The organism is Gottfriedia luciferensis, assembly GCF_002156865.1.
Lineage (GTDB): Bacteria > Bacillota > Bacilli > Bacillales > Bacillaceae_G > Gottfriedia > Gottfriedia luciferensis.
Genome location: NZ_NCTA01000004.1, coordinates 115344 through 173014 on the forward strand (window position 1 = coordinate 115344; position 57671 = coordinate 173014).

The following is a 57671-nucleotide window of genomic DNA, read 5'->3' on the forward strand; positions in this document are numbered from 1 at the left end:
ACTTACCTTCTTCTTTACAAACATTAAAAATGGATAAGTATAAATAACTTGTTTAATTCATAGAAATTTAAAAAAGTGGAGGTAAACATGAAACATAAAATCATAAAAATTTTACTAGGAAGTATACTAATTGGAATTGGAATTAATGCTTTTATTGTTCCTCTCCACCTTTTAAATGGTGGGATTATAGGAATAAGCCTTATATTAAATTACATTTTGGGGGTAAAATTAGGGGTTATAGTTTTTTGTTTAAATATTCCTATCTATTTATTTACTCTTATCAAAAACCGCATTTACTTCTTTAACAGTTTGATTGGATTAGTTTTCACATCAGTAATGATAGATATATTTATTCCGCTTGAAAACGCAGTTCATCTACCTATCATTTTAAGTGCATTTCTAGGCGGGCTGATAATTGGTTCTGGTATTGGTCTAATGTTACAAGAAGATACCTGTCCAGGAGGAATTGATCTTATTGCATTCTTTTTCTCAAAAACATTTTCCCTAAATTTTGGAATTGTTATCTTAGTTATTGATACTGCAATTATTACTTGTGGAATATATTTCTTAAACGATATTAGAATTCTTTATTCTATCCTTACTGTTATTGGAGTTTCCATTACAACAAGTATTTTGACTACAATTAAATCGATTACTATTTCGTGTTAAAAGCGATATACGATAATAGATATGTTGAAACTAAATGTTGAAGTGAAAGTTTGTTAATGACTTAATACCTCCAATTGACTAGGCTTGTAATTACAGAAGCCCTTTCAACATTAGGTATTATTCTTTTAAACGATCATCTTGCATACAAACGTATAGAAAACCATTACGTTTAAAACTTATTTGTGAATTTCTTCACTTAAACTATCCTGCCATTTAGTTTAAGTATAATTTTTCACAATCTTTTGTGCAGCATGACCTACTGGTTAATTGAAACTATTAACTAATATAAAAATAGCTATAATAAATAAAAGTGAAAAAGCTTTAATCCATTAACGCATATAAAATTTTTTCTTATTAACTTATTGATTTGTTTAAATTTAAAAACAAAAAAATAAAAAACCACATAAAGTGGTTTTTTAATCGCGCATTGCCCCTGCTTCTCGTGAAGTCATTGCTCCTTCGCCTTGACTAACATCTCTTTGAATTTCTTGCTTTACTTTCTGTGGATCGGTTCCTGTAGTTTTTTGGTTCATATTAGCGCCTAAGTTTTCATTACCTTGTTGATTTTGTGGCATAAAAGCCCTCCTCAATTTATAGTTTATCAAACATATTTTTTACAAATTCACTCGATTTATCCTGAAAAGTACAATCTGAATTATTGATTCTTTTCCAATAAAAAAAAGCCGTATAAACGACTCTGTATTTTCTGCAACTCTCACTAGCTTTGGTGCTATTTAGGTAAAGTTGCCAACATCGGATAAAATTCTACTGTCATGATTCCTGCAATAACGGCGGGATCTTCTAAGATAAGTTTTGGAACTTGATCCTCATCTTCAACCTCGATGATTGCGATTCCTTGTGGGTCTTTAGGATTTAGAACTGGTCCAAAAACTAATGCAATTCCCTGATTTTGCTTGTCCGTCCAATAGGAAATATGTTGTAGCATTATGTTCCTTTCCTCATGGGTCATGTCCTGATGAAAAGTTACTCTTGGCGGAGTAGACTTTAAAATGAAGTGGATTTTTCCGGTTTGATTGCTAGTAGTATAGTTCGACAATTTAAATACCTCCAAAATCTATATTTATATTTCTTATCTCATACTTCCCTTTCAATCCCAATCAGTATAAACTTCTAAACATTTTTTATAATGCGAATATAGTTATTTAAATAGTTTGCATAATAACGCATTTTTCCATGCCTCCAAATTATAAAGTCCTTATTTTCTGGATTGGATAAATTTTTGAAAGAATAACATTTCGCTTTTTCTTGTGTCAAATATTTTTCAAATGCATTATTGTCTACTTGATCTTCGATGATTGGAGAAGTAATTGCTATTTTTATATGCCCCTTAAAAAACATATTAGTTCTCATTGCTAATTTCGGAGTAGAATGAAATCCAAAATCTAAAAGAAACGGAGTAATTAAGATTATCGTCCAAATACCTAATTTTTTCTTCAATGAAATACTCCTTATCAACTTACATATTTCTGAAATCATAGTTTTCATTATTAATATTTATTTGTTCATCGTTAACGAAGATTTCTTTATTATTGACCCAGTGAATATTAAAATCTTCTCCAGGTAACCACAAAATGAATTTATCTTTTTCTTTATTATCATTTGAGTGCAATTGACCAATATAACTATAATCAGACTTGAATAGTACTCCTCCAGTTAAATAAATTGATAATACATGCTTTTTATCTGGAGATTCAAGTTTCTTTATTAAGTCAAGTTTTTTAACATTTACATCTTCTAAGGCTTTAATCGAGTTGTTTTTATGTGTATGAACAAAGTAAAAAGAACCGATAAAAATCGTTATTATTAGTAAAGAATATATAAATACCTTTATTTTCATTATTAAATTTCTCCTTTTAAAATTGGCTCTGTTAAAAAAAATGTTGCTTTCCGTTCCAGGATGCTCGCTTTCCATGGGACGTAAGCTGAGCCTCCTCGGCAAGCCTGCGGGGTCTCACCCTTCCCACTACTCCCATAGGAGTCGAGCACCTTCCACTCCAATCATTGTCTGCAAATATTCTATACTTTAAATTCAATATAAACTTTTACGAAAATGTCTTTTTGTATAAAATCAACAATTAACAATAACAAAGCCTAAAAATTAAATCTTAGAAGATATATTTCAACAAAAAGGTAAATTTTTCCTTTTAATTATCCTGCCAGTTCAAAAAAATAAAAAAAGATCTTATCATATATCATTTTGTTCAAGCTAATTCTTCATTACTTTTAATAAAAACTCTCTAGGAATTATAAAAAAAAAGAACTGTTTTTAAACAGTCCTTTTCAATCTTCACTTAACCCTATTTTATTGATGGTGACAGTTTTTTGATCCAAGCTACTGATTTTAAACTTTTCTTAATTTCTCCAGACGACCCCTCTTCTTTCATATTCCATCCGATTTTCAACTGCTGCTGCAATGTTTGCGCCCGCAAAACGTTCAATGATCCATAAAGCAAGATCAATTCCTGACGTAACCCCTCTCGATGTAATAACATCCCATAATCAACAATCCGATGATTTAGTACTTCTACCCCGAAACTCTGTAAATCATCTTTCGCTAAATGGTGCATGCATGCTTTTTTATGTTTCATAATACCTGAAACTGCCATTAGCATTCCACCTGTACAAATACCTGCAATGATTGTTCCTTTTTCATGCAATTCATAAATTAATTTAGGTAACTTTCCTAATTCAGCTTCCCTTTTTAGACCTAAATCTGCCTTATGATTCCAACCTCCGCCCGGCACGATAAGTAAGTCTGGCTTATTATCTAATTTTAATACGTCTTCCACCTGTACCTTCGTTCCAAAGGAAGCTAAAACTTCACTTTTTTCCTCCAATGAAACTAGCTGAACATGAAAATCTGCTCCGCATTCATTTGCTCTATTTAAAACCTCATAAGGTGAAAATGCCACTAACTCCCCAAATCCGTCAAAAAGAACGATTTGTATTTTCAATAGACTACTCCTCTTTTCTTTTAATTTTCAGCACCAACAAATTTTTCAATTTACAGTTTTATTCTCTTTTTATAAAATAATCCATTCTTCCACCAAATTGAGTTAATAAAAAAGACTTCATTCAAGCTACTTAGGTGTCTAATTCGCGAATCTTAATAAACAGGTTAATATGAACATTTTCAAATTAAAAATTCATTGACTGGTTCGAAAAATATTCATTTTCATATTCTAAAGTATATCTTTTGGAGGTGTTTAAATGTCTAAAGATTTGTGTAAAGAATTAGCGAGGATTCTTAAAGGTGAAGCCGAGCAAAAAAATAATATGTGTATGGTAACAAGAGCAAGAACTGATCTAAAACCAACAATTCTTGGTCAAACTACTCAATCAGAGATGGTAATTTCATTTGAATATAGTTTTGAGCCCATTCCAAATAAAAGTGAAACGTTGAATCTAGCTGAATTTGTTTTTTTGCAAGAAGAAGTGAATCCTTTTTTAAAAGCCATAAGTAGGAATGATCAAATCAAAGTATCTGCAATACACAATCATTGGTTGTTTGATGAACCACGGCTCATTTATATGCACCTGGAATCAATTCAAAGTCCAATTAGATTTGCAAAAGAGATCGCAGATGCTTTAAAAAAAGCAGGTATAAAATAAAACTGTTTATTCCCTTTCTATCCATAATTAGGAGGGATGATCGTCCCCTCCTTATTCTTTTCTAAATACTAATCATACAAATTTGCCCAACTTACTCATTGTTTCATAGGTAGAAAATATCCATTAACTAATTTTTTGGCTATCTTTTTCCTCATTTTCTATTTTTAATTAGATAGGACAAGCCGTCTGTTCATAAGATATAAAGCTACGTATTTTTTTACATTGTTGGAGGGAAAAATTTGTTTAGACGGAGTTTTCTATTTTTCTTAATTCTGATTTTGTTTTTAAGCATTAATTTCATTCAATCTTTTGCAGAATCAAAACGGGTTTCACAGTTTATCATTATTAATAAATCGATTAATAGATTAGCTTTTTATGAGAATGGTAAATTGGTAAGAGTGTTTAAGGTTGCTACTGGAAAGAGTCAGGATTTAACCCCTGAAGGGAAATTTAAAATCGTCACAAAAATTGTCAATCGTCCTTATTATAAAAATAATATTCCAGGTGGTGATCCACGTAATCCTCTAGGAAATAGGTGGTTAGGTTTAAACGCAAGAGGGACATGGGGTACAACCTATGCAATACATGGAAATAACAATCCAAGTTCAATTGGGACTTATGCTAGTCATGGTTGTGTACGAATGTATGACGAAGAAGTTGAATGGTTATTTGATCATGTAATGAAAAATACAACCGTATTAATTATATCTTCTAAACAATCATTTCAAAATATAGCAGTTGCAAATCATTTATTTGATGAAGATTCTGGAATTGTTGTTGTTTCAAAACCATCAGATATCTCAACAAGCTTACAACTTGGAAGCGTTGGAACCGAGGTTGAATGGTTACAAGATACTTTAACAAAATTAGGCTATTCTACTAACGGAGTCGATGGTTATTTTGCAGAAGGTACTGACCAAGCAGTTCGAGCATTTCAACAGGATAATAACTTAGATGTTGACGGTGTAGTTGCTCAAGGTACAATAAAATTATTAATCAGTAAACTCCAGGAGAAACACCGGGAAACGGTATCTGCTTACTTCTATACTTTTACATTAAAAAAAATAAAAGTTAATGGTGAAACTAGATCCGATAGTCAATTAAATGGTGTACAAAAACTAAACTATTAAAATATAATGTTTTATTTTTTTATAAGCTCTTAACTAAAAAAAGTAAAAAGCTGTTGAAGTACATTCAACAGCTTTTTTCATTTCTTATTTAGTTAAGTAGAAATACAATAATTTCATCGTATTTTCCATTGCGCTATAATGTGTTCTTTCCATACCATGAGAAGCATGTACACCCGGCCCAATTAAGGCACCACGAATATCTTGTCCCCCACGTAATGCTGCTACTGTATCAGAACCATACATTGGATAGATATCAACTGCAAAGCTAAGGTCGTTTTCTTTCGCTAAATTAACTAAATCAGTCGTCATATTATAATCATATGGTCCTCCAGAATCTTTTGCACAAATTGAAACATCATATTCTGTACAGCTTAAGTCATCACCAATACATCCCATGTCGACTGAGATTAATTCTGTTATATCAGTTGGGATATATGATGAACCATGTCCAACTTCTTCATATGTTGAAATAAATAATTTTGTAGTATATGTAGGTACAACATTTTCTCTTTTAAATAATTCTAATAACCCGATTAAACATGCAACACTTGCTTTATCATCAATGAAACGTGATTTAATAAAACCACTTTCAGTGATCGTTGTTTTCGGATCGAAGAAAATAAAATCTCCTGGGTTAATTCCAAGATTTAATACATCTTCTTTTGTTTTTACACATTCATCAATGCGAACTTCCATATTCTCTGGATCACGTTTTTTTGTTTTACTATCTTCAAAGACATGAATTGAAGGACTTGTCGATAAAAATGTACCGCTGAATATTTTTCCTTCTCTTGTTCTAATTTGGCAATATTCTCCGTCTAATGTTGGGACAATCGGTCCTCCAATTACAGTAAATTTTAACGTACCTTTACTCGTGATTGACCTTACCATTGCTCCTAATGTATCAACATGTGCAGATAATCCAACTACTCGTTCATCACTTTTTCCAGGAATTGTGATCACACCACAGCCTTTATTCGTTGTTTCAAATTCATAACCTAAGCTTTTAGTCCAAGACTGAATTAACTCCATAATTTCAAAGCAAAAACCACTTGGGCTATTAAATTCTAGTAATTGTTTTGCAGTTTGTAATACGTACTCTTTATTAAATTTACGATTCATCGGTTTTCCCCTTCAATTTTGAAATTTTCACGAAATTCTCAACTTAATAATCATACATTTATTTTTTGTTGATATCAATTAGCGTTAAATTTTTAATTATGATATAAGGACTGTAATGCCTCATGCTCTACATCTTTTTTCACATAAATATCATATTGAGTATTCTCATTAAATACTCTACTTCTTAAGTTCATAGGTAATTTTGTTTTATATTGAATACCTTCTTTTCTTAATTTACCAATAATTAAAAAATAGTTTTGGTAACCAAATGCAGTATATATTAGTTTCCATTTCCGATTTAAATTGAATTGGATGAAAGTGAAAAGTATTATAATGACAATAAGATAGATTGCTAAATATAACATCATTCTCCCTCCTACTTCTACTGTTTATTTAATCTATTTATAGGATGCTAGTTTTTATGTATAGTTTTTAAATATTTTATTTTTATATTATGATTTGCACCTTTTCATAACGCTTTTTTTGTAAGATCTTTTATAAACAAATACACTCCAGTAAATGATTTACTGGAGTGTTTTCATTTTTTAGAAGAATCCTAGTTTACTTGGAGAATAGCTTACTAGCATATTCTTTGTATTTTGATAATGATCCAACATCATTTTATGTGTTTCACGACCGACGCCTGAGTTTTTATATCCACCAAATGCTGCATGAGCTGGGTACGCATGATAACAGTTTACCCAAACACGACCTGCTTCAATGTTTCGTCCAAATCGATAAGCAGTGTCCATATCACGAGTCCAAACTCCTGCTCCCAATCCATATAAAGTATCATTTGCGATTTCGAGTGCTTCTTCTTTTGTTTTAAATGTAGTAACTGAAACAACTGGTCCAAAAATTTCTTCTTGGAATACTCTCATCTTGTTACTTCCTTTAAATATTGTTGGGTTTACATAATAGCCGTCTTTAAGTTCTCCATCTAGAACATTTCGACTACCACCAACTAAAACTTCTGCACCTTCATTTTTTCCAATTTCAAAATAAGATAAAATTTTATTCATTTGTTCTTGAGATGCTTGAGAACCAATCATTGTTTGAGGATCAAGTGGATTTCCTTGTTTAATTGCTCTAACGCGTTTTACAGCTTTTTCCATAAATTCTTCATAAATTGACTCATGAATTAATGCTCTTGAAGGACATGTACATACTTCACCTTGATTTAAAGCAAACATCGTAAATCCTTCTAGTGCTTTATCGAAAAATTCCTCGTTATCCATTACGTCTTCGAAGAAAATATTTGGTGACTTTCCACCTAATTCCAATGTGACAGGAATTAAGTTTTTCGAAGCATATTCCATAATTAATCTTCCAGTTGAAGTCTCTCCAGTAAAGGCAATTTTCGCAATTCGGTTACTTGAAGCTAAAGGTTTTCCAGCTTCTAATCCATATCCGTTTACGATATTTACAACCCCTGGAGGTAATATATCTTGTATTAATTCCATTAACACTAATACAGATGTCGGCGTTTGCTCAGCTGGTTTAAGAACAACACAGTTCCCTGCTGCTAACGCAGGAGCAAGCTTCCAAACAGCCATTAAAATTGGAAAGTTCCATGGGATAATTTGCCCCACAACACCTAATGGCTCTTTATAATGATAGGCTACCGTATCACCGTCAATTTCTCCTAGTGATCCCTCTTGTGAACGAATACAACCTGCAAAATAACGGAAGTGATCTATTGCTAAAGGAATATCCGCAGCTAAAGTTTCTCGAACAGGTTTGCCGTTTTCCCATGTTTCAGCAACGGCTAAATATTCTTTATTGGCTTCCATCCGGTCAGCAATCTTATGTAAAATATTTGCTCGATCAGTTACTGACGTTCTCCCCCATTTATCTTTGGCACGATGCGCTGCATCAAGAGCTAAATCAATATCTTCAGAAGTTGAACGTGCAACTTCACAAAATACTTGTCCAGTAACAGGTGATACATTGCCAAAATACTGTTCCCTAACAGGTCTTACCCATTCTCCACCAATAAAATTGTCATAACGATTTTTAAACGTAATTAATGAACCAGATTTTCCAGGCGTAGCAAATACCATATTCAATTCCTCCTTAATAGCTTGTCTATACACACTATGAAAACGCAACCAAAACTATTCCTTATAATACATTTCCAAATAAAATATTTTGATTCGAGTTTACTATTTAGGTAGAATAAGAGAAGTGTTAAAAATCTATTAAAAAGTAGGGTTAACTGTGCGAAAAAACTTCATAGACATTTTATATCTTCTTCTAGGGTCAGCTATTTTTGCCATCGGTGTTAACTTCTTTGCAATACCGAATAAATTGGCTGAGGGTGGTTTTACCGGTATTACGATGATTACGTATTATCTTTTTAATTGGTCACCTGATATTGTATATTTTGTTTTAAATGCTTCATTATTATTAATTGGCTATCGATACTTAAAAAAGCAATTAATCGTATATACAATCATTTCAATTTTAGCTATTTCATTTTTTCTAAAAATTACTGACGGATATGGTGTCCCAACAAATGAGACTTTATTAGGTACAATCTTTGCAGGAGTATTGATTGGATTAGGCTTAGGAATTGTCTTTCGTGCTGGTGGAACAACTGGGGGATCAACCGTTCTTGCTCAAATGGTCCATCAATCCTTCGGGTGGAGTATTAGTAAATCACTATTGGTATTTGATTTAATTGTTGTAATGGGTGGGTACTTTGTAATCGGCTTTGAAAAAACATTGTATACAATCATTTCCATTTATATTGGCATTAAAGTATTAGATTATATTATGGAAGGATTAAACCCGAAAAAAGCAATCACGATTATTTCCGATCAAGCAACCGAAATTGCACAAATCGTATCAAATGAATTGAATCGTGGCGTAACAATCTATCCGGCTAAAGGCCACTACTCTGGAATCAGAAAAGAATCACTTTACATTATTATTAATAATAAAGAATTATTTGAGCTTAAAAAAATCATTCATACGATCGACCCAAAAGCATTTGTTGTCATTCATGACGTAAATGATGTACTAAGAGCAAGTTAAAGGTTTATAGAAAAAGCAGGGTATTCTAAACCCTGCTCCAGACTATTGGCAAACGCTCGCTTTCTTCGTTGCTTCACCTGACTGCGGTGCTCATTACCGTTAAGGGTAACTCCGCTCCTCGCCAGGCTTCGCGCCTCGAAAGACAAGCGTTTTCAATCAGTCTGACAATCTGATTTATGAACCCTGCTCTTTTACTATTAGTATTTTTTTAATTTGATTTTCTAACTTGTTTATCTTGCATTTCATTGTATTTCAGGTTTACTTCATCCAGTTCTTTTTGTAAGATGACGATTTTGGAAATTTGTGCTTCATTTTCTTCGTTTGTTTCTTTTTCTTCTGCTATTAAAGATGCAATTTCTAACTGTAATTTTACTCGTTCATTTAATAAGTTTTGTTGATCAGTTGAGATTGTTTCTTTTCCTCTCCATTCTGCAAAAGATCCTTTAAACTCATAAAAATTACCATTTTCAATTTGGATTACACGGTTTGAGACTTTCTTTAAAAGATATGGATCATGAGAAACAATGACAACTGCTCCGTGATATACAGCTAATGCTTCTTCAATTCGCTCTCTAGTGTGAATGTCTAAATAGTTTGTCGGCTCGTCAAGAACAAGTAGGTTCGAATCAGAAAAGTATAGCTTTACGAAGGCTACTCTACATTTTTCGCCCATGCTTAGCTGACGAATACTTTTAAATACATCTTCTCTTCTAAAAAGAAAACAAGCTAAAATTGTTCTTGCTTCTGTTTCGGTCATATTTGGTAGTGATAAAATTTCATTTAAAATGGTTGAGTCTTCATTTAATGTTTCTAGTTCTTGCATAAAATAACCAATTTTCAATTGAGGATTCTGTCTTATATTTCCGTTACTTGGTGTGAGTAAGCCAGTTAATAATTTTAAAAATGTCGATTTACCTGATCCATTTTTCCCAATAACGGCCAGGCGATCTTCACGATTTAAACTGAAATTCACTTGATTAAATAATGTTTTATCATTGTCATATGAAAAATCTACGTTTTCAAATGTAATCATCTTTTTTGCCGAAAACGAGTCACTCTCAAATGCCGCAGTTATTGTCTTTACTTCTTTTGGCTTTTCTACTTTTCTTTTTTCTAATCGCTCTAAATCTTTTTCCTTTGATTTAAATCTTAACGCATTTTTTGCGGCTTGTTTCTTGGCGAAAGGATCACGTTCACTAGCTGCGTTATGAGAACTTGCAAACCATTGCTTATATTGATTAATCGTTTCAATTAACTTTTTCTTTTCTGCTTCTTGTTTCTCATATAAGGATTGCTGTGTTTTTCTTTCATGTTCCTTTTGTAACTTGTACTCTGAATATCCTCCGCTGTATTTAAAAGTACCTTCTCCAGTTAACTCCACTGTAACAGTTGCGACATCATCTATAAATTGTCTTTCATGTGAGATAAATAATGCACTTCCTCTAAAGTTAATTAACCAGTTTGTTAACCACTCAATTGACTCACTATCCAAATGATTCGTCGGCTCATCTAATATTAGTAATTTCGGTTGTTTTAACATGATTTTAGCTAGCTTTACTTTCGTTTTCTGACCGCCACTTAAATTACAATACGGAATATTCCACAACTCTTTCGGTAATTGAAATTTCTTCAATACTTGATCAATACTTGTTTCCCATTCATAACCATCTACTTCTAGGTATTCGCTTAGGAAATCATTATATTTAAGAAGATTTTTTTCATCTGTTAAATCCATAGAGAGTAATTCTAAATTCTTTTTTATGGCATATCGCTTTTTATCAAATGACTCAATCACTTCTCTAGCTGAAAGCATTTCAAATTCCTCATCGTCGGTTAAGAGCCATCCAATATCGTCTTTTGAATAGTGAATTTGCAATTGCCCTTTGTTTAAAGGAATATTCCCTAATAATGCATTAATAAATGTTGTCTTTCCAACTCCATTTTCACCGATTAAAGCGACTCGGTCACCTTCTTTTATTTCTAAATTTCCGTTTCTAAAAATTGTTATTCCGTTTAATTCTATTTCTAAATTATTTGCTTTTATTATAAACATAACATCACTCCATCCGACTTATCTAGTTAGTTCAGTTAAACATAACGATTTAACAGAACTTAAAATAAAAAACACACAAGCAGTATCTGCCTGTGTGTAAATTGGATGAATTTAGTTAGTCTGTAAATACAAAAAATAAATTACTTAATATCTGATATGAAGTGATCATGAAATAAACCCTTATTTAAATAATAATGGATTTATTTAATATTAAGTATTGGCACAAAAGATAGACAGACTTATCCAATTTCTCTGATTTCAGGCAGAGTACTTTTTTGCTATAAAATTTATTAGCTTAAAAAGTTATCGGATATTGTACATAGTGTCTAAATTTGATGCCTCCTTCAAAATATTAATTTAATATTAGCTTATATTAAATTTAATTTCAATCTTTTCTTCTATTCTTTCCAAATTAATGCCAATTCATTACTTAGTTTCTTTCTTAATTGACGACTTTCTAACCTTTTATATGCAATTTGTTGTAATTTAATTTCTTCCTCGGTTTCTGGAACGACCTCTTTTACTTTATGTGGTTTTCCATCTTTTAGTGCAACAAATGTGACAAAACATGTCGCAGCTACTCTTTTTTCACCAGACAATAAATCTTCTGCAGTAGCTCGAACAAAAACTTCCATCGAACTAGTACCTGTTAAAATTACGAAGGATTCATAAAAAATACAATCACTTTCACGAACTGGGCATAAAAACTCAACGGAATCCATCGATGCGGTTACACATTCCATTCTTGAATGCTTTGTAGCTGATATAGATGCAATTAAGTCCATTGCTGCCAGCATTTTTCCGCCGAATAATGTACCATGGTTATTTAAATCAGTTGGAAATACTCTACTACTATCTAATACTCTGGATTCTTTTACGAATATACCACTCATCGATTTCACCCTATCATTAAATAATTGAATAATAAATTTCTCTTACTTTTTTTGCAGATTTCACCATATTTGATAAGGCATCAATAACCTCTGTCTCGTTTCTTGTCTTTAAGCCACAGTCCGGATTAATCCAGAATCGTTTTGGATCGCATACTTTTAATGAGCTTAAAATATTTTCTTCCATTTCCTCTACTGATGGCACCCTTGGGCTATGTATATCGTATACACCAAGTCCAATTCCAAATGGATAAGGAGATTCAGATAAATAATTCGAAAATTCTTGATGACTTCTAGCATGCTCAATTGATATGACATCTGCATCTAAAGCAATAATCGCATCGACGATATCTGAAAAATTGCTATAACACATATGCGTATGAATTTGCGTTTCATTTTGAACGCTAGAAGTTGCTAATCGAAATGCTCGAGTAACCCAATTTAAATATTGGTTCCACTCTTCTTTTTTCAAAGGTAATCCTTCACGAATTGCTGGCTCATCTACTTGAATAATAGATATTCCGGCCTCTTCAAGTGCTCTAATTTCTTTACGTAATGCTAATGCAATTTCATTTGCAATTTCTTCTTTTGAAAGGTCTTCTCGTATAAAAGACCAATTTAAAATCGTAACTGGACCTGTTAACATTCCTTTAACAGGTTTAGACGTTAAACTTTGTGCATAGCTTGTTTCATTTACAGTAATTGGTTTTGTGAATTCTACAGTACGATAAATAATTGGTGGCTTTACACATCTAGATCCATACGATTGAACCCAAGCTTTCTTCGTAAAAGCAAATCCTTTTAGCTTTTCACCAAAATATTCAACCATATCAGTGCGTTCATATTCACCATGTACCATTACATCGATGTCAATCGATTCTTGAATATCGATCCATTCTTTCATTTTTAATTTAATTAAATTCTCATATTCAGTATCGTTCAGAACGCCTTTTCTCCATTGTTGCCTAGCTTGCTTAATTTCTTTTGTTTGTGGAAAGCTTCCAATTGTCGTAGTAGGTAAAATAGGAAGTTTCAATAATTTATTTTGTAAAGGGTATCTTAAATGAAATGGTACTGGTCTCTTAAAATCTCCCTCATTGATTGCCTTTAATTCATTCTGCACTGTTTTATTTTCTTCGTTAAGTTGCTTCAAATTTATCAAACATTTTTTAGCATAATTTACTTCATTTTCATAAGAACTGTTTGGATCGTTTAATACATTTTTTAGTAAAACTAACTCTTCTAATTTTTCGTCAGCAAAAGCTAATGCCTCGAATAATGTAGCATCTACTAACTCTTCTTCTATTTTTGTGACAGGAACATGAAGTAAACTACATGAAGGTTGAATCCACAAATCGTTTGGCTTTATTTGATTTTGTAGTGATTTTATTAGATTAATTGATTCATTTAAATCATTCCTCCAAATGTTACGTCCATTTAGAATACCAACTCCTAATACTTTATCAGTTGGAAAACCATGCTCAATAATAGATTGCAAGTTACCTTCCTTACCATGAACAAAGTCAAGACCAATTCCACTTACTGAAAACGAGATTAATTCTTTATATTGTTCAACAGCTTCAAAATAAGTTTGTAGCATGATTGATAACGATGGGACTGCACTAGAGATTTCCTTATAGATTCCTTTAATAAAATTGATATCTTCCCTAACTTCCTCTAACACAAAAAATGGTTCATCAATTTGTACCCATTCAACGCCTTCACTTTCAAGTTCTTTCAGCATTTGAATATACACGTTTAATAGTTTACTAATAATGCCTTGTTTTTCTTCTTTTTTGTACCCTTTTGCGAGCTGTACAAAAGTATAGATTCCTAATATTACTGGCTTTGTTTTAATGCCTAATTCAGCTTTCGCCTCTTTATAAGCTTCTAACGGTTTGTTATAGATTAATTTAGATTGTTGGTCCTTATTATATTCAGGAACAATGTAGTGATAATTTGTATTAAACCATTTTGTCATTTCACATGCTACGATATTTTTACTACCTCGAGCTAGAGCGAAATAAGTTTCTAAGCTTGGTTTTTCGTTAATTTCTCCAAATCTATTGGGAACCCAACCAACCATCGTAGCAAAATCTAACACATGATCATAATAAGTAAAATCATTTACTGGTACTAAATCAATTCCTTTTTCATGTTGCTTTTTTATTGAACTTAATCTTAAGGATTTCATTTCTTTTTCAAATTGCTGCTCACTAATTTTCTTTTGCCAAAAGCTTTCTAACGTTTTTTTCCATTCTCGATTTTCACCAATTCTCGGATAACCTAGATTACTTATGTAGACCATTTCAACTCTCTCCCTTTTTAGTAAAATAAAAAAGCATTTTTATCTTTTATAGATAAAAATGCCTTTAAGTTGGAAAACATAAATAATTAGGGTACTTTAATTCAAGCTTCCAGTCCATCAGGCACCTCCCTATCTCTCGTAGGTCAAACAGCGACGTTAGAATAGGCAGGTCTCCTGACTTTAGAATCATTGTAAATATAAGCCTTCCCTATTTTAATAAGTGGCATCTATTTATTTACTCCTCTATTACAGTGGCGGGACCGTGTTGGATTTACACCAAGCTTCCCTTTTAAGTAAATGGGTACAAAAATGAAGATTGTATCGCATTTACACCTATTCCCTACTATTTAGTTTTCATCATTTTGTCACAAAATGCAAAAATAGTCAAAATATTTTTTTTTTTACAATTACTATTTAGTAAGTATTCTAAAAAGATTCATATTTCGTTTCAATACGACATTTGCACTATATTTTTATTATGGTATAGTAAATGAAATTAGAAAATTTTAACAATACATAACGAGTAAACAGCCTGAAAAGTAAAACTAATTAATAAGAGGTGAATGCATTGTTAAATACCCACCGTTTTAAAACCGTTCTTTTATTACTACTTACACTCTTTATGCTAACTGCTTGTTCAAATTCAAAATCAAAAGAAGAAATCTCAAATAATCAAATCGCAAAATCCCTAAATGAGAATCAATATGATTCAGTTAATAATGCTGATGTTTCGATTAAAAGTGATAAAAAACAAACCATCAGTGGCCAAGCCGCAGTTAATCGTAAATTAATCAAAACTGCTGACTTACAGCTTGAAACTAAAAAATTTGATAAAACAATCACAGCTCTTGAAAATGCGGTAAATCGTTCAGGTGGGTATATTGAATCAAATCATATAAATGGTTCATCACTAGAGGAAAAATATAATAAAAATAATTCTGATCAAATAGCTTCAAGAAATGCGACTTATACGTTGCGAATACCTACTAGTAGGTTGAATACTTTTATAAATAACTTATACGGTATTGGGAATGTCATTTCAAAAACAATTTCAACTGAGGATATTTCGAATCAATATTTTGATACTGAAACAAGAGTTAAATCTTTAAAAATTCAGGAAGAACGATTGCTTGCTTTATTAAAAAAATCGGGCAACTTAAAAGATATTATTGAAATCGAAAAACAATTAACTGATGTGAGATATGAAATTGAGACTTTAACGACAACGTTAAAAACTTACGATTCTTTAATAAATTACAGTACAATCAACCTATCGATTAATGAAGTTGCAATCATGACCGATACAACTCCTCCAAAAACGGTAGGAGATCGTATTTCTGCTAAATTCAAACAAAATATTGCGTCGATTTCGAATGGCTTTAAAAACACCACAGTTTTCATTATTGGAAATTCACTACTAATCATCATTTGGCTAATGATTCTAGCTGGTATTTACATAGCAGCTCGTAAAGCAATGAAAAAATATCAAGAATGGAATCTATCTAAGTAGTTTTAAGATGCCTTTCTTTGGAATAGAATGAATTAAAAGATAGACTTACACATCCTATTGTGTAAGTCTATTTTTTACGAAAAAGACTTTTTAAAGGATGAAATTTCTGAAGAATTCATTGGAGTGGAATGCTCAGTGTAGGAAAGAATGGGAAATGCTTGGACAGCATAATGTGCGAAGAATTATTATTCAGAGGAAATTATTGAAAACTCTAAAGTCATTCTATATCTTTCCTTCACCCTGCCATTCCTTGAACCTGCTCTAAAAGTTACATATTATATTAAAAAGGAGGCTATGATAATGAGCCATTTTTTATTAAGCAGATTAGGTAATTGGAAAATACAAATACATTGCCATCCCGGAATTAGAACTGTTGGCAATGAAAAAGAAGTATTATTGCTTGATGAAGAACATGATAAAATTGCTCATTTTTCAATTGATTCAAAAGGTGGTTTTTTAATCCACCAAACGCCTTGGAATGGATATGTAAAAATTAAAGAAGGCTATCAAACGATTGTTGTCCATGTACCGTTTGAAGAAATCGTTGAAGAATAATGTAAAGAAAACTGCCAATTGGCTGGTTTAGGCAAAGACAAAAGCTTAGTCGCACTTATACTAAAAGCTTAATTCATCAACATTCTTTTTTAACAGAGCCAATAGTAAAATAAAGGGATATCTCTTAGTCAAAAGACTATTGAGACATCCCCATTTTTTTACTTACGTAATGCTAAAAATTCTAATTGTCTTAAACGAACTGTAAAGAATGTTATTGGATCAAAATAAATACTTGGATTTGATTTCATTTCTTCTACTGTTCGAGCATAATTCGAAATAGATTCCCTTGTTTCATCAACAAGTCCGTGAATTTGCTCATATGGAGCATGTAAGAACATTGATAAATCTCTTGGTAATGTTTTTTCAAACATTTCAAACTGTAAGAAAAACTTCGTCGATAATTCAGAAGTAATTTCATCATAATTTACATTATCAACATACTTTTGATATTGAGCTACAAGCTTAGATTTATTTTGAGGTAATAAACCTAATAAGATACCAGAGCTTTTTAGTATAAATTGAGATGGTGATGAATTAAGTAAAATATTCATATCATCTAATTGAGTCATACTTGTCATTCGATCCGCATCACGACGCCAATCATCTAACACTTTAAAATCACACTCAAGATTTAAGTACTCATTTCCAATATATTCATTTAAGGAATTGCTCATTTCAGCTAAATAGCTTTGAGTTCCCTCAAGTAAGATACCTGATTCTTTAATCCAATTTTGAAGAGCTTCATTTAGTTTCGGTAAAGTATTCTCTCTTACATACTGACCAATACGGATATTCATTTCTTCATTCACTGTTTCAAGAATCGTGCTGAAATCACTATCTTCTTTTATTAATTCTTTGCATTCTTTTAATAATCCCGGAACACTTAGTTTTAAATCGTATTTTAATTCATCTTTTAATTCACGATATGTGCTTGTAATTGTATACACATGTTCCATTTCTTTATCTTTTAAAGAATGTAATAGACCGTTTAACTTTTCATCTAAAACTTCATTCCATTGTATATTCGCACGAAGTTCATCTTCTCTTTCAACGCGTTTTTCTAATAAGAAATTAATTAATTTTCGAATTGCTAATAATAATTTCTCAGTTTGTTTAGAATTCGCTTCAGTCGAAAGGACGTTATTCTCAATAAAACGCTCTAATTCATTAAATTGTTCTTGATTACTATAAATTGAAGAATAAGGTAATACATTTGCAGTTGGGAAATCTTCTCTAATTTTCGCCTCGATTTCACTACGTACTCTTTCAATTTCTTCTGTGCTATAAATTGAATCCATTTTATTTAAAATAAAATGAATTGGCAGTGTTGGTAATTCCTTGTGAATTTTAACAAGTAGAGAACGTTCATTTTCTGTATATGGTGCAGTCGCATTCAATACAAAAACAAGTCGATCTGCTAGTTTTACTGAATGGATTAATGCTTTCGTATTAACTTCATCTCCATCAATTCCAGGAGTATCAATTATTGAAAGACGATGTTTCTGTAAGAATGAATTTGGTAGTTCATAGTGTACCAATTCATCTCCTTTTAACAGATTATTTTCAACTGTAGTTAAATCGTAAAAATCTGCATATTCAGCAAGCTGTGTATTTCCTTCTTTTGATAACACTACAATATTCGCATCATTATTTTGTTCGAATAAGACTGGCATTGTAGTAGATGAACCCATCATTTTTTCACCTAATAGTGAATTTACAAATGAAGACTTACCATTTCCAGCCGTGCCTGCCACTAACATAGTTGTATTTTCAAACTGTGTTATTTTATTTGTCCACCACTCAAAACGTTCTCCAACTTCGATCTCATTTAAAACTGACCATTGAAGGATATTTTCAAATAATTCTTTCCCAATTTCAAAGCAATCTGGCGTTTTCATAAGCTGTTCAAATGCCATTTCTGCATCAACAACGATTTGATAATCAATACGACCTGGGAATAAACGATCCCAAGCAAGAGTTGCTGTCGTTGCTAAAACTGCACCTTTTAAATCAGTAATTCGTAACCAGTTCGTTAAGAAACTTGGCATCATTTCTTCTAATTCAGCAACGAAATAATCACCTTCAACTAATTCTTCATATGACAGCGAATAAATTGATGGCAAACGATTCCATTTCATACCTGTCTCAACATTAATTTGGAACAACATCTCATTAAATGTTTGTAACCAAGTTATGTAAACAGATTGATCATGATAGCTATTCCAAAGTGCTTCTACCATTAATTCGAACTGCTCAAGATTTACTCTTGCTAATGAAAGTAATGGTTGTACAAAATAACTTGGAGCCATTTCTGTTGTCACACCATCTAAAATATAATCTTTTAAAATAATAAACCATTTTAAGTCTTCAGTTCTGATTGATTCCTCTGAAGCTAAAGCAACCGCACTATTCCAATCGTGATTTTTTTCATAAAAATTACGAGCAATTTTCGTTACATTTGGATAATCTGGATTATACTTTACTGCTTCTTTAATGATACGGTCCGCTTCCTCATATTTAGAAACATCTATGTATAGTGAAAATAATTTCAAGAAAATCTCAGAAGTTAATGTTCGACTATCTGTTTTTACTTCTCTATACAGTCTTTCAGCTGTTTCATATGCACCTATTTCATAATAAGAGTCGGCAATATTTTTCTTTGCCCAGTCACTTAATTGATTACCGACCTTCTCCCATTTGAATACAGCAGTTTCAAAGTCTTTATTTTCAAAATAAACTTCACCTTGCGCAAAACGAATCGATGAAAGATCCATATCATCATTTTGTTCTCTATATAATTCTGCTAATGCTGCGATCGGGTGGTTATCATTTTCAATTTCATTTAAATACGATTTGTAAAATTCTTTTTTAATAAATTGTTGTTTTACCGTCATGTTATCACCTACTATGTATAATAATATCAAATTAATTCTAAGAATAAGACAAAAGGAATGTATCTTTTTTATACAGCAGTATTATTCTACCAAATTAGAGTAACCGAAAATGTGACAATTAGATGTCTTTTTTTAGTCAATTTTGTTATATTTGTTACGTTACTTACAAAAAAGTAGGAAAATAATTATTTAACGGAGGCATTATGCTAACTTACGAAGAAAAACTTGCGATTATCGAATCATTTCCAGAATTAACTAAAAAATCCGTTTCACTTGGTCGTACAAACTTCCAATATGAAGAAAGTCTAAAAGAAAAAAAGAATGTTGTTTTTCATTTACATCCTAACGGTAATGGGTTTGTTTATGCTGAAGGAATTAAAGGATATAAAACAAATGATAAAGGTATGGTTAACATAAGAGATTTTTCGGAAGAAGAACTTCGTACAATTATCACTAAATCAATTGAAAGTTTATCGATTGAGCCGATTTTCTATGACGATGAAGAAGAAGTAGAAGAAATTTGGGTAAATGCAAATGGACAGATCCTAAAATTAGTTTCAGAAATGGACATGTGGAATGTTTATGCTGGAGAAAATCTAGATGGTACATTTAATAGCTACGGTGAAGCTTGTGAATACTTAGATGAAGAAGGATTTGATATTCAGGAATAAGTTTAAAATGAAAGACACAAGAGCTTGGACAATCCAAGCTCTTTATCTTTATCCAACTCTTTTAATGTAATTCGATTTTTGATTTACTACCTTTTTTGGAACGATAATCTTTTCCTTTATTATTATCTCCACTTGATGGAGTTTGTCCATGTAGTTCTGGAGCATTTTGGTTTTTACTTCCTTTGCTACCATTTTTACTTGTCATTTTCATACCCTCCTAACACCTTTTATCATCAATAGATTCCCTTTTTAATAAAAAGATTATTCAAGGAATTTAAGTACATAATAGTAAAAAAGGAGGGTTATCAATGGCAAAAGGACATACAAATAAAGGACCACAGAAAAGTTCAGTCGATCAATTTGGTCACTCAGAAGAATCTGCTTATTCTAAAAGTAGAAAAATGGAAGAATTCCATAAGAAGAATAATGAAAAAGAAGGATAAAAAACAATTTATTTTTTCTTCAATTCTTTGATATGGACTTGCTTATTTACCTTCTACAAGTCATTATTAAAGTATGATGAAATTGGAGGAAAATTAATTTATGAGTGAAAATAATGAAATTAAAAACGAACCAAAAAAAGTAAGTCTTCAAGAATTAATGAAGCAAAAGCTTGCTAGTAAAAAACAGCAAAATTCATCCAATAATACTGGAGTAAATGCTGTTAAAGATATGACGAAAAAAAATCAAATTAGTAAAAAGCCTAATAACCAAAGAAAACGTATGGGAGTTTAATTAACGTCCCTATTCTTTCGTTAATTTCTATTGAAAATACTTATGAAGAGAGGATGTCTCAATTTGGGATATCCTCTTTTTTTAGTGAGAACTTATAGGAAGTGTAGTAACATGAACTGCAATTAAATCAAAAGAATCGCAAATAAAGTAAAAAATTACCTATACCGGTTATAGTATTTTAAACTAAAAAGTGTACAATTTAGATTATTTGAAATGAAAAACAACAAATTTTACTCTATTTCTTTCAAAAACGCATAATTAAATGGATAAAAATCTGCTAATAATCAATAAAATGATCGATAATATAAACTACAAACGAAAAGTGCCCCCAAAATACCCCCACCTATCTTAGGATGCAAATTTCAAAACCTAAAAGAAAGTGCCTCCAAAAGTTTGCTTTGATCACCTTATTTTTATAATCTACATTCTTTTACCCACTTCACTTCTAAATGTCTTCTGATCACCCAAATAGTTAAAAAAAATAATAAATTATTAGTGAAATATAATCTTTCTTCGATTTTTAATATGATATTATATGATGATGCAATACTATTTAGGTGAAAAAAAGATTTAAAAACTAATAACCAGTCTACAAACCAAAGAGTTTCTCCACGAAAAAATTTATTATTTGGAGATACTAATCAGTAAAAAGTTAGAAGGAGAAAAAACATTGGCAGAAAAGAAAATGATTCAATTTCTACAAAAGCCTATAATTAAATGGGTTTTTAAAACGAGCTATTATTTAATAATTATTCTATTTTTAATCTATTTTTACATTTGCAAATCTTCAAATTCAGCTCCATTTATTTATAATGAATTTTAATATCAAATACATAGAGGTAAGCAGATGGTACCATACGGAAATTTAATTTATTTTTTATTATTAATTATTTTATTTATACCAATCGTTTTATACGGTTTAAAAGGAAAGAAAATAAAAACTTACAGTACAATTGTTGGTTGGATCCTCGTTTTACTTATTTTTAAAAATGATTTAAACCAGCTACTCTTTTTTATTTGTTTTACTATTTTTGAATTATTAATCGTCATTTTTTACAAAAACTATCGTAAAGACAAAAATAGTTCAATGCTATTTTATACGTTAATTGGATTATCAATTTTGCCATTGATTTTAACTAAAATTCAACCTTTTATTCTTACTCATTCAATCCTAGGTTTTTTAGGTATTTCTTATGTAACATTTAAAACGGTTCAAATTTTAATTGAAATAAGGGATGGTTTAATAAAAGAATTATCAATTATGGAATTTCTACAATTCTTTTTATTTTTTCCAGCATTCACTTCGGGTCCGATTGACAGATATAGAAGATTTTTGAATGATTACGATCATGACTATGCACCTGGTGAATACAAAGTACTTTTATTAAACGGAATTAATCTTATTTTTAGAGGTTTTCTATATAAATTTATTCTTGCTTATGCAATTAATTTATATATTCTTTCAAATGTCTACTTACATGAAAAATTGTTTATTTTGAAGTTACTTTATATGTATGCTTATAGTTTTTATCTGTTTTTTGATTTTGCTGGTTATAGCGCATTTGCAATTGGAGTGAGTTACTTATTAGGTATTCATACTCCTCAAAATTTTAATCGACCTTTTATCAGTCGAAACATAAAAGATTTTTGGAACCGTTGGCATATGACTTTATCTTTTTGGTTTCGAGATTATATTTATATGAGGCTAGTATTTTTACTTCGCAAAAAGAAGATTATTCAAAATCGATATACGATTTCTTATATCGCTTATTTCACCTTATTTTTTTTAATGGGTCTTTGGCACGGACTGGAACTTCATTATATTGTGTACGGTATTTATCATGCAGCATTAATTATTGGTTACGATTTATTTGAAAGAAAAATAAAATCAAAAAAATTAATACCAAGATCAAAATTTACTGATATTTTATCAATTATCGTAACTTTCCATTTTATCTGTTTTGGATTTTTAATATTTTCCGGAACATTATTTAAATAATTTATTTTTATAGAGAGGTTTTTAATGAAGAAACCAACTTTTGGACCAATAATTTTGGCCTTTATTATCGTTATATTGTTAATTAGCATACCAAATCAATGGATCTCTGGGGTCGTCAACAAACAAACAGCAAACCATTTATCAAACTCTCTTAGTACGACTGTTTTTCAAGGTATTGCAGTACAAAAGGAAGTTATGAAAGAACCAAATTTCGTCCCCATCTATGGTTCATCAGAACTTTTAAGATTCGATTCATTTCATCCATCTAATTTTTTTGAAAAGTATGATCCGAAATATACACCTTTTTTAATCGGTAGAGGTGGAACGCAGTCTCTTATTCATTTTCTAAGCCTATCTTCTGTTTATCCTTATTTAAAGGACAAACAAATCGTTTTCATTGTATCACCTCAGTGGTTCAATAAAAGAGGCCTAGATGAAGCAAGATTTTCGCCTAACTTTTCAAAATTGCAAGCAATTGAATTGGCGAACAATAATCAAATTCCAATCGACATAAAAAAAAGAGCTATTCATCGACTATTAGATTATTCGATTGTAAAAAATGATCATATGTTAAGTACTGTTCTAAAAAATTCGATTGGTGAAAAAACAAATCAACCAGCAGATAATATTATGGCAAATTATCTTGTAAATCCTTATTTATCGATTGTTAAGAAACAAGACATAGCATTATCAAAGTTTAACGTTGGTGCTAGGATTTTTAATAGTAATCATTACACAACTCCTGAAAATAAATCTTATAGCGAATTGTTACAAATGGCTGAGAAGCAAGGAGAAAAAACTTCAACTAATAATCCATTTGGAATTAGAAATAGCATCTATTCATTTCATTTTGCTAATAAAATAAATGATTTAAAGAATATAAATACGAAGGTTTCCTACAATGTATCTCCTGAATATGGTGACCTTCAGCTTGTTTTAGATTTATTGAAAAGTGCTCATGCAAAACCATTATTCATCGTCATTCCAGTTAATGGATATTTCTATGATTACACGGGGTTTAAAAAAGAAAATCGATCGAACTACTATAAAAAAGTAAGTAATGAAATTCGCTCATCTGGCTTCGATATTGCAGATTTATCCAGTCATGAATATGAAAAGTATTTCTTCAGAGATTCACTCCATATCAGCTTAAAAGGATGGGTTTATATCGATCAAGCAATGGAAGCATTTTTAAACCATAAATCCACTTAATATATTTTAATGTTCAAGAAAAAAAGCTCCAAAAACAAGCAAATTGTTTTGGAGCTTTTCTTTATCTAGTTTGTTGAAAAAGAAGGTTGATTTCCGTTTCAGGATGCTCGCTTTCCATGGGGCGTGAGCTGAGCCTCCTCGGCAAGCCTGCGGGGTCTCACCCTTCCCGCTACTCCCATAGGAGTCTCCCACCTTTCACTCCAATCTTTTTCTTTAAATATTCTATATTTTATATTCTAAAATCTTTTTTTCAACAATTAACATAAACTAAGATTTTACTTTTTAGGCTATTTTTGATTCTAAAATAGAGATAATATTATTTGGCGTAGACCATTCTTCTCTGTCAAAATCTGAAATTGTTACATCTATCCCCAATTTTTCTTCAATCTCTACTAATAAATTAACCGTTCCAAATGAATCAAGCAAACCTTCTTCGAATAGTCGTACATCTGGATTATCTACTACTTCTTCTGTATTACATAAATCAGTTAAAATTTCTAAAACTTGCTCACGAATATTTTTCATTTTCTATCCCTCGTTTATTTAGTTTTTTACAAATTGTTCTTCCAGTAATCTTCTATTTATTTTCCCGTTAGATGTCATTGGTAATTGGCTTACATAGCTAAACTGTCTTGGTATCATATAAGTCGGCATATACTGAACAAGAGCTTTCTTCAAGAAGTTAGTTAATTGGTATTCTTTTTCAAATTTATGATCTTTTACCACAGCAATCACATGTAAGTCAGTACACTTCCCTTGATTTACTTTAGGAATAACTACTACATTTTTTACTAATGGAACTTTTTGTATATTATTTTCAATATCTTCTAGTTCAATACGATAACCATGAAGTTTAACTTGTAAATCAATCCGACCTGTATAGTATAATAGACCGTTTATAAAATTCCCCGAATCGCCTGTTTTATAAGCAAATACACCTTGATGTTTTGAAAATACTTCATTTGTTTTTTCTTGATTTCTTAAATAGCCTTTACTTACACTCGGTCCTGAAATTATTATTTCACCTTTTTCACCATCAGGTAATGGTTCGCCATTATGATTTACAATTGAAATGTTTGTATCTTTCTTAGGAATTCCAATAGGTAGTGTATCATTATTTAAAATTATATCTTTTGTAATTTTTACTGAAGTGACTGCAACTGTTGCTTCAGTCGGTCCATAAGTGTTAAACACATTTGCACTCGGAAACCTTTCAAGTAATTTCTGAGCACAATTTGTCGTCAATACTTCCCCACAGAAAAAGAATGATTTAATTGTTGGCATTAATGATTCATTAAATTCCTTATTCATCATGCACATTTCTACAAATGACGGGGTTGATACCCATATTTCCACATCCGACTCTCCAAGAAATTTGTACATTTCTTTTGGTTTATTAATTAAATGCTTTTCGATTGCAACAAGCGTTCCTCCTGATACAAGGCAAGGATAAAGATCCATTACCGATAAATCAAATGAAAATGGTGCTTGGTTAAGGAATCGTTGGTTTTGAGTAATTCCAAAATCAGTTAACATCCAGTCAATAAAGCTTCCTAGACATATCGATGATATTTGAACTCCTTTTGGCTCACCTGTACTTCCAGACGTATAAATAATATAAAAGTTTTCATCTTCCTTAACCCAATATTCTTTTGAACAATCGATCTTCTCCGCTTGTTTAAATATTTTTTGTAGTTGATCGATTCCCAAAATTTTTGTATCTTCGTATTCAAAATCCATTTCTGGATTTAATAGAATAATTAATTGAGAAGCTGAATTATCGATTATCTTTTTTAAACGATCGATTGGTGTTGATTCATCGACAGGGATATATGCGTGACCAGCTTTTACACATCCTAAAAACGCTGGCAACATTTCAACTTGCATATGACCATATACAATAATTTGACTTTTTTCTGGATCATTTAAACTTTTTAAAATCCAATTTGATAATGCATCCGATTTTATTTTTAATTGGTAATATGATATTTCATCCTTAAAATTTTTAAATGCAATTGTATTTGGTGACTTAAGTGCCCATAAATCAATTTTTTCAATTATATTCATTAAAATCACATCCTACGAAATTGGGATCTATTTAAATTCACTTCTTAAAATAATTGAAACAAAAAGGTTCATAAAGCTAAGATCTCTCTCTGAAAATAATCATAAATGATAAAAATGAAAACAAAATGAAAACAAAATGAAAAAAATTTCACCTTTTAGTTTTATTGGATTAAAATTTTCTTATCTTAAAAACTGAGAATGGCTAAAAATACAGAAATGATTCTGAATCTCTAGCCATTTAAATTCGTTATGTAAAACGAAGCATTTATGAAATTGTAAAAAAAGATTATAGGCTAGTCCTAAATTTCATCCAAAAGGTTTTGGCTAGGTTTATCTTCTTTAAAGGTAAGGACTTCTTGAACTGGTTCATAAGATTCCCCATAAAAGTGTTTGTCCTTATAGGTGTGGATCATTTTATATGTCTTTTTCATTGCATTGAAAATCATTTCTTCACTCTCATTTGAAGGGGACCAATACAAAATCTCCATTGAATTTGTTTCTTTCGTGGCAAGAGATCGTCTACTGTATCCAATCGATTGAGCATGCTCAAATCCTTCCCTTTTATAAAAGTGAAGTCTCTTTTCTGTATCTGTATCTTCATAATTAATCGGTTCGACTTCTAATATAATCGGTTTACCTTTTTTCTTAAGTTTCTCTATCAGTTTATGGCCCAAGCCTTGACCACGGGCATCTTTGGATACGAATAAGTAATCGATAAACACAAAATCGTCCAGTTCAGCATACATCAATACATGATGTGGACCTTCATCTTTATGATAAATATCAGGCCTTTCTTTTAATAATGTTTCCATATGCTCTCTTGATTTCATTTCTTCAATGGGAAAATATTGATTGAGTTTTTCATACCAATGCATAGATTTCTCCTTTTTGACCAACAGATCACAAATCATTTATTTCTAACTATTAAAGGAAGTATTTGAAGTATTTCCCTTTTTCATACAAGAAAAGTAATTAGCTTTTGTTCATCAAAAATTGATAATTTGTAAATAAGCAGCTCTGTTGATTTCCACTACAGGGAACTCGCTTTCCGTGGGGCGTGAGCTGAGCCTCCTCGGCAAGCCTGCGGGGTCTCACCCTTCCCGCTACTCCCATAGGAGTCTCCCACCTTCCACTCCAATCAATGTCTTTAAATTGTATAAAATCTTTCTCAAAAATGTGTATTGTAAAGTATCAACAATTAACATTAACAGAGCCTTAATATAAGACAGTTAATACGATCGTTTCTATAATTAGTTATAATTTATGGGAAATTCAAAATCAATGTATCTTTAATTGTGAAAGCGAATACAATCAATTGTAAAGAAATTGGGGGTGTTTGTTTGGAGAAGAAGCCAATGTATTACGATGGAAGTGGATATGGAGAAAAATTAATACAATCTGAAATACTAATGAAACAATTAATGATAAATAAGAAATTGCGAAAAAATTTAGGTGGTAATCCGTATGTAATTGATTGGAATCAATTAAAAAAAACTGTGAAATAATTTTACAGTTTTTTTTCTGTTAATCTGAGGAATAACAAAAATTCAAAAAGAAATCCAAAATAAAAAAGAGAGGTGTTAAAAAACACCTCTAGTTAGCATTAACAGTTTCCATCAATGTCACAGCTTAATGAAGATTGTTCAACAAGTTTTTGGCTATTTAAAGCTTGAACAAATGCTTCTTTACTTTGAACACCTTGCAAAACTTGATCTCCAATGATGAATGTTGGAACAGCATTAATAAAATTAGGATTTTGGATTGATGAATCATATTTTGTACTTGAGATTGCTTCAATGAATTCAGAGCGATTTAAGCCAAGTTCTTCAGCGAAATCTGCAAGAACGTTTACATCGCCAATTTCTTTGCCCTCTTTCCAAAATCCAGCTAATACAGCTTGAGCATATTCAGATCCTTTTCCATTTTCTTCAGCAAATAAAAATCCGCGATGTGCCTTTTTCGTTGAAGGATGTGGATCCATCGTTGGTAAAATCATTTCAACTCCAAGCTTTTGTGCCATCGGTTGAACGCCAAATTTCCATCCTTGTTGAATATATGAACTATTCGGACTTAGTGGCTCAGTACCTTCTGGTCTTAATTGGAATGGCTTCCATTCAACCTCTACATCGGAAACTTCTTTTAGTGCTTCCTCAAGTGGTTGTTTTCCTAAATAGCAAAATGGACATACATAGTCCGAATAAATTGTAACTTTCATTTTTTAAACCTCCTAAATCAGTTATAGAAAGTATAAACAAAAATAAAACATAATCTCAATTTATACGCTCTTAAATTTAAATTTTTCTTTTAACTGGATATTTACAAAACACATTTTTGAGAAAGATTTTTGAGTGGAAGGTGGGAGACAGAAAAGAGCAGGAGAAGCAGGGAAGGCAGGAAAAGAATATAGGATCAATAAAATTTTCTAAAGTTTTTAATATCTCTGCCCTTCCTTGTTCCTGCTCTAAATGGCATCCTGGAACGGAAATCATCAACATTCTTTTTTAACAGAGCTTTTAACTAAAAAAAGTAAAAAAGAAATAGAGTTTAAAATCTATTTCTTTAAATTAATTATGTCATTGTTGTTTGGTTTTTCTTTTGGAATTTGATTTGTTTCGATTCGAGCATTTTTTAGCTTAATAAATGAGTTTAAAAAATGCTTTCTTCTTAAGAGTAATACGAATAACAAGAATAAACCACACATTGATGTGAAAATCATACCGGTGAGTAAACCGCCGATATATAAGAAAGTGTCCATCTTTGTCGTAAATAATGACCATACCAATATTGACAGGATTCCATCTGCTAATACAATAACAAGAGATAATACTAAATAAGGTAAGAATTGACCAGTTAGTTTAGTTTTTTTTGAAACATACTGATATCCAATTGGAACCGATAAAAAAATGATTAAACAATAGAAGAGTAAAATGAAATCATGTATCGACATAGTATCACACCTAACTTTTTGATGGTATTATACTATATGCTCAATACTTGTATAATTGGACAAGATATTTAATTATTTATTTACCAATTTTAACTTTTTTCTTTTTTATCTCTTCTTTTTTAGGTTTTACAGGTGAGAAGTTCTCGAAATCCTGTTTATTTTCAGGTACTTCAATATGCCCGGTTCTAATATTAGCTTCATATAATTTTATTTCTTTTTTTGTGTCTTCATTTAAATTTTTGTCTGTTTTCGCTAGTCCAATTCCATTTTCTTTTATACCAAATCTTAAGATTCTACCACCTTGGAAGTTGCCCTTTAATTTTTTTGTGATGACTTCATCTACACCTTTATCTATTCTTTTTATAGCAGAAGTAAGTGTTACATTTTCTGGTAAACCTTCTTTGTATTGATCTCGGTCCACACCGATAACCCAAACTTTTTTACCGCTTTTCTTTAATTTTTTTGCTTCGGAAAAAACACCTAACCCTGTTTTACCAGCCACTTGAAAGATGATATCAACATTTTCGTCCTTGTATAAGGTACTAGCTAAATTACTTCCATCTTTTGGTTTATCAAATGAATTAGCAAATTTTGTCTTTACTTTTATTTTAGGGTCAACTGATTTGACACCAGCCCGATATCCGTATTCAAATCTTTTAATAAACTTATCTTTCATCCCTCCAATAAAACCGACTTTCATCGTTTTAGTATTCATTGCCGCCGCGACTCCAGCTAAGAATGCTGATTGTTCTTCGCGAAAAGTTACGCTTACAACATTTGGTTTTTCAACAATTCCATCGATTATGACAAAATCTGATTTTTTTTCTTTACTTGCAACTTTTGACATACCTTTTTGGAATGAATAGCCGATTCCAAAGATTAAATCATATTTTTTCTTTGAGTATTTCATTAATTCTTTTTCAAAGTTTTTTTCTGAATGAGGACTAGTTTTTACATAATTTTTATTTTCCTTCCAATGATGTTTTTTGGCGGTTTTTTGGATACCTTCCCAAACAGCTTGATTGAATCCTTTATCATGAATTTCAGTTTTACTCATGACAACTCCAATTTTAAAATCTTTATCTTTATCTGAACCACTTACATTATTATTACGAGTACTACAGCTGGTTAATGTAATGCTAGCAAGTATCGAAATTGTAACGATGTGGAAAAAACGTTTTCGCATTGTTTTCCTCCATGAATAGTTAATTTATTTAGATGTACTCTTGTGTAAATTTCCCATTCATTTCATAAATCATTCTTAAAGTGTTGGCATTTTTATGTACAAATGGTACTGTTACAAGTAGAAATTAATCAGATGGAGGCATTTATAGTGAAGCTTGTATTTTTAGGAACGGGAGCAGGAATGCCATCAAAGGGTAGAAATGTAACGAGTATTGCATTGCAGCTTTTAGAGGAAAGAGGAACGACTTGGTTATTTGATTGTGGAGAAGCAACACAGCATCAAATTTTACATACTTCAATTAGACCAAGACGGATCGAGAAAATATTTATTACTCATTGTCATGGAGATCATATCTTTGGGTTACCTGGATTATTAAGTAGTAGAACGTTTTTAGGTGGAGAGGATCTATTAACGATCTATGGACCTAAAGGAATAAAGGAATATGTAGAGACAAGTTTTAGAATTAGTGGTACATACTTAAAATATCCAATACATTATATTGAAACAACTGAAGGTATTCTATTTGAAGATGATCAATTTATTGTTCGGGCTATTGAGCTTGAGCATGGGATTCAATCATTTGGTTATCAAATTATTGAAAAAGACCTTCCAGGAGAATTGAAAGTAGAGGAATTAAAGAAACTAGGTGTAAAACCAGGACCAGTTTATAAATTTTTAAAAGAAGGCAAAAACGTCACTTTAGAAGATGGAAGAGTTTTAAATGGGAAAGATTTTATTGGTGAATCAAAAAAAGGTCGCAAAATTGCAATTGCTGGTGACACTCGTATGACAGAGAAAAGTAATTTACTGGCAAAAGGAATGGATATATTAGTTCATGAATCAACTTTTGCAGATGATGAATCAACTCATGCATATGACTACTTCCATACTACAAGTACTCAAATCGCTAATGTCGCTAGAAGTGAAGGGATAGAAACACTTTACTTAACACATATAAGTGCAAGATACCAAGGTGAATCTTCAATTAAATTATTAAATGAAGCCCGTGAGATTTTTGAAAATACATATATTGCGAATGATTTTGATGAATTTGAACTAACAAGAGGAGATAGCTAAGAATAAATCATCTATATAGCCCCTGAATAAAAGAATATTTTAGAGACAACATATAAGTATTCTGTGTAAAAGGGGTCGGAGCTTTGAAACAGTTAAAAGTTTTCCTTTTATTATTAGTTAGTTTACAGTTCGTCTTATCTTCTTCTATTGAGGCAAGAGCTGAAAGTAAAAATCGCTACTATTATGAAAAGCAAGGCACTGCGATATGGGAAGTGCCTGTAAAAGAAAAAGTAATTGCAATTACATTTGATGATGGTCCAAATGATGAATATACACCTCAGGTTTTGGATTTATTAAAAAAGTACAATGCGAAAGCAACGTTTTTTTTAGTTGGTGAAAGAGTTGCGAAATATCCAAACGTTGCATTGCGAGAGATTAATGAGGGGCATGAAGTAGCAAATCATACATTCAGTCATGCCAGACTTCAATATTTAACAGATGAACAAATTAGAGATCAGTTACATAAAACGCACGAAGCGATTATTGCAGCGACACATGTTGAGCCGGTCTTATTTAGACCTCCATTTGGGTACTACAGTGAGCGTTCAATTAATACAGTACACGAACTAGGGTATTTAACAGTAATGTGGTCTTGGCATCAAGATACGTTTGATTGGCAAAATCCTGGTGTTTATAAAATCGTATCGAATGTGTTAAAGGACACAAAAAAAGGGGATATCGTTTTATTTCACGATCATGGGGGAGACCGTAGTCAAACCATTAATGCTCTAAAGCAAATCTTACCAGCCCTTCAAAAACAAGGTTATCAGTTTGTCACAGTATCTCAACTATTGCAATTAAAAGCAGGAGTAAAACTTCCTAGTTTCTAATAAAAACCAGATCAATGGATAATTCAAATTGATCTGGTTTTTTTCTATATGTTCAATGTTCTTATTTTTAGTGAATTCAAAGTATGTCTTTATTTTAATAGGGAAAGTTTCGTATTCATAATCATTTCATTAATATAATGATTTTTTCTACCTAATACCTCTCTAAACTATGGTATAATTGGTAAATAATGGTATTGTTTCATCAGGAAGAGTAAAAGAGGGGAAAAAATGATTAAACCAGAGAAAGCGAAAGTCAAATTACCAACACGGTTAAGTACACTATTTTTTCTTGTGTTTCTATTATTTTCTGTCTTAATTCTAAGACTAGGTGTCGTTCAAATCGTTAAAGGTGAAGACTATAAATTAGAATTAGAAAGAACAGGAAATATGACGGTCGATCAATCCGTACCAAGAGGGAAAATTTTAGATCGTAATGGGAAAGTAGTAGTAGATAATACGCCTTTACGGACTATTACGTATACAAGAAAAAAAGGTACTTCATCTGGAGAGCGTTTAGCGATGGCGACAAAATTAACAAAATATCTTCATATGCCTGTTGATAAAATAATGGAAAGAGATAAAAAAGATTATTGGTTACTTAACCATCCAACTGCTGCGAAGAAACTAGTATCAAAAAAGGAAAATAAAAAATTAAAAAAAGAATACAAAGATGATGTTGCAGCTTACAATAAAGCGTATTATAATTTGCAACTTGATAAAATTACACAAGCTGATATTGATTCACTAAGTGCAAAAGACTTGCAAATTTTAGCTATTTACAAGCAAATGAGCGTAGGTTATGCGTTAACTCCACAGTCAATTAAAAGTGAGGGAGTTACAGAGGAAGAGTATGCGCAAGTTAGTGAGCATTTAGACAAACTACCAGGTATAGATGTAACAACTAATTGGGAGCGAAAGTATGTTTATAAAGATACTTTTCGAACAATTTTAGGTAATATTACAACCGAAAAAGAAGGATTACCTGCTCAGAACGTAGATTATTATTTAGCACGTGGCTATGGTCGTAACGACCGCGTAGGAAAAAGTTATATTGAAAAACAATATGAAGATGTTTTACGTGGTACAAAAGGTAAAACGCAAAATGTGATTGATGCAAATGGCAATATTGTCGATACAAAAGTCATTTCAGAAGGTGAGCCGGGAAGTGACCTTGTACTTTCAATTAATATTGACCTTCAACATAAAGTGGATGAAATTGTAAAAAAACAGCTTGTAATCGCAAAAGCTACATCAAATGGTAGATACTTAGACAGAGCATTTGTAACAATGATGAACCCAAAAACGGGTGAAATTTTAGCGATGTCAGGCAAACAAATTGTGAAAGACAAAAAAACAGGGAAAACAAAAGTAGTCGATTATGCAACTGGAAATCTTACTTCATCTTATGAGATGGGTTCAACTGTAAAAGGTGCAACTGTTTTAACTGGTTATCAAACTGGTGCAATTTCACCGGGTCAACAACAATTTGATACACCAATCAGAATTGCAAGTACACCTGTAAAAGCATCCTATCAAAATATGGGATGGGTTAGTGATTTAGAAGCATTAAAAAGATCTTCAAACGTTTATATGTTCCGAACAGCGATGGCAATCGGACATGCGCATTATGTTGAGAATAAACCTTTAGATATAGATGTAAAAGCATTCGATGTTTTCCGTAATAGTTTTAGTCAATTTGGACTTGGGGTTAAAACGGGAATTGATTTACCAAATGAAGCAATCGGATTTAAAGGTGTAGATAAGAGTCCAGGTTTCTTACTTGATATGGCGATTGGCCAGTATGATACATATACACCACTCCAATTGGCTCAATATGTATCGACAATCGCAAATGGCGGCTACAGAATACAGCCACATGTTGCAAAGGAATTAAGGCAACCAACAATTGGTGAAGATTCAGGAGTTATTCGACAAGAGTTTAAACCCAAAATATTAAATCGAATTGATATGAAAGATTCATACATTGATCGAGTTAAAACAGGTTTTTATAAAGTTTATAATGAAACCGGCGGTACAGCTCGCAAATATTTTACTGGTACAGATTATAAACCTGCAGGTAAAACAGGCACTGCCCAATCTGTATATGATGGACCAGATCGTAAAAAATATAACGGTCCTCAAAAAACATATAACTTAACACTGATTGGCTATGCTCCATATGATAATCCGGAAATTGCCTTTTCAGTTGTAGTTCCTTGGCTACAAAGTGACCAAGCGCCAGTTAATAAATATATTGGCCGTGGAATTTTAGACGAATATTTCAAAATGAAAAAAGAAGAAAATAGTACAAAAGTAGAAGTGGATGAAAATATATAAATAGAGAAGGGACCTCCTTCTCTTATTTTACTTGGTCTTTTTTAGTGGACAGAAGAATCTAGCAATCTCTTGATTGTGATTTGTTTGCAATAAGGTTTCATTCAAAACCTGAAAAAAAGGAAAAGTTAAAGGGGGAAATTATGAAAAAAATTACAACGTATTTTATGATCGTGTTGTTATTACTTTTGAGTTTAACTGGTTGTGTATCAAGTAACGGTTCAAGTAAAGATATTTTTCAATATAAGGATTCTTATATCGGCAATAATAGTGCGTTAGGAGGTATTATACATCTATTACCACAGAGTAAAGAATTTAAAGAAATGGCGCTCCAAACTAAAAAGAAACCTTATGGGATGGAACTAGAATATGGAAATATAACCGGTGATCGTAAAATTATGGTAATAAACAATGCTACATTTCTATTTGCGTTGGTTAAAAATTTAGAATGGATTACTTTTACTTTTCCTGAAGAGAAATATACTTTGACAAGGGATCAACTTCAGCAATGGTATGAGAAAGATTTAAATAAATATACAAATAAAAAAGACCTAAAGAAGCTCATTGAAACTAATACAAAAGATAAGAACAAAGTTGAACAATTAATAAAAAAATAAAGACATGCGATATGGAGTTGAAAACAAAGGACGGCTTGTTTCAAATGAATTTTCCAAATATAAAGAACACATAATAAAAAACTTTTTGTAAGCAGTTTTTGAAACTGCTTACTTTTTTTATTTACAAAAAGGATTATTAAACTTTCATAATCTATGAAAACTGTTTTCATCCGAATATGATAGACAGGTAACAAAGCAAAGGGTAAGCATAGTACAACATGCAAGAAAGTTGGAAACGCTTTCTGTTATGGATTCATTCAAGATTATAAAACTATTAGGAGGGTTAAAAATGCAAATTCCAATTAAGAAAACGCTTGATAAAATTCCAGGTGGTTTGATGGTTGTACCACTTTTTTTAGGAGTATTAACGAATACATTTTTCCCGGAAATTTTAAAAATTGGGAGTTTTACTACGGCATTATTTAGTAAAGAAGCATCATCTACGATTTTGGCATGTTTTATGTTTTTAATTGGTTCACAAATTAATTTCAAATTAGCTCCAAAGGCTTTAAAAAAAGGTGCAATATTATTGACAGGAAAATTTATAGTTGGTGCTGCTATCGGTATAACTGTAGCAACGTTTTTTGGGCCTGCCGGAATACTAGGATTATCTCCATTAGCTATCCTTGCAGCGTTATTGAATGCTAATGGCGGATTATATGCATCTCTTGCTTCATCTTATGGTGACGAAACTGATGTAGGTGCATATGCTTTATTTTCTTTAAAAGATGGTCCATTTTTCACATTAGTTGCATTAGGTGCATCTGGCCTTGCTACTATTCCTTTTCAAACACTTATAGGCGTATTAATTCCGATCTTAATCGGAATGATTTTAGGAAATATTGATTCTGATATGAGAAAGTTCCTTGGAAGCAGTAAATTATTATTAATCCCATTCTTCTCATTCCCATTAGGTGCAGGAATGAATCTCTCAACAATTATAAAAGCGGGAGGTCCTGGTATATTACTAGGATTAGTAGCTGCATTCACTGGAATTGGAGCATACGTACTTCTGAAGTTATTTAAAGAAAATCCTATCGTTGGTTTAGCAACAGGGTCAACTGCAGGGAATGCTGTAGCAACACCAGCAGTTGTTGCAGCAGCAGATCCAACCTTAGCTTCAATCGCACCAGGAGCTACTGCGCAAGTTGCAGCAGCATGTGTAATATCTGCAATAGTCTGTCCGATCATTGTTAGTTATGTATTTAAAAGGACCGAAAAGAAAAAAGCTGAAAAATCAATTGCAAAGGCATCATGACGAGACGAAGTAAAATTCTATTCTGACCCTGGTCATCATGTTACTAAAGCTAAGCCAATTTGAAAATGAAACAGAAATAAAGCAGTCAGCGATTTCACTGTCTGCTTTATTTAGTTACAAAAAAGGGTCTTTTAGTTAAAAAAACTAGTGGGATAAGGAAAATTTTATTATCATGGTTGCGATATTGTCGGAATGCTATTTAAAGATAGAAAGAAGGAAACACCATGAATGAAAATGAGAATGTTATGTTAACTACAATAAAGGGAAAGGAAGTTCTTTCTAATCCTTTTTTGAATAAAGGGACTGCTTTTACGAAAGAAGAAAGAGAAAACCTTGGACTTGAAGGTTTGTTACCACCACAAGTACTCACCCTGGATGAACAAGTTAATAGGGTCTATGAACAATATTCGATGAGGACGACGAATCTGTTCAAAAACGGGCTGCTTTATGATTTATACAACCGCAATGTTGTCTTGTTTTACCGTCTTTTGAAGGAACACCTAGCAGAAATGCTTCCAATCATCTACACTCCAACTGTCGGAGATGCAATCCAGTCATACTCCCATAGCTACCGTCGCCCAGATGGTTTGTATCTTTCTATTGATGATCCTGAGGGTATTGAAAGGGCATTTACTAATCTAGGAAAGCCGAAAAATGGGATTGATTTAATCGTCGTTACCGACTCTGAAAGCATTCTTGGAATTGGGGACCAAGGGATTGGTGGGATTAATATTGCGATTGGGAAACTTGCTGTGTACACGGCTGCAGCGGGTATTGACCCTAGTCGAGTTATGCCGATCGTGCTGGATGTTGGCACGAACAATCAGGCTTTGATTGCAGATCCTATGTATATCGGTAACAAGTTCGCACGTGTCCGAGGTGATCGTTATGATCAATTCATTGATTTATTCGTTCAGACTGCAAGAAAGTTCTTTCCAGAGGTTCTCATTCACTGGGAAGACCTTGGCAACGTCAATGCGCGAAATATCTTGGACAAATACGGTGACAAAATCCTTACCTTTAACGATGACATCCAAGGAACTGGTGCTGTTACTCTTGCTGCTATAATGTCTGCTTTGAAAGTAAAGGGAGAATCATTGAAGGATCAACGCATTGTTGTCTTTGGACCAGGTGCTGCCGGTATTGGTAACGCAGACCAAATGGTAGATGCCATGGTTCTTGAAGGGTTGACTAGAGAAGAAGCCTTTGATCGTTTCTGGGCTATAGACTATCGCGGTCTACTAACAAATGAAACTCCAGATGTTCTGAACTTCCAGAAGCCTTATGTAAGAAACGTAGATGAAGTTACGGACTGGGATAAGAATGAGGAAGGGATTATTTCATTAATGGAAGTAGTTCAAAGGGTGAAGCCAACAATTTTGATTGGTACTTCTGGACAAGCAGGCGCGTTCACTGAGGAAATGATTAAAGAAATGGCTAAGCACGTGGAGCGTCCGATCATCTTGCCGATGTCCAACCCGACTGCATTAGCTGAAGCTGTGCCGGAAAATCTAATTAAGTGGACCGATGGCAAGGCTCTAATTGCAACGGGAAGCCCATTTGCCAATGTTGAATACAAAGGTGTTTCTTATGAAATTGGACAGTCAAATAACGCATTTGTATTCCCTGGCCTAGGCTTGGGAGCGATTGTAACAAAAGCTGAAGTATTCTCAAAAGAAATGTTTGCTGCAGCTGCTAATGCGGTTGCAAGAATGTCTGACACTAGTAAACTTGGAGCATCCCTTTTGCCATCAATTGAAAAGCTTGATGAAGTTTCAAAATACGTAGCGATTGAAGTAGCACATGCTGCAATACACGAAGGAATTGCGAAAGTAAATATTCAAGATGTTGAAAATGCAATTGTAGATGCTATGTGGGTACCAGAGTATAAAGTAATTAAGAGTGTGGACATTGAAGTCAAGGGGAAAGAAGCATTAACAGGTAGTCTTTCATATTAAAACAGATTTAAAATCTTAAAATATAGAAAGAGCAATCGTTTAACGTTGACTCAATCCTTATTCTTGGTGCAATTTTATGAAGATGATTTACTATAGAGACTGCAAAGCTCTTCCAGAGAGCTTCGCAGTCTCTTAGTATGTAATGGATAAACCTTATTCATACTATAATTAAGCAGATAACCTGGAGGAAACGATGAAAAAGGGAAGATTTAGTTTACAAGCCATTATTATTATTTTTGTATGCTTTGTCGTCGCTTTGTCACTTGGCATAACCGATTTGCTGATCAGTAAGAGAATTACCTCCAGTGTGGAAGAGACACAGAAGGAAAAGGTACTCAATATTGCAAAGATTGTTTCTCTTAACCCGCAAGTGATTGAGTCTCTTGAGGGGAAAACAAAATCGACAGAAGTACAAGCTTATGCAAATCAAATAAAAGATTTAACGCATGTTAATTTCGTTGTCGTCATGGATATGAAAGGAATCAGACTTTCCCACCCGGATCCCAATGAAGTGGGAAAGAGGTTCAGAGGAGGAGATGAGGGGCCAGTTCTTCGAGGGAAGGAGTACGTATCTATCTCAAAAGGGATTCTCGGTCCCTCTATGAGGGCGTTTACCCCATTAAAGAATTCAAATGGAAAACAAGTCGGCGCAGTTGCTGTAGGAATTTCAATGGAAAACGTAACAAAGGCAGTACATAAAGGCCGGATGGGAATGATGATTGGGACAATAATCGGAATATTAATCGGGGTTACCGGTGCAGTCGGCTTGGCCAGGTTTATCAAAAAAATCTTATTGGGACTCGAACCGTTCGCAATCGCAAGGCTGCTTGAAGAGAGGAGTTCCATGCTCCAGTCTGTGCGTGAGGGTATTATAGCCATTGACCAAGAAGGAAAAATTACTCTTGTAAACAGGGCAGCTCGTAAGCTTTTTAAAAAAGCCGGCCTAGAAGGGGATCCTAAAGGACTCAAGATAGAAGATTATTTGCCTGAGACCCGTTTAACCCGCATTTTACAGTCCGGAGAAACTGAGGTAGATCAGGAACAGGATCTGCATGGAGTTACAATTTTGGTAAATAGGGTACCGGTAGTAGTAGATAATCAACCAGTTGGAGCAATCGCTACATTCCGTGATAAAACGGAAGTTCAATTATTGGCCGAACAGCTCACAGGGGTGCGCAATTATGCGGATGCCCTTCGTGCCCATGCCCATGAATTCATGAATAAGATGCATGTTATTCTTGGCCTTGTCCGTACCGAACAATACGATACACTTGCCAACTATGTGTCTGAAACGGTTAACCACCGGGAAATGGAAATGGGTTTTGTAACGAAGAATGTCATGGATCCGGTTCTAGCTGGATTTTTGATTGGCAAGCTAAGCTTTGCAAGAGAATCAGGTGCATCATTATCATTTGATTGCACCACTAAGATACCCCAGCCTGTGAACCCGGAAATTACCCAAGAACTGATAACGATTATTGGAAATCTCGTCGATAATGCGATGGAAGCGATAGCGAACAGTCCTGTCAAAAAAGTTGACTTAAAGCTTGATTACGCAGAAGATATTTTAACAATTGAGGTTAAGGATACAGGTATGGGAATGACGAAAGCAATTCAAAATAAAGTATTTGATAAAGGCTTCTCCACGAAAGGAGATAACCGTGGGGTCGGACTATATTTATTAGCTCAGGCTATTGAAAGACTAGAAGGGGACCTAATTATTTCTTCTAAGCCGGAAAAGGGAACGAATTTTGCAGTGTATATACCTTATAAAGCAGAGGATGAAAAGGCATGATTAATGTAATGATTGTTGAAGACGACCCTATGGTAGCGGAAATCAATAAACGATACCTTTCTAAAATTAATGGGTTCCGTTTGACTAATATAGTCAATTCCGTTGATGATGCGATCCGCATACTTGGCAAAGAAGATATACAGCTTATACTTCTGGATATTTTTATGCCGGGCAAACAAGGATTAGAGCTTTTGACGTACCTGCGTACAAATGAACTTGAAGTAGATGTCATCATTATTTCGGCCGCATCAGATCTAGAGCGAATTAAGAAGGCATTAAGGTATGGTGTTGTCGATTATTTAATAAAGCCTTTTGAATTTGAAAGGTTCAATGCTGCCCTTGTCAACTATCAGCAAAAGACTCGGTTTACTGATAAGCTGGAAGCAGTTAGCCAACAGGAGCTCGATAATTATCTTCTTTTACACAGGGATGAAACTGCGATAATCGAAGAGCTTCCAAAAGGGTTAACAAAGGATACTTTAAAGCAAGTGTGGGAAGCGGTTCAGGAATTGAAGGAGATACCGTTTTCTACTGAAGAAGTGGCAAATGCTGTCGGTATATCGAGAGTTTCAACGAGAAAATATTTGAACTTCTTAAAGGATTTAGGAATCCTAGACGTCAAGGTAATATATGGGACAATCGGAAGACCTGTTTACCAGCATGAATATAACCAAAGTAAAGAGTACTTAATAAAAAACTTTCTGTAAGTGTTCATTGGGTGGAAAAATTCACAATCAAGTAGAAGTCGGTGGTTTCCACTTATATAAACTTCTAAAGTAATAGAAAATAGAATAAAAAATGGTAGCTCAGTTCCTATACTTGCGCTACCATTTTTTAGATTCACCATGATTCTCATCCGTGCCTAATTGTCAAAAAACATTCAAGGAAGGACTTTTGTCATTTATGTATTTTTTTAGTTTTAATGTAAAAAAATAGTTAGAAAAAGTTCAAGGTGATGATCATGACTGTGACTTTTGAAGTCATACTTAGAACACTATCAGCTTTTGTTTTACTGACTTGCATTGCACATATACTTGGAAAACAAACAATTTCTCAAATGACATATCATGACTATATTGCTTCAATTACTCTAGGATCTATTGTTGGAAATATGACTTTTAATACTTCCATACATTTCAATAACTTTATTACTGCATTAGTCATTTTTAGTGCGATTATTTTTATTGTCACGTTAATTTCATTGAAAAATAGAAATGCCAGATCTTTACTTAATGGAGAGCCAACCGTTGTAATACAAAATGGTATAATTCTTGAAAAAAACTTGGAGAAATTAAAATTTACGATGGATTCTTTAAATCAATCCTTGAGGAGAAAAGATATATTTGATATTGATGAAGTGGAATACGCTATAATTGAAGATGATGGTCAATTATCCGTATTAAAAAAACCACCCTATCGAAATGTAATTAGAAAGGATTTAGGTATCAATACACCACCACAATCATCTTTTCCGATTGAATTGATAATGGATGGTCAAATTATTGATAAAAATTTTATTGAAAATCACTTAACAAAAAGTTGGCTATTTACAGAATTAAAGCAGCGAGGATTAACTTTAACCGATGTTTCTTATTGTGTTCAAGGAACACATGGTCAGCTGTATTTTGATTTGTACAAAGATGGGATTACTTCACCGATTGATAAAGAATCATAAAACTGTTGTTTTAATTAATAAGGTTATGTATTACAAAAAAAGGATAAAAATAGCAGAAACGATATCTGTTATTTCTATCCTTTTTCTTGTACGAAAATGTTTGACATAAAGTGAAACTTTCAATAAAACTTATTTCTTTACTCATTTACTTTACAATCCTCTTTTTGTTCTTCCTATTAATTGAGAATATAATCAAACAAATCTTAGAACCAATCTTTTTTCTTGAACCATATCACTAACCCAATCACGATGATTAGCATAACTGCCCAGCAGTAATAATAACCATACTTTAATTGAAGTTCTGGGATTTGGACAAAATTCATCCCGTAAACACCGACAATGAATGTTAAGGGCATGAATACAATCGAGACAGATGTTAACATTTTCATTGTTTTATTCATTTTGTGTGAGTTCGTTGAAATATAACTTTCTCTGATATCATTAGCCATTTCCCTGTTATCTACAATGTCTTCTATTAATTTCTCTAAGTGTTCGTAGACGATTCGTAATTTTTTTGTCGTCTCTTTGTCAATTTCAACATGTGTTGAATTTAAAATACGGTAAATTAAATCTTTTGTTGGTTTAACTGTTTTTCTTAACTTTGATAATTTGCTTAGTTGTGTTTTGATTCCATCGATCATGCTTTGATCTGAATTTGATCCTAATTCATCAATCTCCTCGATGTCATCCTCAATTTTTTGGACGATTGGAAAGAAATTGTCGACAATTTCATCACAAATGAGATACAGGATTTGTTCTGGTTTCATACTTTTTATATTCTTTAATCCTTTTAGTTTGTTCCACACCATTTGTAACACACTTGACTCTTCTAAACAGAATGAAACGATGTACTTGTGGGACAAAAAGAGATCGATTTCTGCTCGTTCCATTTTCTCTTGTAATGATTGTAGGATGATAAAACGATAGCCATCGTAATAGTCCATTTTCGGTCTTTCTTTATAGCTTACACATTGCTTAATTGCTAGATCGTCGAAATGAAATTGGGATTGCAACAAGTCAATTTCTTCTGTTCTAGGTTTTTCAAAATCGACCCATACCCAGTCAATGAGTTCCGAATTTAATTCTTCTATAGATACACCGAATGCATGAGTTCCGTCTTTGTAAACAGCCATCGTATTGATCATGTCATACACTCCTTTTTTTCGTTAATTTTGTCCGAAATCAGTTTAACATAAAATTCTCCATTCGTTTTGAAAAAAAAGGAGGAAGTTTTAACGCTTTACTTCAAATGCAAAGGTCGCCAATTCGCTAAGAACAAATTAAAGAACGGACTTTGGTAGATTTGAAGTCCGTTAACTCTATCAAAAATTACCGTTATTGTTATAAAGCTTATGAATTCAGTAAGAAACCCATCTACCATTGTGTAAATGGCAGATGGAGTGTATTTCTATGGATTCGAAACTAATCTTCAAAATAATAGAAATTTGATGTGAGTTTCTTTCATTTTTTCCCTACTCTACTACTTAAGACCGATATAAAACCATTCCTCAGGCCATTATTCGGATCGTAAAACTTGTATAAGATAGGAGTATAAGTTGAAAGGAGGCGACGAGGTCATGAAAAAGTTTTTAACTTTTATCCTCGTACTAATATTAATTGGAGTTGCATTAGCGAATTTAGGTGGGTTGATTTCATTAGCAATAGGGTTACTGATTACGTATTACAGTTTTAAAAAGTTTGTAAAAACAGAATCGATCTTTAAGAAAATCATATGGACAATTATTGGATTAGTTGGATTATCGATTGCCATAAGTGGTCTTCCTTCTTTAATAGGTGTTGCAGCAGCAATTTTGCTTTACTACCTATATAAAGATTATAAAAACCAAAAAAACCTTAAAGATGATGAATTTAAAATTTACGATGAGAATTTTAACACAATAAAATAAGAGGAGTGTATTAAAAATGAAAAATTTATTTACTCGAATCAAAGAACAAATTTCAGCAGATTTACACGGTTTATTAGATGAAAAGGAAAAACAAAATCCAATTTCTCAATTAAACTACTTTATTAAACAATCAGAAGGTGAATTAGGTAAAGTAAGAGGGTTACTTGAAAGACATTATTCTTTACGTACAAAATTTCAAGTTGAACGTGAAGGAGCTCTTCAAATGATGCATAAAAGAGAAGAACAATTGAAAGTTGCAAATGAAGCTGGTGAAGAGGATCTAATTAAACGTGCTAGCGAAGATATTGAATTCTATAAAGAACAAGCTGAAAAGTTTGCATCATTAATCACGAAAACAGAAGAAGAAATTAGTTTTATGCATGAGCAAGTAAATCAAATTGAAAAAAAGTTAAAAGAGCTTCATACAAAGAAATATGATTTAATGTCACGCCAAAATATGGCACATGCTACTAAAAAAATTAATGAGACGCAACATTTACTGAATAGTAAAATGCCATCAATTGATTTTAACTATTTCGAAAAACAAATTCGTGACCTAGAATTACGAGTTCGTTCGGAATTTGACTTACAATCATTTGACTATAAAATTGAACAATTAAAAAAAGATTTAAAAAGTGAATTTAAAAAAGAAGCATAAATAATATTGGTAGGAAGAAGAGATGCTAATCTCTTCTTTCAGACTGTTGACAAACGCTCGCTTTCTTCGTTGCTTCGCCTGCCTGCGGTGCTCATTACCCGTCTAAAGGTAACTCCGCTCCTCGCCAGGCTTCGCGCCTCGAAAGACAAGCGTTTTCAACCAGTCTGAAAATCAAATAATTAGGAATTTGTCTACACTGGAAGAAGAGATGTAATCTCTTCTTTTTTGCTCTTGAAAAATGTATTTGTCAGCTTGTAATAATTCTAAATAATTTCAGTCCTACCTGCATCCTGCCTATCCTATTCTTTCCTGCCATTCCTGCTCTTAAGTCTTCCCGCATCTCCCACAGGAGTCGAGCACCCAATTCGTTCCATTTAATTTCTTCAAAGGTCAATTTGAAAACACTTTTTAAATCATTTATAAGAAAAAGCTGTATTTTAATGAAATTTTTGTCATGTATTTCAACAATCAAAAATATAGTAAAGATGTTGGTCTTTCATTATTTCAAAGAGAAAATAAAATTTTAAATTTGTTCAAAAATCAAAAAAGGTAGATTGAAAGAAAGGTCGAATTAATCTAATGAAGGCGTTAAGAATTTGTGAGAAAGGCTCTGGTGAAGTTATTTGATTGAGTAAGAAAGTGCAATAAGAATATAAAAAATTAAGAACGATAGTGAAAATATAGTTGAAAGTGGGTTTGTAAAAATGAGAATAAAAGGGAATATCGTAAAAAAACATGATGTAGTAAATTGTATGGTTTCTACTGAAGCTCAATTTGCATGGGATTTATTAAAAAAATCGAATTATCGTTGTATCCCTGTATTAAGTGAAAATAATAAAGAGTATGTAGGAAATTTATATAAAGTTGACCTAGCTGAATATCTAGTTGATCACGATTCATTACAAGGTAAAACGGTTAATGATTTCGTCCGTAAAGAATGTCCACCAATTCAAGAAGATTCACCTTTCTTTAAAGTATTTTTTACAATCAAACGTTTCCCTTATTTAGCGGTTGTAAATGATTTAAATGAGTTTGTAGGAATATTAACACATAAAACTGTATTTGAATTATTGGAAGAGGCTTGGGGACTAAAGGATGGAGGATACTCTTTAACTGTTAGTACAATGGAGCATGAAGGCGCATTAGCTAGATTGGCTAAGCTTGTAAATAAATATTGTAATCTAAAAAGCTGTATCACACTAGACAGCGATTCAGTTTATCGAAGAATTTTAATTACGCTTCCGCCAACTATTAGTGAAGATGACTACAAAAAGTTAAAAAGTGAGATCATTAGAAAAGAGTTTCATATTATGCATGAAGAAGTTTCAATGAATCACGCTAATCAAAACTAATTCATAAGACTCGGGTAAATGAATCAAAGAGATTCGGTTCAGAGTGAGTGAACTACTTTAAACGAGATGCAATTCAATTTGAATTTGCATCTTTTTTTACATAAAGAAAGAATAAAATGGAATGCGAATCATATTGTTGAAGGTTTGATTTAAAAACCTCAATTACATTTTTATCTTCATTAGAGGTACATAAATAAACTAATGCAAGTGATGATAGGAGTGGGAAGATGAATAAAGAGATATTTATTGTTAGGCATTGCGCGGCTGAAGGACAGCCATCTGAGTCAGAATTGACTGAATTAGGAATGAGGCAGTCTATCCAATTAGCTGATTTTTTCTCTGCAATTCAAATTGATCATATCATATCAAGTCCATTTTTACGCGCAATTGAATCAATTAAACCAACAAGTTTAAAGAAAGACCTTACGATTAAGATTGATGACCGTTTGTCGGAACGTATACTAAGCACTACTGATTTACCTGATTGGCTTGAAAAATTAGAAGCTACTTTTGTTGATCTAGAATTAAAATTCGAAGGTGGTGAATCAAGTCAAGAAGCGTTGAATCGTGCACTAGACGTAATCCAGGATATCCTCAATAGTGATTTTCAAAAAACAGTTATTGTAACACATGGTAATTTAATGTCCTTACTATTAATGAATTATCATAACGGTTTTGGTTTTGAAGACTGGAAAAATCTTAGTAATCCCGATGTTTTTCACTTGAAGTTCGAGAGTAGTAGAGTTGATACGAAACGTATATGGGAAGAAAGTGCTATAAAAAGTTTATAAACAAAAAGGCTGAAACGAATTGGGTGTTTGAGCCTTTTTGTTCCTTTTTTGAAAATATAGAAGTAGCTAAAAAATAAGGGCATGCAAAAAAGAGGTTCAGTAGCAACTCTTTTTCAGCGTGAGGAAATTAAATAAGGTTAAAATTAACAGTTGAAAAGTTATTTATTTCAATAAAACGATTATTTGACATGAAAATTGATTTATCATAATGGAGTACTCATGAAGTAGTTATGATAAATATAAAAATACACTTTTATATTAATAAAGAGATTGGAGCGAAAGGGTGCTCGACTCCTGTGGGAGATGCGGGAAGGCTGAGACCCCGCAGGCGTGCGAGCTCACGCCCCACGGAAAGCGAGTACCCTGTAGTGGAAGTCAACAGATCGCATCCTCATCTGATTTTATAACTGATAGATTACATATGTACGTTCTAACTAGTTCATTTAATTTTTCTTCATCGAATCGATTTTTAATAGTAGGAGAGTAGTTACTTTTTGAGGGTAGCTAAGTGGTTTGTCTTTTGCTTCTACCATTGAATTGCCAACAACATAACTGACTGTTAGAAAGCCAACAAGTAAAATGAGTGTAACGATTAAAGCAATTGTGATGAGAATACGCTTAATACTTGCTCGTAATACCCGATTGTTAGTTATTTTCATCAGAAAACTCTCCCCCTTAGGACAACACAGTTACCTGTATCATTCTATTATCTAAAGTGGAGAGTCATGACAAGCTAATTAAATTTTATTTATTTTTTCAAATTCCTCTTGGATTTCACGTGATCGTACAGTTGCTTCGATAAAACAGTTTAAAAATGAATTAGCTACTTCACGGTCCTCAAGAACGGATATTCCTGCTTGTGTAGTGCCATTTGGACTTGTTACCTTTTTTCTAAGCGTAAGTGGCGATTTATTCGTTTCTTGTATCATCGTAATTGAGCCAATTAGTGTTTGTTGAATAAATGGTTTGGCGATATCACGATGAATTCCTAGAGCCATGGCAGCTCGTTCAAACTGTTCGACTACATAGTAAATATACGCTGGACCACTACCAAATAAGCCCGTCATTGCGTGCAATTCGTCTTCTTCAACTTTTGCAACAATTCCAACTCTCTCAAATAATCTTTTTGCGATCTGTACTTTTTCAAATGGTACATCATCTGGAAAGGCAAGAGCTGTAGCTGATTTTCGAACTAAAGCTGAAGTAGTCGGCATTGCTCGTATGATATTCATATTTTCATTTCCGATTAGTTGTTTTATTGTACTAATCGAAACACCAGCAACTAAAGAAATAATTAATTGATTTTCATTTAGAAGATGTTTACTTTGTTCAAGAGCGACTGCAATATCTTTAGGTTTTATAGCTAAAAATACTACACTTGATCCAGTAATTGCTAACTGACGGTTGGGCGTAGCTAATACCCCATACTTAGTATGTAAAATATCTAAACGGTCAAGGTCCTCTCTGTTTGAGATTGCAATTTGATCGTTTTCAATATATCCACTTTCTAATAATCCAGCAATTAATGCTTCTGCAATACTGCCTGCTCCAATAAACGCAACTTTTCCTAGAAACATTACACTCACCTCACCTTTATTGTAATAGATATTTATATTAGAGAAACGTTAGCCATATTCCTTGTTGACAAGAAGCTTTTATTTATTTTATCTAAAAAATTTTGTAAAATTTTAGTTAGGAGTATGATGTAATGTAGTAATTGATGATTTTTAGAGTTGTGAAAAGCGGTATTTTATTGATTTTAATGAGTTTCGCGATAATTAGAGAAGTTCTTTAGGTATTGTTTAGAAAGAAATTTCTAAAGCATCATTGTTTGTATTTTTGAAAATGTATATTAGAATAAACTTTAAGAAGATTCAGATAAGGAGGAATAAGGATGATACCTGAAAATAAGATTCACCAAATTACTCTCCCGGTACCGTATGCTATGAATACAGTGAATGTTTTTTTAGTTGAAGGAGATTTATTGACTTTAATCGATACAGGAACAAATACACCTGAAACACTTGATACACTTAAAAGTGAATTAAAAAGAATCGGTTATCAGCTAGAAGATATTGAGCAAATCGTTTTGACGCATCATCATCCAGATCATGCAGGACTATTAGATGAGTTTAAAGAAGACGTAAAGATTTTAGGACATGAACGAAATATTCCTTATTTAACTCAGGAACAATCTTTTTTAGATTACTATTATGAATATTTTGTTGAAAACGCAATGATTTATGGTGTACCTGAAGAGTTTGTCAAAAAAATGCCACGTACGATAGAGAAAATGCCGTATACTAGTAAACGTTCATTAACTGATATTATTGGTGAAGGTGATCGAATTGATAGTTTATTTGGTTTAAAAGTACTGTATACACCTGGTCATGCAACTTCTCATATTTCTTTATATAGTGAAGATGATGGGATTGTTTTTGGAGGAGATTTATTATTAGATAAGGTTTCATCAAATCCTATTTTAGAGCCACCATTAAATGGTGAGATAGAACGTGTAAAACCATTACTTCAATATAATGATTCTTTACAAAGAATAGCTGAACTTCCAATTACAAAATTATATACTGGACACGGCGAGCCAGTTACAGATGTCAAAGGGTTAGTTGAAAGCAGGTTAGATAAGCAAAAAGCTAGAGCTGATAAAGTACTCGAGATGATTAAAAAACAACCATTAACCGCATTTGAAGTTTGCCAAATGTTATTTCCTAAAATTTATCAGAAACAGCTTTCACTTACTTTATCAGAAACAATTGGTCAACTTGACTACCTGGAAAATCTAGGTTTTATTCGTTTAAGTGAAAGAAATAATGGTATACTTGAGTATAAAACGAATGAACATTCAGTCAGTCAATAATAGAGGTGGAAATTTTTGAGGTTAAGTAACCAAACAGTTGTAATAACAGGTGCTTCTAGTGGTTTAGGTAAAGATTTAGCTTTAACTGCAGCAAAAAAAGGTGCTAATATCGTTTTGATTGCAAGAAGAGAAGCTGAACTAAAAAACTTAAAAGAAAAAATTCAAGAAGATTTTCCTGTAAAATGTCATTATTTTATTGTAGATGTGACAGATGAAAATGCAGTGTATGATGCTTTTCAACAAATAGAAGAGCAATTTGATGGAATCGATGTTTTAATAAATAATGCAGGGTATGGACTTTTTCAAACAGTTGAACAAATGTCACTTCAAGATATGAAGCAAATGTTTGATGTAAATGTTTTTGGAGTAATGAATTGTTCCAAATTGGCACTTACTTCTATGAAGCTTAAAGGAAAAGGACATATCATTAATATAGCTTCATTAGCAGGTAAGATTGCAACTTCAAAGGCTGCTGCTTATGCAGGTTCCAAACATGCTGTACTAGGATTCAGTAATGCTTTAAGGCAAGAAGTAGAGAAAGATGGAATCTTTATCACAAATGTTAATCCTGGCCCAATGGATACACCGTTCTTCGATATTGCAGATGAATCTGGGACATATGCAAAATCAGTTCGTAAAATGATGCTCGACCCAGAAAAAGTAGCATCAAAAGTTATTTCGTTAATCGGCCATAATGTGCATGAAATTGATTTACCATCTTGGATGGGATTTGGTGCAAAGATGTACTCATTATTTCCAAAAATAAGTTATTACTTTATGATGAAGTTTGGTAATAAAAAGTAGTAAAATATTAAGAATACGCAGTAAGGTCACGTATTTATACGTGGCCTTTTTATTTTGAATAAGGAAAGAATTAAATTTATTAGTGGAATTTTGTTGATTTTATTTCAGTATTTCTAGCCTATTTGTTTTCCTTGCCGTTCTGATCATCCAAATAATTTTCTCTATTCTAACCTCATCATCATTTAAATATATTTAAGTAATGAAACATAACTGAAAGATGGTGGGGTAGTATGACCAAAAGAGAGTATTTAATAAAACCACTAGTTGGCGAAAACTATCCAACAATTGATCGAGGAGAATCAATCTACTTATGGGACAAGCAAGGAAAGAAATACATTGATGGTTCTTCAGGTGCTGTAGCTGCAAGTATAGGTCATGGTGTGAAAGAAATAATTGATGAAATGGTAAAACAGGCTTCTAAAGTAGCGTTTGTATATAGATCTCAGTTTACTAGTGAACCAGCGGAATTATTAGCAGAAAAAATAGGTAAGCTTGCACCGGGAGATTTAAATTGGAGTTTTTTTGTGAATAGTGGCACGGAAGCTACTGAAACAGCTATGAAAATGGCAATACAACATTTTCAAGAAAGAGGCATTCATACGAAAACGAAAATTATTTCAAGAAGTATGAGTTACCATGGTATAACGATTGGCTCATTATCTATGTCAGGACACCCTTTTAGAAGGAAACGATTTACGAGTTTACTAGAAGATTATCCAATGGTAGAAGCTCCGTATTGTAAGCGATGTCCTTATGAATTGAAACCTGAGAATTGTGGACTGCTTTGTGCAACTGCTCTTGAGCGAACAATTCAAAAATTAGGTTCAGAGAATGTTGCTGCTTTTATAGCTGAACCGATCGTCGGTGCTGCCGGAGCTGCATTAACTCCACCTAAAGACTATTACGAAAAAATAAAAGATATTTGCGAAAAAAACGATGTGTTATTTATTGCAGATGAAGTAATGACAGGTATTGGTAGAACTGGAGAAATGTTCGGAATTAGTCATTGGAAGTGTATACCAGACATACTTGTACTCGGTAAAGGATTAGCGGCTGGTTATACACCGATTGCTGTAGCAATAGCAAGTGATCGTGTTATGAAACCAATTTTAGAAGGAAGTCGTCTCGTAATGAGTGGACATACATTTAGTGCGAATCCACTTTCTGCAAATATAGCATTGACCGTATTAAACTATGTTGAAAAAAATGGATTAGTTCAAAATGCGAAAGTACAAGGTGAGAAGATTCGATTAAAAATAAGAGAATGGCAGAAAAAATATCCTTTCATATTTGACGTTCGAGGAGAAGGGCTACTTATCGGAATTGAGCTTAATGAAGTCTTTTTTAATTTTAATAGTTTAACAAATCATGTCATTGAGGTTGCTAAAAATAAAGGGTTATTACTATATCCTGCGGTTAGTGGCCCTTACGGTAAATCTGAAAATAGTTTTTTACTTTCACCACCATTAATCATTACTGATCAACAAGTAGATGAATTATTAACCTTATTGATGCAAGTATTCAATGTGTTAAAAGAAGAGGTAAAGGGGGGAGTGTAATGGCTATTAATACTTTTGGCAAAATGATTAGTATTGAAGAAGCTTTACCATATTTTAAAGATGAAATGGTTTTGATGTTTGGTGGTTTCGGAGGAATAGGAAACCCTCCAACTTTAATAAAAGGCATTTTAGACAAGGGTGTTAAAAATCTTACACTTATTGGAAATGATACGGGCTTTCCTGATGTTGGTATTGGGCAGTTAGTGACAGCCAAAAGAGTTAAAAAAATGATTACTACTCATATTGGATCCAATCCGAATGCAGGCAAACAAATGACAGATGGTACGCTCGAAATTGAATTTAGCCCTCAAGGAACTTTTATTGAACGAGTACGTGCGGGTGGCGTAGGATTAGGTGGTGTATTAGTAGATATCGGAATTGATAGTGTCATTGATATTGATAAACAAAGAGTGACAGTCTTCGGAAAGGAATACCTAGTTGAAACACCCTTAATTTCTGATGTATCAATCGTTTATGCCAAAAAAGCAGATCCGTTTGGGAATCTAGTTTTTGATAAAAGTGCTCGGAACTCGAATCCCTATGTTGCGATGGCTGGAAATTTAACAATTGCAGAGGTGGAAGAAATTGTTCCATTAGGAGAATTAAATCCTGAGGAAATTATTGTTCCTGGTGCATTTGTAAACTATATTGTTCAATCGGAAGGAGTGAATTGGAAGTGGGTTTGGGAAAAATAAATCCTCGTGAAATGATGGCAAAACGGGCAGCTGAAGAAGTCAAGAGCGGTATGATCGTGAACCTTGGAATTGGTATTCCTTCACTTATTCCAAATTATTTACCAGATGATTGTCATGTCATGTTCCATGCTGAAAATGGTGTGTTAGGGTTAGGGCCAACGCCAAACAAAGGTGAAGAAGATGGGAATTTATGTAATGCAGCAGGATTACCAGTCACACTAATTCCAGGTTCTAGTTATTTTGATAGTAGTATCGCTTTTGCAATTATTAGAAAGGGTCTTTTGGATTTAACTGTACTTGGTGCCTTAGAAGTAAGTCAAAAGGGTGATTTAGCAAATTGGATTGTTCCTGGTAAAAGGGTACCTGGTATAGGTGGTGCGATGGACTTAGCTCAAAAATCTAAAAAAGTAATTGTATTAATGAACCATACAAATAAAAATGGTGAACCAAAAATTGTTTCAGAATGCACACTTCCTTTGACATCACCAAAATGTGTGGATTTAATCATTACGGAAATGGCAGTAATTGAAGTGAAAAAAGAAAGTGGTGAGCTTTGGTTAAATGAAGTAATGGCTCCTTATTTGATCAGTGACGTTATAGAGAAAACCGGCGCGCCACTATTTGTGAATCCTAGTGTGATTGTCCATCGTTGGGAGTGATCAAAAATGGATTTGATTATATACACAAATAAAACAAATTCCAACAATTGTATTTGGTCCCGGTGAAACAAAAGTTGCACATTACCCATATGAATACATTGATTTAGATGAATTATTTCACTGCTCGGAGGTAATTGCCTACACATTACTAGATTGGTGTGGAGTAGAAAAATGAGATCTTTTTTGAAAATAAGTGGATCGTAAACGAAAACTTTATAGCAGATAGTTGTTTTGATTATTTTAATGAACGGAATAGAGTGGATGACTATCGCGGTAACGTGAAAGCCTTACTTCCCTATATAAATAAAAGTACTTCGAACCAGTATACAAAAATAATTATAAAAACTAGAGTAGACGATTATGTAACTTTACAAGAATTGGTTTTGTAAAAGAGGCTGAGGTATATAAATATTTTCATGGAAATAATTTGAGTTTTTATACGAAATACAAGGTTAATACTAGACGAAATAGTGATGCGTGGATTGAGGAAGATGAAACTGAATGAGTGCAGCTATATACAGGTCGGCTCACAAATAATTGCTATATATTTGATAAATAGAAGATATGAATGGTTGGGTGAAAGATTTAGCATATGATCTTACTAACGAAAGATTAAGGCAGGGGTGAAACTAGGAAAAGTATTTATTTTTTTCCTAAATGCTACCCCCTGTCATTTTTTTTGCTCTAAAAAATCTGATAGACTTTTCGTATTTAGGGATACTAAATCATAAAAAAGAAAAAGTGAGGAGTATTATGAGGAAGGTATTTATATTTTTTCTTTGTTTGATTTTGTGGACCCAATTGCCTGGAAGAATACATGCTGAGCAAAAAATTCCAATTTTAATTTATCATTCCATTGATGAATTTATGGGACATGGTGTGATTGATTTATATGTATCTCCAGAGAACTTTGAGAAACAAATGATTTATTTACGTAATCATGGTTTTACGCCTCTAACATTTGAGCAATGGGGAGATCGTAATAAAGTAAAGAAACCGATCTTTATAACCTTAGATGATGGATATAAAAACAATTTAAATGCATTTAAAATCTTTCAAAAGTTAAAAACTGATCAATTTAAACCAAAGGCAACTATTTTTGCGATATCAGACTATATTGGGTGGCCAGATCGTTTATCTAGTGCTGATTTAAAAAAGATGTCAGATTCAGGATTGTTTTCGATCCAATCGCATACTGCTACCCATCCTGATTTAAGAAAAATAGAAGATTTTACACATGAATTAAAGGGTTCAAGAGATAAAATTCAATCAATCACAGCAAAACCTGTTATTACATTAGCTTACCCATATAGTTATTATAATGATAAAGTAATAGAAGAAACGAAGAAATACTATTCCTTTGCAGTAACAACTAATCCAAAATATTTTACTGAAAAAGGTAGTAAAAATGAAAACTATCTTTTACCTAGAATTTATATAAAGTATTCTACTTCAATGGAAAAATTTGCAGAGATTGTAGAAGGACAAGCTAAGGTAATTGAAGGTATGTGAAAGAGCAGGAGAGGCAGGGAAAGCAGGGGATTTCACCTTGAACCTGCCTTTCCTTTTTCCTGCACTTAAAGTGTGGGAGAAATTACCTTTTTTTCTAAATGTCGACAAATAGTAGGTTTGTGAAAAGAATGTCTCATGTTATGATATACTATGTAATAGATTTTTGAGATAGAAAAGGTGATTAAATGAGATCAGTTCCATCACAAAGACCATCTCTAAAGATGAGGTCTGTATGGAGAATTACATCACTACTTAGTAGTCTCTCTCTAGTTGCAATACCATTTATCTATTATTTTCTTATGAGACATTTTTCACTTTCATTTATCATTTTAATGATTATTTCAGGTGTCGTTTTAGCGTTAATCCTTTTATTAACATTATTTTTACCTACACTAAAATTGAAATATACTGCATATGAAATTTACGAAAATGAGTTAGAAATTCAAAAAGGAATTTTTGTTATTAAACGTATCGTTATTCCTATGGTCAGAGTTCAACACGTAACGACGGAAGTAGGACCTTTGCTACGACGTTACGGTTTATCTACAGTGAATATTTCCACGGCTGCTACTACACATAAAATCGAAGGACTAGAACACCACGTTGCTGAGAAGCTTAGAGATAAAATTATCTATTTGGCAAGGATAAGTGATGATGATGTTTGAGCCGAAGCGACAACATCCAGCATATATTCTTTCCGTTTTTTTAGAGCAAATAAAAAACATTATTATCCCACTGATCATTCTGTTAGTTTCTGGTGGAAAAGGATCGATGTTCCAATATTTGTTTGCTATCTTGCTAGTGGTACTTCCAGTTGCTTCTGCGATTATAAAATGGTATCGCTTTACCTATTATGTAACTGAAGATGAATTTCGCATTCGTTCAGGATTATTTGTAATTGAAAATACATTTATCCAAAAAGAACGAATTCAATCGATTTCAATTAATGCTGGATTTATCCAACAGTTTTTTAATGTGGTTAGTGTAAGAATTGAAACAGCAGGTGGAAAGAAGGCTGAAGGTATATTAAATGCAATACCAAAGGATGAGGCACTTGCATTAAAAAATGAAATATTAAATTCTAAAAAGAAAAAAGTAGAATCGGTTGTAACTGAAGAAAATAGTGTACAAGTAGATTCTTCCATTGATATTAGTTTGACGATTGAAACGAAAAAACTTTTTTTAGCTGGTATTACTTCATTTGAGGTTGGAATTGCTTTTGCCGTTTTAGCTTCATTATTTTCTCAGATTGAGGATTTGTTACCTCATAGTTTATATGTGGCAATTTATAACCAAATTACAACCTTCACTTATATGATGTATTTCATCGCATTTTTAGGTTCTTTATTACTAGCTTTAATCTTTTCTACAATAAGATATATCTTAAAATTTGCAAATTTTACTGTCCAAAGAAGAGATAATCGGATTATTATTTCGAGAGGTTTATTTGAAAAAAATGAATTCACGGTTTCGATTAAACGAATTCAAGGTGTTGTCGTTAAAGAAGGGTTGCTTCGTCAATTGTTTGGATACGCAACGATTTATGTTGAGGCTGTTGGAATGGGGGATAAGCAGGAACAAGGAAGACATGTTCTTCATCCTTTTATTAAAACGAAGGACGTTCAGTTATTCTTAAAAAACTTCATTCCTTCTATTCATTACGATGAAATTTCAAAACGTGCACCAAAAAGAGCTCGTAAAACGTATTATATAAGAATGATTTTAACCTTTCTTTTAATAGCGAGTGGAATTGTATTACTACCTTTTGTTCAATTCTGGGCATATGGAATTGTATTAATTGGTATTTTTATAGCAGAATTAGCCTATAGAAATGCGGGTTATACTTTATTAGACCGAACTGTCATTCTTCAATCTGGTTACTTTTCGAGAACTACGGCAATTTTACCTAAAGAAAGAATTCAAGTACTAATAGGTGAACAAAGTTTCTTTCAAAAAAGAGCAAGACTTAAATCGATTTATATCACAATTTTATCAAGTCAGTATGGACATACTTATCAAGTTCGACATTTAGATGAAAAAGATGTTAATCGGATGATCGGGTGGTTTAGTTAATCAAAAAAGACGTGCATACCTTATTGTAATCACGTATCAGTGTATAGACAAAGTCCTATTTATCTGATAATCAGACTGATTGAAAACGCTTGTCAACAGTCTGAGACGTGCATACATTATTGTAATCACGTCTTTTTTATGTTCATTTATTTTAGGAGGTAATGGATTTGGGGAAAAAAATAATTGTAGGAATACTCCTTTTAACGGTGTTTTTTACAGTTTTTCATACGCTTTGGAATAAACCAGCTCCATTAAAGTCAGGTATGATCGATGATGTTGGACATCTTTTACCAACTAAAATTGATCGTGTAGTAAAAGGTGAAGAGGTTGAACAGTTAGAGAAAATCGTAATGAATGCGAAAAAGCAAGGTAAGACAGTCTCAATTGCAGGTCAACGACATAGTCAAGGGGGGCATACATATTATAAAGATGGGGTCGTAATTGATTTAAAATCTTTTAATAAGGTGAAAAAAGTGGATCCTGTCCACAAAACGGTCATCGTTGAAAGCGGTGCAACTTGGGGAGATATTCAAAAAGCAATTAATCCTTATAATCTAGCATTAAAAGTAACTCAGTCTCAAGAAATATTTTCAGTTGGTGGTTCATTAAGTGTAAACGCACA

Annotated in this window: 56 protein-coding genes, 2 pseudogenes and 1 riboswitch (1 of these 59 only partly in view); of the genes and pseudogenes, 36 read left to right on the forward strand and 22 right to left on the reverse strand. The window is 32.5% G+C overall.

Annotated elements, in window-relative coordinates; all coding sequences use genetic code 11:
- Positions 1-87 precede the first annotated feature (87 nt).
- Positions 88-669 (forward strand): YitT family protein, encoded by a 582-nt coding sequence (locus B7R67_RS05175; protein WP_088068197.1) that lies wholly within the window; start codon positions 88-90, stop codon positions 667-669.
- 416 nt (positions 670-1085) lie between these two features.
- On the opposite strand, the gene B7R67_RS22295 is transcribed toward B7R67_RS05175, so the two are convergent.
- The 5 genes and pseudogenes from B7R67_RS22295 to B7R67_RS05195 all read right to left on the reverse strand — a co-directional run bounded on the left by B7R67_RS22295 (position 1086) and on the right by B7R67_RS05195 (position 3644).
- Positions 1086-1244 (reverse strand): hypothetical protein, encoded by a 159-nt coding sequence (locus B7R67_RS22295; RefSeq protein ID WP_167374906.1) that lies wholly within the window; start codon positions 1242-1244, stop codon positions 1086-1088.
- Positions 1245-1399: 155 nt separating this feature from the next.
- Complete coding sequence (locus tag B7R67_RS05180) at positions 1400-1726, reverse strand: YciI family protein (RefSeq protein WP_208615629.1); 327 nt, start codon at positions 1724-1726, stop codon at positions 1400-1402.
- A 74-nt stretch (positions 1727-1800) separates the two neighbouring features.
- Positions 1801-2127: a hypothetical protein gene (locus B7R67_RS05185; protein WP_088068199.1), complete on the reverse strand. Its 327-nt coding sequence runs from the start codon at positions 2125-2127 to the stop codon at positions 1801-1803.
- A gap of 19 nt (positions 2128-2146) precedes the next feature.
- Positions 2147-2527 (reverse strand): DUF5412 family protein, encoded by a 381-nt coding sequence (locus B7R67_RS05190; protein WP_088068200.1) that lies wholly within the window; start codon positions 2525-2527, stop codon positions 2147-2149.
- Positions 2528-3042: 515 nt separating this feature from the next.
- Positions 3043-3644: pseudogene (locus tag B7R67_RS05195) on the reverse strand (DJ-1/PfpI family protein).
- 256 nt (positions 3645-3900) lie between these two features.
- Between B7R67_RS05195 and B7R67_RS05200 the strand changes: the two are divergent.
- Both B7R67_RS05200 and B7R67_RS05205 read left to right on the forward strand, forming a co-directional pair.
- Positions 3901-4302 (forward strand): DUF1259 domain-containing protein, encoded by a 402-nt coding sequence (locus tag B7R67_RS05200; RefSeq protein WP_088068202.1) that lies wholly within the window; start codon positions 3901-3903, stop codon positions 4300-4302.
- A gap of 239 nt (positions 4303-4541) precedes the next feature.
- Positions 4542-5432 (forward strand): L,D-transpeptidase family protein, encoded by an 891-nt coding sequence (locus B7R67_RS05205; RefSeq protein ID WP_088068204.1) that lies wholly within the window; start codon positions 4542-4544, stop codon positions 5430-5432.
- 84 nt (positions 5433-5516) lie between these two features.
- On the opposite strand, the gene B7R67_RS05210 is transcribed toward B7R67_RS05205, so the two are convergent.
- From B7R67_RS05210 to adh, 3 genes are all read right to left on the reverse strand, one after another.
- Positions 5517-6554 (reverse strand): M42 family metallopeptidase, encoded by a 1038-nt coding sequence (locus tag B7R67_RS05210; RefSeq protein WP_088068206.1) that lies wholly within the window; start codon positions 6552-6554, stop codon positions 5517-5519.
- 92 nt (positions 6555-6646) lie between these two features.
- Positions 6647-6919, reverse strand: a complete 273-nt coding sequence (locus B7R67_RS05215; RefSeq protein WP_088068208.1) for a hypothetical protein — start codon at positions 6917-6919, stop codon at positions 6647-6649.
- Positions 6920-7099: 180 nt separating this feature from the next.
- Positions 7100-8617, reverse strand: coding sequence for an aldehyde dehydrogenase (gene adh, locus B7R67_RS05220; RefSeq protein ID WP_088068211.1), 1518 nt, complete (start codon positions 8615-8617; stop codon positions 7100-7102).
- Positions 8618-8774: 157 nt separating this feature from the next.
- On the opposite strand from adh, the gene B7R67_RS05225 reads away from it, so the two are divergent.
- Positions 8775-9593, forward strand: a complete 819-nt coding sequence (locus B7R67_RS05225) for a YitT family protein (protein WP_088068213.1) — start codon at positions 8775-8777, stop codon at positions 9591-9593.
- Between the two features lie 208 nt (positions 9594-9801).
- Here the strand turns inward: B7R67_RS05225 and abc-f are convergent, their stop codons facing one another.
- From abc-f to metE, 3 genes are all read right to left on the reverse strand, one after another.
- A complete protein-coding gene (gene abc-f, locus B7R67_RS05230) occupies positions 9802-11646 on the reverse strand; it encodes a ribosomal protection-like ABC-F family protein (RefSeq protein ID WP_088068215.1) in 1845 nt (614 codons plus the stop codon).
- A 398-nt stretch (positions 11647-12044) separates the two neighbouring features.
- Positions 12045-12539 carry an acyl-CoA thioesterase gene (locus tag B7R67_RS05235; RefSeq protein WP_088068217.1) on the reverse strand — a complete coding sequence of 165 codons (495 nt, stop codon included), beginning with the start codon at positions 12537-12539 and terminating at the stop codon, positions 12045-12047.
- A 16-nt stretch (positions 12540-12555) separates the two neighbouring features.
- Positions 12556-14844 carry a 5-methyltetrahydropteroyltriglutamate--homocysteine S-methyltransferase gene (gene metE / locus B7R67_RS05240; RefSeq protein ID WP_088068219.1) on the reverse strand — a complete coding sequence of 763 codons (2289 nt, stop codon included), beginning with the start codon at positions 14842-14844 and terminating at the stop codon, positions 12556-12558.
- 147 nt (positions 14845-14991) lie between these two features.
- A riboswitch (cobalamin riboswitch) is annotated at positions 14992-15196 on the reverse strand.
- 216 nt (positions 15197-15412) lie between these two features.
- Here metE and B7R67_RS05245 point away from each other — a divergent pair.
- Positions 15413-16354, forward strand: a complete 942-nt coding sequence (locus tag B7R67_RS05245; protein ID WP_088068221.1) for a DUF4349 domain-containing protein — start codon at positions 15413-15415, stop codon at positions 16352-16354.
- A 300-nt stretch (positions 16355-16654) separates the two neighbouring features.
- Positions 16655-16909 (forward strand): hypothetical protein, encoded by a 255-nt coding sequence (locus B7R67_RS05250; protein WP_088068223.1) that lies wholly within the window; start codon positions 16655-16657, stop codon positions 16907-16909.
- Positions 16910-17067: 158 nt separating this feature from the next.
- Here the strand turns inward: B7R67_RS05250 and B7R67_RS05255 are convergent, their stop codons facing one another.
- Positions 17068-19803 (reverse strand): dynamin family protein, encoded by a 2736-nt coding sequence (locus tag B7R67_RS05255; protein WP_088068224.1) that lies wholly within the window; start codon positions 19801-19803, stop codon positions 17068-17070.
- 203 nt (positions 19804-20006) lie between these two features.
- Here B7R67_RS05255 and B7R67_RS05260 point away from each other — a divergent pair, with 203 nt between their 5' ends.
- Positions 20007-20474 carry a hypothetical protein gene (locus B7R67_RS05260; RefSeq protein WP_088068226.1) on the forward strand — a complete coding sequence of 156 codons (468 nt, stop codon included), beginning with the start codon at positions 20007-20009 and terminating at the stop codon, positions 20472-20474.
- A gap of 61 nt (positions 20475-20535) precedes the next feature.
- Here the strand turns inward: B7R67_RS05260 and B7R67_RS05265 are convergent, their stop codons facing one another.
- Positions 20536-20679: an imidazoleglycerol-phosphate dehydratase gene (locus B7R67_RS05265; RefSeq protein ID WP_088068228.1), complete on the reverse strand. Its 144-nt coding sequence runs from the start codon at positions 20677-20679 to the stop codon at positions 20536-20538.
- 103 nt (positions 20680-20782) lie between these two features.
- Here B7R67_RS05265 and B7R67_RS22640 point away from each other — a divergent pair, with 103 nt between their 5' ends.
- From B7R67_RS22640 to dltD, 5 genes are all read left to right on the forward strand, one after another.
- A complete protein-coding gene (locus tag B7R67_RS22640; RefSeq protein WP_268876000.1) occupies positions 20783-20917 on the forward strand; it encodes a hypothetical protein in 135 nt (44 codons plus the stop codon).
- Between the two features lie 100 nt (positions 20918-21017).
- Positions 21018-21209 carry a hypothetical protein gene (locus B7R67_RS05270; RefSeq protein ID WP_088068230.1) on the forward strand — a complete coding sequence of 64 codons (192 nt, stop codon included), beginning with the start codon at positions 21018-21020 and terminating at the stop codon, positions 21207-21209.
- 685 nt (positions 21210-21894) lie between these two features.
- Positions 21895-22032, forward strand: coding sequence for a teichoic acid D-Ala incorporation-associated protein DltX (locus tag B7R67_RS22825; protein WP_142289522.1), 138 nt, complete (start codon positions 21895-21897; stop codon positions 22030-22032).
- 24 nt (positions 22033-22056) lie between these two features.
- Positions 22057-23208 carry a D-alanyl-lipoteichoic acid biosynthesis protein DltB gene (gene dltB / locus B7R67_RS05280; protein WP_088068234.1) on the forward strand — a complete coding sequence of 384 codons (1152 nt, stop codon included), beginning with the start codon at positions 22057-22059 and terminating at the stop codon, positions 23206-23208.
- Positions 23209-23232: 24 nt separating this feature from the next.
- Positions 23233-24420: a D-alanyl-lipoteichoic acid biosynthesis protein DltD gene (gene dltD / locus B7R67_RS05285; protein WP_088068236.1), complete on the forward strand. Its 1188-nt coding sequence runs from the start codon at positions 23233-23235 to the stop codon at positions 24418-24420.
- Positions 24421-24702: 282 nt separating this feature from the next.
- On the opposite strand, the gene dltC is transcribed toward dltD, so the two are convergent.
- The 3 genes from dltC to B7R67_RS05305 form a co-directional block, all read right to left on the reverse strand.
- Complete coding sequence (dltC, locus tag B7R67_RS05295) at positions 24703-24945, reverse strand: D-alanine--poly(phosphoribitol) ligase subunit 2 (protein WP_088068241.1); 243 nt, start codon at positions 24943-24945, stop codon at positions 24703-24705.
- Between the two features lie 18 nt (positions 24946-24963).
- Positions 24964-26487 (reverse strand): D-alanine--poly(phosphoribitol) ligase subunit DltA, encoded by a 1524-nt coding sequence (gene dltA, locus B7R67_RS05300; protein ID WP_088068243.1) that lies wholly within the window; start codon positions 26485-26487, stop codon positions 24964-24966.
- A gap of 299 nt (positions 26488-26786) precedes the next feature.
- Positions 26787-27362: a GNAT family N-acetyltransferase gene (locus B7R67_RS05305; protein ID WP_088068245.1), complete on the reverse strand. Its 576-nt coding sequence runs from the start codon at positions 27360-27362 to the stop codon at positions 26787-26789.
- A 465-nt stretch (positions 27363-27827) separates the two neighbouring features.
- Here B7R67_RS05305 and B7R67_RS22045 point away from each other — a divergent pair, with 465 nt between their 5' ends.
- Positions 27828-27992 carry a hypothetical protein gene (locus B7R67_RS22045; protein WP_158095034.1) on the forward strand — a complete coding sequence of 55 codons (165 nt, stop codon included), beginning with the start codon at positions 27828-27830 and terminating at the stop codon, positions 27990-27992.
- A 98-nt stretch (positions 27993-28090) separates the two neighbouring features.
- On the opposite strand, the gene B7R67_RS05310 is transcribed toward B7R67_RS22045, so the two are convergent.
- The 3 genes from B7R67_RS05310 to B7R67_RS05320 all read right to left on the reverse strand — a co-directional run bounded on the left by B7R67_RS05310 (position 28091) and on the right by B7R67_RS05320 (position 30620).
- Positions 28091-28702 (reverse strand): DsbA family oxidoreductase, encoded by a 612-nt coding sequence (locus tag B7R67_RS05310; RefSeq protein ID WP_088068247.1) that lies wholly within the window; start codon positions 28700-28702, stop codon positions 28091-28093.
- A gap of 336 nt (positions 28703-29038) precedes the next feature.
- On the reverse strand, positions 29039-29434 hold the full coding sequence (locus B7R67_RS05315) for a hypothetical protein (RefSeq protein ID WP_088068249.1): 396 nt from the start codon (positions 29432-29434) through the stop codon (positions 29039-29041).
- Positions 29435-29510: 76 nt separating this feature from the next.
- Positions 29511-30620 (reverse strand): BMP family lipoprotein, encoded by a 1110-nt coding sequence (locus tag B7R67_RS05320; RefSeq protein WP_088068251.1) that lies wholly within the window; start codon positions 30618-30620, stop codon positions 29511-29513.
- A 147-nt stretch (positions 30621-30767) separates the two neighbouring features.
- Between B7R67_RS05320 and rnz the strand changes: the two genes are divergently transcribed.
- From rnz to B7R67_RS05365, 9 genes are all read left to right on the forward strand, one after another.
- Positions 30768-31697 (forward strand): ribonuclease Z, encoded by a 930-nt coding sequence (gene rnz, locus B7R67_RS05325; protein ID WP_088068252.1) that lies wholly within the window; start codon positions 30768-30770, stop codon positions 31695-31697.
- An 83-nt stretch (positions 31698-31780) separates the two neighbouring features.
- Positions 31781-32527: a polysaccharide deacetylase family protein gene (locus tag B7R67_RS05330; protein ID WP_088068254.1), complete on the forward strand. Its 747-nt coding sequence runs from the start codon at positions 31781-31783 to the stop codon at positions 32525-32527.
- 228 nt (positions 32528-32755) lie between these two features.
- Positions 32756-34864: a peptidoglycan D,D-transpeptidase FtsI family protein gene (locus tag B7R67_RS05335; protein ID WP_088068256.1), complete on the forward strand. Its 2109-nt coding sequence runs from the start codon at positions 32756-32758 to the stop codon at positions 34862-34864.
- Positions 34865-35004: 140 nt separating this feature from the next.
- Positions 35005-35478 (forward strand): DUF4825 domain-containing protein, encoded by a 474-nt coding sequence (locus B7R67_RS05340; protein WP_088068258.1) that lies wholly within the window; start codon positions 35005-35007, stop codon positions 35476-35478.
- 289 nt (positions 35479-35767) lie between these two features.
- Positions 35768-36736, forward strand: coding sequence for a 2-keto-3-deoxygluconate permease (locus B7R67_RS05345; protein WP_088068260.1), 969 nt, complete (start codon positions 35768-35770; stop codon positions 36734-36736).
- 224 nt (positions 36737-36960) lie between these two features.
- Positions 36961-38694, forward strand: a complete 1734-nt coding sequence (locus tag B7R67_RS05350) for an NAD-dependent malic enzyme (RefSeq protein WP_088068262.1) — start codon at positions 36961-36963, stop codon at positions 38692-38694.
- Between the two features lie 193 nt (positions 38695-38887).
- Positions 38888-40489 carry a DcuS/MalK family sensor histidine kinase gene (dcuS, locus tag B7R67_RS05355; RefSeq protein ID WP_088068264.1) on the forward strand — a complete coding sequence of 534 codons (1602 nt, stop codon included), beginning with the start codon at positions 38888-38890 and terminating at the stop codon, positions 40487-40489.
- A complete protein-coding gene (locus B7R67_RS05360; RefSeq protein WP_088068266.1) occupies positions 40486-41196 on the forward strand; it encodes a response regulator in 711 nt (236 codons plus the stop codon). Before dcuS ends, B7R67_RS05360 begins: the two co-directional genes overlap by 4 nt.
- A gap of 254 nt (positions 41197-41450) precedes the next feature.
- On the forward strand, positions 41451-42164 hold the full coding sequence (locus B7R67_RS05365) for a DUF421 domain-containing protein (RefSeq protein ID WP_088068267.1): 714 nt from the start codon (positions 41451-41453) through the stop codon (positions 42162-42164).
- A gap of 203 nt (positions 42165-42367) precedes the next feature.
- Here B7R67_RS05365 and corA read toward each other — a convergent pair whose 3' ends face one another.
- Positions 42368-43309: a magnesium/cobalt transporter CorA gene (corA, locus tag B7R67_RS05370; protein WP_088068269.1), complete on the reverse strand. Its 942-nt coding sequence runs from the start codon at positions 43307-43309 to the stop codon at positions 42368-42370.
- Between the two features lie 432 nt (positions 43310-43741).
- Here corA and B7R67_RS05375 point away from each other — a divergent pair, with 432 nt between their 5' ends.
- From B7R67_RS05375 to B7R67_RS05390, 4 genes are all read left to right on the forward strand, one after another.
- Positions 43742-44071: a lmo0954 family membrane protein gene (locus B7R67_RS05375; RefSeq protein WP_088068271.1), complete on the forward strand. Its 330-nt coding sequence runs from the start codon at positions 43742-43744 to the stop codon at positions 44069-44071.
- Between the two features lie 16 nt (positions 44072-44087).
- Complete coding sequence (locus B7R67_RS05380; protein WP_088068273.1) at positions 44088-44729, forward strand: PspA/IM30 family protein; 642 nt, start codon at positions 44088-44090, stop codon at positions 44727-44729.
- A 704-nt stretch (positions 44730-45433) separates the two neighbouring features.
- Complete coding sequence (gene cbpA, locus B7R67_RS05385; RefSeq protein WP_088068275.1) at positions 45434-46081, forward strand: cyclic di-AMP binding protein CbpA; 648 nt, start codon at positions 45434-45436, stop codon at positions 46079-46081.
- Positions 46082-46308: 227 nt separating this feature from the next.
- Entirely contained in the window at positions 46309-46872 is a 564-nt protein-coding gene (locus B7R67_RS05390; protein ID WP_088068277.1) for a histidine phosphatase family protein, read from the forward strand.
- Between the two features lie 443 nt (positions 46873-47315).
- On the opposite strand, the gene B7R67_RS05395 is transcribed toward B7R67_RS05390, so the two are convergent.
- Both B7R67_RS05395 and proC read right to left on the reverse strand, forming a co-directional pair.
- Positions 47316-47531, reverse strand: a complete 216-nt coding sequence (locus tag B7R67_RS05395) for a hypothetical protein (protein WP_088068279.1) — start codon at positions 47529-47531, stop codon at positions 47316-47318.
- A 78-nt stretch (positions 47532-47609) separates the two neighbouring features.
- Positions 47610-48449, reverse strand: coding sequence for a pyrroline-5-carboxylate reductase (proC, locus tag B7R67_RS05400; RefSeq protein WP_088068281.1), 840 nt, complete (start codon positions 48447-48449; stop codon positions 47610-47612).
- Positions 48450-48766: 317 nt separating this feature from the next.
- Between proC and B7R67_RS05405 the strand changes: the two genes are divergently transcribed.
- The 10 genes and pseudogenes from B7R67_RS05405 to B7R67_RS05445 form a co-directional block, all read left to right on the forward strand.
- Positions 48767-49747 carry an MBL fold metallo-hydrolase gene (locus B7R67_RS05405; protein ID WP_088068284.1) on the forward strand — a complete coding sequence of 327 codons (981 nt, stop codon included), beginning with the start codon at positions 48767-48769 and terminating at the stop codon, positions 49745-49747.
- A 15-nt stretch (positions 49748-49762) separates the two neighbouring features.
- Positions 49763-50551, forward strand: coding sequence for an SDR family NAD(P)-dependent oxidoreductase (locus tag B7R67_RS05410; RefSeq protein ID WP_088068286.1), 789 nt, complete (start codon positions 49763-49765; stop codon positions 50549-50551).
- 230 nt (positions 50552-50781) lie between these two features.
- Positions 50782-52110, forward strand: a complete 1329-nt coding sequence (locus tag B7R67_RS05415) for an aspartate aminotransferase family protein (protein WP_088068287.1) — start codon at positions 50782-50784, stop codon at positions 52108-52110.
- 65 nt (positions 52111-52175) lie between these two features.
- Complete coding sequence (locus B7R67_RS05420; RefSeq protein ID WP_235822098.1) at positions 52176-52805, forward strand: CoA transferase subunit A; 630 nt, start codon at positions 52176-52178, stop codon at positions 52803-52805.
- Positions 52787-53464 carry a 3-oxoacid CoA-transferase subunit B gene (locus B7R67_RS05425; RefSeq protein ID WP_088068291.1) on the forward strand — a complete coding sequence of 226 codons (678 nt, stop codon included), beginning with the start codon at positions 52787-52789 and terminating at the stop codon, positions 53462-53464. Before B7R67_RS05420 ends, B7R67_RS05425 begins: the two co-directional genes overlap by 19 nt.
- Before the next feature lie 16 nt (positions 53465-53480).
- A pseudogene (locus tag B7R67_RS22465) lies at positions 53481-53639 on the forward strand (peptidase); the annotation flags it as partial.
- Between the two features lie 626 nt (positions 53640-54265).
- Positions 54266-54976, forward strand: a complete 711-nt coding sequence (locus tag B7R67_RS05430; RefSeq protein ID WP_328587366.1) for a polysaccharide deacetylase family protein — start codon at positions 54266-54268, stop codon at positions 54974-54976.
- Between the two features lie 185 nt (positions 54977-55161).
- Entirely contained in the window at positions 55162-55641 is a 480-nt protein-coding gene (locus B7R67_RS05435; protein ID WP_088068295.1) for a PH domain-containing protein, read from the forward strand.
- Positions 55631-57049 (forward strand): PH domain-containing protein, encoded by a 1419-nt coding sequence (locus tag B7R67_RS05440; protein ID WP_158095035.1) that lies wholly within the window; start codon positions 55631-55633, stop codon positions 57047-57049. The genes B7R67_RS05435 and B7R67_RS05440 overlap by 11 nt, the downstream gene beginning before the upstream one ends.
- 167 nt (positions 57050-57216) lie before the next feature.
- Positions 57217-57671: the beginning of an FAD-binding oxidoreductase gene (locus tag B7R67_RS05445; RefSeq protein WP_407920376.1), read on the forward strand. It continues 985 nt past the right edge of the window; 455 of the gene's 1440 nt are visible here — the first part of the coding sequence; its start codon is at positions 57217-57219; the stop codon falls past the right edge of the window.

Bases quoted from the DNA above. Each gene is read 5' to 3' on its own strand.
- B7R67_RS05175 (WP_088068197.1), top strand. From the start codon at position 88: ATGAAACATAAAATCATAAAAATTTTACTAGGAAGTATACTAATTGGA.
- B7R67_RS22295 (WP_167374906.1), bottom strand. From the start codon at position 1,244: ATGCCACAAAATCAACAAGGTAATGAAAACTTAGGCGCTAATATGAAC.
- B7R67_RS05190 (WP_088068200.1), bottom strand. From the start codon at position 2,527: ATGAAAATAAAGGTATTTATATATTCTTTACTAATAATAACGATTTTT.
- B7R67_RS05200 (WP_088068202.1), top strand. From the start codon at position 3,901: ATGTCTAAAGATTTGTGTAAAGAATTAGCGAGGATTCTTAAAGGTGAA.
- B7R67_RS05210 (WP_088068206.1), bottom strand. From the start codon at position 6,554: ATGAATCGTAAATTTAATAAAGAGTACGTATTACAAACTGCAAAACAA.
- B7R67_RS05215 (WP_088068208.1), bottom strand. From the start codon at position 6,919: ATGTTATATTTAGCAATCTATCTTATTGTCATTATAATACTTTTCACT.
- adh (WP_088068211.1), bottom strand. From the start codon at position 8,617: ATGGTATTTGCTACGCCTGGAAAATCTGGTTCATTAATTACGTTTAAA.
- abc-f (WP_088068215.1), bottom strand. From the start codon at position 11,646: ATGTTTATAATAAAAGCAAATAATTTAGAAATAGAATTAAACGGAATA.
- B7R67_RS05235 (WP_088068217.1), bottom strand. From the start codon at position 12,539: ATGAGTGGTATATTCGTAAAAGAATCCAGAGTATTAGATAGTAGTAGA.
- metE (WP_088068219.1), bottom strand. From the start codon at position 14,844: ATGGTCTACATAAGTAATCTAGGTTATCCGAGAATTGGTGAAAATCGA.
- B7R67_RS05250 (WP_088068223.1), top strand. From the start codon at position 16,655: ATGAGCCATTTTTTATTAAGCAGATTAGGTAATTGGAAAATACAAATA.
- B7R67_RS05255 (WP_088068224.1), bottom strand. From the start codon at position 19,803: ATGACGGTAAAACAACAATTTATTAAAAAAGAATTTTACAAATCGTAT.
- B7R67_RS05260 (WP_088068226.1), top strand. From the start codon at position 20,007: ATGCTAACTTACGAAGAAAAACTTGCGATTATCGAATCATTTCCAGAA.
- B7R67_RS05265 (WP_088068228.1), bottom strand. From the start codon at position 20,679: ATGACAAGTAAAAATGGTAGCAAAGGAAGTAAAAACCAAAATGCTCCA.
- B7R67_RS22640 (WP_268876000.1), top strand. From the start codon at position 20,783: ATGGCAAAAGGACATACAAATAAAGGACCACAGAAAAGTTCAGTCGAT.
- B7R67_RS05270 (WP_088068230.1), top strand. From the start codon at position 21,018: ATGAGTGAAAATAATGAAATTAAAAACGAACCAAAAAAAGTAAGTCTT.
- B7R67_RS22825 (WP_142289522.1), top strand. From the start codon at position 21,895: ATGATTCAATTTCTACAAAAGCCTATAATTAAATGGGTTTTTAAAACG.
- dltB (WP_088068234.1), top strand. From the start codon at position 22,057: ATGGTACCATACGGAAATTTAATTTATTTTTTATTATTAATTATTTTA.
- dltD (WP_088068236.1), top strand. From the start codon at position 23,233: ATGAAGAAACCAACTTTTGGACCAATAATTTTGGCCTTTATTATCGTT.
- dltC (WP_088068241.1), bottom strand. From the start codon at position 24,945: ATGAAAAATATTCGTGAGCAAGTTTTAGAAATTTTAACTGATTTATGT.
- dltA (WP_088068243.1), bottom strand. From the start codon at position 26,487: ATGAATATAATTGAAAAAATTGATTTATGGGCACTTAAGTCACCAAAT.
- B7R67_RS05305 (WP_088068245.1), bottom strand. From the start codon at position 27,362: ATGCATTGGTATGAAAAACTCAATCAATATTTTCCCATTGAAGAAATG.
- B7R67_RS05310 (WP_088068247.1), bottom strand. From the start codon at position 28,702: ATGAAAGTTACAATTTATTCGGACTATGTATGTCCATTTTGCTATTTA.
- B7R67_RS05315 (WP_088068249.1), bottom strand. From the start codon at position 29,434: ATGTCGATACATGATTTCATTTTACTCTTCTATTGTTTAATCATTTTT.
- B7R67_RS05320 (WP_088068251.1), bottom strand. From the start codon at position 30,620: ATGCGAAAACGTTTTTTCCACATCGTTACAATTTCGATACTTGCTAGC.
- B7R67_RS05335 (WP_088068256.1), top strand. From the start codon at position 32,756: ATGATTAAACCAGAGAAAGCGAAAGTCAAATTACCAACACGGTTAAGT.
- B7R67_RS05340 (WP_088068258.1), top strand. From the start codon at position 35,005: ATGAAAAAAATTACAACGTATTTTATGATCGTGTTGTTATTACTTTTG.
- B7R67_RS05345 (WP_088068260.1), top strand. From the start codon at position 35,768: ATGCAAATTCCAATTAAGAAAACGCTTGATAAAATTCCAGGTGGTTTG.
- B7R67_RS05350 (WP_088068262.1), top strand. From the start codon at position 36,961: ATGAATGAAAATGAGAATGTTATGTTAACTACAATAAAGGGAAAGGAA.
- dcuS (WP_088068264.1), top strand. From the start codon at position 38,888: ATGAAAAAGGGAAGATTTAGTTTACAAGCCATTATTATTATTTTTGTA.
- B7R67_RS05360 (WP_088068266.1), top strand. From the start codon at position 40,486: ATGATTAATGTAATGATTGTTGAAGACGACCCTATGGTAGCGGAAATC.
- B7R67_RS05365 (WP_088068267.1), top strand. From the start codon at position 41,451: ATGACTGTGACTTTTGAAGTCATACTTAGAACACTATCAGCTTTTGTT.
- corA (WP_088068269.1), bottom strand. From the start codon at position 43,309: ATGATCAATACGATGGCTGTTTACAAAGACGGAACTCATGCATTCGGT.
- B7R67_RS05375 (WP_088068271.1), top strand. From the start codon at position 43,742: ATGAAAAAGTTTTTAACTTTTATCCTCGTACTAATATTAATTGGAGTT.
- B7R67_RS05380 (WP_088068273.1), top strand. From the start codon at position 44,088: ATGAAAAATTTATTTACTCGAATCAAAGAACAAATTTCAGCAGATTTA.
- cbpA (WP_088068275.1), top strand. From the start codon at position 45,434: ATGAGAATAAAAGGGAATATCGTAAAAAAACATGATGTAGTAAATTGT.
- B7R67_RS05390 (WP_088068277.1), top strand. From the start codon at position 46,309: ATGAATAAAGAGATATTTATTGTTAGGCATTGCGCGGCTGAAGGACAG.
- B7R67_RS05395 (WP_088068279.1), bottom strand. From the start codon at position 47,531: ATGAAAATAACTAACAATCGGGTATTACGAGCAAGTATTAAGCGTATT.
- proC (WP_088068281.1), bottom strand. From the start codon at position 48,449: ATGTTTCTAGGAAAAGTTGCGTTTATTGGAGCAGGCAGTATTGCAGAA.
- B7R67_RS05405 (WP_088068284.1), top strand. From the start codon at position 48,767: ATGATACCTGAAAATAAGATTCACCAAATTACTCTCCCGGTACCGTAT.
- B7R67_RS05415 (WP_088068287.1), top strand. From the start codon at position 50,782: ATGACCAAAAGAGAGTATTTAATAAAACCACTAGTTGGCGAAAACTAT.
- B7R67_RS05420 (WP_235822098.1), top strand. From the start codon at position 52,176: ATGGTTTTGATGTTTGGTGGTTTCGGAGGAATAGGAAACCCTCCAACT.
- B7R67_RS05435 (WP_088068295.1), top strand. From the start codon at position 55,162: ATGAGATCAGTTCCATCACAAAGACCATCTCTAAAGATGAGGTCTGTA.
- B7R67_RS05440 (WP_158095035.1), top strand. From the start codon at position 55,631: ATGATGTTTGAGCCGAAGCGACAACATCCAGCATATATTCTTTCCGTT.